The sequence below is a fragment of the Solwaraspora sp. WMMD792 genome (assembly GCF_029626105.1).
Classification (GTDB): domain Bacteria; phylum Actinomycetota; class Actinomycetes; order Mycobacteriales; family Micromonosporaceae; genus Micromonospora_E.
Map to the genome: position 1 here is coordinate 6157315 of NZ_JARUBH010000009.1, position 57671 is coordinate 6214985.

The 57671-nt window shown below is 71.7% G+C and carries 47 protein-coding genes and 5 pseudogenes (2 of these 52 only partly in view); 22 read left to right on the forward strand and 30 right to left on the reverse strand.

The genetic code is table 11. The annotated features are described in order from the left end of the window. The 3 genes from O7629_RS28700 to O7629_RS28710 form a co-directional block, all read right to left on the reverse strand. On the reverse strand, window positions 1–266 hold the 5' end (the start) of the coding sequence (locus O7629_RS28700) for a ricin-type beta-trefoil lectin domain protein (protein ID WP_278173166.1). 1399 nt of this gene lie to the left of the window's left edge; 266 of the gene's 1665 nt are visible here — the first part of the coding sequence; the start codon lies at window positions 264–266; its stop codon lies off the left edge, out of view. A gap of 108 nt (window positions 267–374) precedes the next feature. Beyond that, the gene (locus tag O7629_RS28705) at window positions 375–677 is read right to left on the reverse strand and encodes a DUF4229 domain-containing protein (protein WP_278173167.1); all 303 of its coding nucleotides are present in this window, start codon (window positions 675–677) and stop codon (window positions 375–377) included. A gap of 8 nt (window positions 678–685) precedes the next feature. Continuing rightward, a complete protein-coding gene (locus O7629_RS28710; protein ID WP_278173168.1) occupies window positions 686–1105 on the reverse strand; it encodes a hypothetical protein in 420 nt (139 codons plus the stop codon). Between the two features lie 165 nt (window positions 1106–1270). On the opposite strand from O7629_RS28710, the gene O7629_RS28715 reads away from it, so the two are divergent. Beyond that, window positions 1271–2488, forward strand: coding sequence for a cation:proton antiporter (locus O7629_RS28715; RefSeq protein WP_278173169.1), 1218 nt, complete (start codon window positions 1271–1273; stop codon window positions 2486–2488). Here the strand turns inward: O7629_RS28715 and O7629_RS28720 are convergent. Further along, window positions 2456–3676 (reverse strand): DUF2254 domain-containing protein, encoded by a 1221-nt coding sequence (locus O7629_RS28720; protein WP_278173170.1) that lies wholly within the window; start codon window positions 3674–3676, stop codon window positions 2456–2458. The two genes, O7629_RS28715 and O7629_RS28720, sit on opposite strands and share 33 nt — an antisense overlap. Before the next feature lie 93 nt (window positions 3677–3769). Then, window positions 3770–4939, reverse strand: coding sequence for an aminofutalosine synthase MqnE (gene mqnE / locus O7629_RS28725; protein WP_278174711.1), 1170 nt, complete (start codon window positions 4937–4939; stop codon window positions 3770–3772). A gap of 298 nt (window positions 4940–5237) precedes the next feature. On the opposite strand from mqnE, the gene O7629_RS28730 reads away from it, so the two are divergent. Further along, entirely contained in the window at window positions 5238–6872 is a 1635-nt protein-coding gene (locus tag O7629_RS28730; RefSeq protein WP_347403702.1) for a C40 family peptidase, read from the forward strand. A gap of 209 nt (window positions 6873–7081) precedes the next feature. Here the strand turns inward: O7629_RS28730 and O7629_RS28735 are convergent, their stop codons facing one another. Further along, a complete protein-coding gene (locus O7629_RS28735; RefSeq protein WP_278173171.1) occupies window positions 7082–7558 on the reverse strand; it encodes a hypothetical protein in 477 nt (158 codons plus the stop codon). A gap of 337 nt (window positions 7559–7895) precedes the next feature. Here O7629_RS28735 and O7629_RS28740 point away from each other — a divergent pair, with 337 nt between their 5' ends. The 3 genes from O7629_RS28740 (at window position 7896) to O7629_RS28750 (ending at window position 10952) form a co-directional block, all read left to right on the forward strand. Next, on the forward strand, window positions 7896–8483 hold the full coding sequence (locus O7629_RS28740; protein WP_278173172.1) for a hypothetical protein: 588 nt from the start codon (window positions 7896–7898) through the stop codon (window positions 8481–8483). Window positions 8484–8789: 306 nt separating this feature from the next. After that, a complete protein-coding gene (locus O7629_RS28745; protein ID WP_278174713.1) occupies window positions 8790–10250 on the forward strand; it encodes a DEAD/DEAH box helicase in 1461 nt (486 codons plus the stop codon). 81 nt (window positions 10251–10331) lie between these two features. Then, window positions 10332–10952 (forward strand): putative glycolipid-binding domain-containing protein, encoded by a 621-nt coding sequence (locus tag O7629_RS28750; protein WP_278173173.1) that lies wholly within the window; start codon window positions 10332–10334, stop codon window positions 10950–10952. A gap of 6 nt (window positions 10953–10958) precedes the next feature. Here O7629_RS28750 and O7629_RS28755 read toward each other — a convergent pair whose 3' ends face one another. Together O7629_RS28755 and O7629_RS28760 are read right to left on the reverse strand one after the other, a co-directional pair. Next, complete coding sequence (locus O7629_RS28755; RefSeq protein WP_278173174.1) at window positions 10959–12059, reverse strand: PLP-dependent cysteine synthase family protein; 1101 nt, start codon at window positions 12057–12059, stop codon at window positions 10959–10961. 30 nt (window positions 12060–12089) lie between these two features. Beyond that, window positions 12090–12539, reverse strand: a complete 450-nt coding sequence (locus O7629_RS28760; protein WP_278173175.1) for an Lrp/AsnC family transcriptional regulator — start codon at window positions 12537–12539, stop codon at window positions 12090–12092. Between the two features lie 336 nt (window positions 12540–12875). On the opposite strand from O7629_RS28760, the gene O7629_RS28765 reads away from it, so the two are divergent. After that, the gene (locus O7629_RS28765; RefSeq protein ID WP_347403703.1) at window positions 12876–13136 is read left to right on the forward strand and encodes a BldC family transcriptional regulator; all 261 of its coding nucleotides are present in this window, start codon (window positions 12876–12878) and stop codon (window positions 13134–13136) included. A 98-nt stretch (window positions 13137–13234) separates the two neighbouring features. Here the strand turns inward: O7629_RS28765 and O7629_RS28770 are convergent, their stop codons facing one another. After that, entirely contained in the window at window positions 13235–13864 is a 630-nt protein-coding gene (locus O7629_RS28770) for a UbiX family flavin prenyltransferase (protein WP_278173176.1), read from the reverse strand. Window positions 13865–13975: 111 nt separating this feature from the next. Between O7629_RS28770 and O7629_RS28775 the strand changes: the two genes are divergently transcribed. Continuing rightward, entirely contained in the window at window positions 13976–15058 is a 1083-nt protein-coding gene (locus O7629_RS28775; protein ID WP_278173177.1) for a terpene synthase family protein, read from the forward strand. A 20-nt stretch (window positions 15059–15078) separates the two neighbouring features. Here O7629_RS28775 and mqnP read toward each other — a convergent pair whose 3' ends face one another. The 8 genes and pseudogenes from mqnP to hemL form a co-directional block, all read right to left on the reverse strand. Further along, entirely contained in the window at window positions 15079–16005 is a 927-nt protein-coding gene (mqnP, locus tag O7629_RS28780; RefSeq protein ID WP_278173178.1) for a menaquinone biosynthesis prenyltransferase MqnP, read from the reverse strand. After that, a complete protein-coding gene (locus tag O7629_RS28785) occupies window positions 16002–17465 on the reverse strand; it encodes a menaquinone biosynthesis decarboxylase (RefSeq protein WP_278173179.1) in 1464 nt (487 codons plus the stop codon). The genes mqnP and O7629_RS28785 overlap by 4 nt, the downstream gene beginning before the upstream one ends. 84 nt (window positions 17466–17549) lie before the next feature. Continuing rightward, complete coding sequence (gene ccsB, locus O7629_RS28790; RefSeq protein WP_278173180.1) at window positions 17550–18551, reverse strand: c-type cytochrome biogenesis protein CcsB; 1002 nt, start codon at window positions 18549–18551, stop codon at window positions 17550–17552. Beyond that, window positions 18551–20155: a cytochrome c biogenesis protein ResB gene (locus tag O7629_RS28795; protein ID WP_278173181.1), complete on the reverse strand. Its 1605-nt coding sequence runs from the start codon at window positions 20153–20155 to the stop codon at window positions 18551–18553. The genes ccsB and O7629_RS28795 overlap by 1 nt, the downstream gene beginning before the upstream one ends. Next, entirely contained in the window at window positions 20155–20943 is a 789-nt protein-coding gene (locus O7629_RS28800) for a cytochrome c biogenesis protein CcdA (RefSeq protein WP_278173183.1), read from the reverse strand. Before O7629_RS28800 ends, O7629_RS28795 begins: the two co-directional genes overlap by 1 nt. Before the next feature lie 73 nt (window positions 20944–21016). Continuing rightward, a pseudogene (locus tag O7629_RS28805) lies at window positions 21017–21619 on the reverse strand (TlpA disulfide reductase family protein); the annotation flags it as partial. 1 nt (window position 21620) lies between these two features. Continuing rightward, window positions 21621–22268: a histidine phosphatase family protein gene (locus tag O7629_RS28810; protein ID WP_123607031.1), complete on the reverse strand. Its 648-nt coding sequence runs from the start codon at window positions 22266–22268 to the stop codon at window positions 21621–21623. After that, complete coding sequence (hemL, locus tag O7629_RS28815; protein WP_278173189.1) at window positions 22265–23632, reverse strand: glutamate-1-semialdehyde 2,1-aminomutase; 1368 nt, start codon at window positions 23630–23632, stop codon at window positions 22265–22267. Before hemL ends, O7629_RS28810 begins: the two co-directional genes overlap by 4 nt. A 148-nt stretch (window positions 23633–23780) precedes the next feature. Here hemL and O7629_RS28820 point away from each other — a divergent pair, with 148 nt between their 5' ends. Further along, window positions 23781–24110 carry an STAS domain-containing protein gene (locus tag O7629_RS28820; protein WP_123607486.1) on the forward strand — a complete coding sequence of 110 codons (330 nt, stop codon included), beginning with the start codon at window positions 23781–23783 and terminating at the stop codon, window positions 24108–24110. A 58-nt stretch (window positions 24111–24168) separates the two neighbouring features. On the opposite strand, the gene O7629_RS28825 is transcribed toward O7629_RS28820, so the two are convergent. Beyond that, window positions 24169–24732, reverse strand: a complete 564-nt coding sequence (locus O7629_RS28825; RefSeq protein WP_278173190.1) for a response regulator — start codon at window positions 24730–24732, stop codon at window positions 24169–24171. Further along, window positions 24729–29093 carry a HAMP domain-containing protein gene (locus O7629_RS28830; RefSeq protein ID WP_278173192.1) on the reverse strand — a complete coding sequence of 1455 codons (4365 nt, stop codon included), beginning with the start codon at window positions 29091–29093 and terminating at the stop codon, window positions 24729–24731. The genes O7629_RS28825 and O7629_RS28830 overlap by 4 nt, the downstream gene beginning before the upstream one ends. Window positions 29094–29204: 111 nt before the next feature. Here O7629_RS28830 and O7629_RS28835 point away from each other — a divergent pair. Beyond that, window positions 29205–31283: pseudogene (locus tag O7629_RS28835) on the forward strand (SpoIIE family protein phosphatase); the annotation flags it as partial. 86 nt (window positions 31284–31369) lie between these two features. Here the strand turns inward: O7629_RS28835 and O7629_RS28840 are convergent. After that, window positions 31370–32635, reverse strand: coding sequence for an FAD-binding oxidoreductase (locus O7629_RS28840; RefSeq protein ID WP_278173194.1), 1266 nt, complete (start codon window positions 32633–32635; stop codon window positions 31370–31372). 108 nt (window positions 32636–32743) lie between these two features. Here O7629_RS28840 and O7629_RS28845 point away from each other — a divergent pair, with 108 nt between their 5' ends. Beyond that, entirely contained in the window at window positions 32744–34831 is a 2088-nt protein-coding gene (locus O7629_RS28845; RefSeq protein ID WP_278173195.1) for a S9 family peptidase, read from the forward strand. 157 nt (window positions 34832–34988) lie between these two features. Further along, window positions 34989–35345, forward strand: coding sequence for an STAS domain-containing protein (locus O7629_RS28850; protein WP_123607037.1), 357 nt, complete (start codon window positions 34989–34991; stop codon window positions 35343–35345). On the opposite strand, the gene O7629_RS28855 is transcribed toward O7629_RS28850, so the two are convergent. Beyond that, window positions 35263–36621 (reverse strand): MFS transporter, encoded by a 1359-nt coding sequence (locus O7629_RS28855; RefSeq protein ID WP_278173198.1) that lies wholly within the window; start codon window positions 36619–36621, stop codon window positions 35263–35265. The genes O7629_RS28850 and O7629_RS28855 overlap by 83 nt on opposite strands. Before the next feature lie 221 nt (window positions 36622–36842). Between O7629_RS28855 and O7629_RS28860 the strand changes: the two genes are divergently transcribed. Beyond that, window positions 36843–37544, forward strand: a complete 702-nt coding sequence (locus tag O7629_RS28860) for a FadR/GntR family transcriptional regulator (protein ID WP_278173199.1) — start codon at window positions 36843–36845, stop codon at window positions 37542–37544. A 156-nt stretch (window positions 37545–37700) separates the two neighbouring features. Here O7629_RS28860 and O7629_RS28865 read toward each other — a convergent pair whose 3' ends face one another. Continuing rightward, on the reverse strand, window positions 37701–38354 hold the full coding sequence (locus tag O7629_RS28865; RefSeq protein WP_278173200.1) for a hypothetical protein: 654 nt from the start codon (window positions 38352–38354) through the stop codon (window positions 37701–37703). A 205-nt stretch (window positions 38355–38559) separates the two neighbouring features. Here O7629_RS28865 and mscL point away from each other — a divergent pair, with 205 nt between their 5' ends. The 4 genes and pseudogenes from mscL to O7629_RS28885 all read left to right on the forward strand — a co-directional run. Then, window positions 38560–38964, forward strand: coding sequence for a large conductance mechanosensitive channel protein MscL (gene mscL, locus O7629_RS28870; protein WP_278173202.1), 405 nt, complete (start codon window positions 38560–38562; stop codon window positions 38962–38964). A gap of 329 nt (window positions 38965–39293) precedes the next feature. Continuing rightward, entirely contained in the window at window positions 39294–39584 is a 291-nt protein-coding gene (locus O7629_RS28875; RefSeq protein WP_278173204.1) for a hypothetical protein, read from the forward strand. A gap of 7 nt (window positions 39585–39591) precedes the next feature. Next, the gene (locus O7629_RS28880; protein WP_278173206.1) at window positions 39592–39945 is read left to right on the forward strand and encodes a hypothetical protein; all 354 of its coding nucleotides are present in this window, start codon (window positions 39592–39594) and stop codon (window positions 39943–39945) included. Between the two features lie 152 nt (window positions 39946–40097). After that, window positions 40098–40676, forward strand: a pseudogene (locus tag O7629_RS28885) (hypothetical protein); the annotation flags it as partial. 431 nt (window positions 40677–41107) lie between these two features. Here the strand turns inward: O7629_RS28885 and O7629_RS28890 are convergent. Continuing rightward, window positions 41108–41884, reverse strand: a pseudogene (locus O7629_RS28890) (serine hydrolase); the annotation flags it as partial. On the opposite strand from O7629_RS28890, the pseudogene O7629_RS28895 reads away from it, so the two are divergent. Continuing rightward, window positions 41835–42017 (forward strand): annotated as a pseudogene (locus O7629_RS28895) (class A beta-lactamase); the annotation flags it as partial. The pseudogenes O7629_RS28890 and O7629_RS28895 overlap by 50 nt on opposite strands. 53 nt (window positions 42018–42070) lie before the next feature. Here O7629_RS28895 and O7629_RS28900 read toward each other — a convergent pair. After that, window positions 42071–44308 carry an ATP-dependent RecD-like DNA helicase gene (locus tag O7629_RS28900; protein ID WP_278174714.1) on the reverse strand — a complete coding sequence of 746 codons (2238 nt, stop codon included), beginning with the start codon at window positions 44306–44308 and terminating at the stop codon, window positions 42071–42073. A 70-nt stretch (window positions 44309–44378) separates the two neighbouring features. After that, window positions 44379–46370 carry an ABC transporter ATP-binding protein gene (locus O7629_RS28905; protein ID WP_278173210.1) on the reverse strand — a complete coding sequence of 664 codons (1992 nt, stop codon included), beginning with the start codon at window positions 46368–46370 and terminating at the stop codon, window positions 44379–44381. 197 nt (window positions 46371–46567) lie between these two features. On the opposite strand from O7629_RS28905, the gene O7629_RS28910 reads away from it, so the two are divergent. Then, on the forward strand, window positions 46568–47146 hold the full coding sequence (locus O7629_RS28910; RefSeq protein WP_278173212.1) for a hypothetical protein: 579 nt from the start codon (window positions 46568–46570) through the stop codon (window positions 47144–47146). Window positions 47147–47243: 97 nt separating this feature from the next. Continuing rightward, window positions 47244–49277, forward strand: a complete 2034-nt coding sequence (locus O7629_RS28915; RefSeq protein ID WP_278173214.1) for an AAA family ATPase — start codon at window positions 47244–47246, stop codon at window positions 49275–49277. 48 nt (window positions 49278–49325) lie between these two features. Here the strand turns inward: O7629_RS28915 and O7629_RS28920 are convergent, their stop codons facing one another. From O7629_RS28920 to O7629_RS28930, 3 genes are read right to left on the reverse strand one after another with little or no spacing between them, the layout of a single operon-like run. After that, window positions 49326–51395, reverse strand: a complete 2070-nt coding sequence (locus O7629_RS28920) for an AAA family ATPase (protein ID WP_278173215.1) — start codon at window positions 51393–51395, stop codon at window positions 49326–49328. A gap of 8 nt (window positions 51396–51403) precedes the next feature. Next, window positions 51404–53644, reverse strand: a complete 2241-nt coding sequence (locus tag O7629_RS28925) for an MMPL family transporter (protein ID WP_278173216.1) — start codon at window positions 53642–53644, stop codon at window positions 51404–51406. Beyond that, entirely contained in the window at window positions 53641–54534 is an 894-nt protein-coding gene (locus O7629_RS28930; RefSeq protein ID WP_278173218.1) for a DUF2993 domain-containing protein, read from the reverse strand. Before O7629_RS28930 ends, O7629_RS28925 begins: the two co-directional genes overlap by 4 nt. A 148-nt stretch (window positions 54535–54682) precedes the next feature. Here O7629_RS28930 and O7629_RS28935 point away from each other — a divergent pair, with 148 nt between their 5' ends. Beyond that, the gene (locus O7629_RS28935) at window positions 54683–54853 is read left to right on the forward strand and encodes a hypothetical protein (protein WP_278173220.1); all 171 of its coding nucleotides are present in this window, start codon (window positions 54683–54685) and stop codon (window positions 54851–54853) included. A 25-nt stretch (window positions 54854–54878) separates the two neighbouring features. On the opposite strand, the gene O7629_RS28940 is transcribed toward O7629_RS28935, so the two are convergent. Next, a complete protein-coding gene (locus O7629_RS28940; protein WP_278173221.1) occupies window positions 54879–55841 on the reverse strand; it encodes an SEC-C domain-containing protein in 963 nt (320 codons plus the stop codon). A 157-nt stretch (window positions 55842–55998) separates the two neighbouring features. Here O7629_RS28940 and O7629_RS28945 point away from each other — a divergent pair, with 157 nt between their 5' ends. Together O7629_RS28945 and O7629_RS28950 are read left to right on the forward strand one after the other, a co-directional pair. Continuing rightward, complete coding sequence (locus tag O7629_RS28945; protein ID WP_278173223.1) at window positions 55999–56256, forward strand: type II toxin-antitoxin system prevent-host-death family antitoxin; 258 nt, start codon at window positions 55999–56001, stop codon at window positions 56254–56256. Next, entirely contained in the window at window positions 56253–56513 is a 261-nt protein-coding gene (locus O7629_RS28950; RefSeq protein WP_278173225.1) for a Txe/YoeB family addiction module toxin, read from the forward strand. Before O7629_RS28945 ends, O7629_RS28950 begins: the two co-directional genes overlap by 4 nt. Here O7629_RS28950 and O7629_RS28955 read toward each other — a convergent pair. Continuing rightward, a protein-coding gene (locus tag O7629_RS28955) for a HAMP domain-containing sensor histidine kinase (RefSeq protein WP_278173227.1) crosses the window boundary here: on the reverse strand, window positions 56485–57671 show its 3' portion. 313 nt of this gene lie beyond the right edge of the window; 1187 of the gene's 1500 nt are visible here — the last part of the coding sequence; its start codon lies off the right edge, out of view; its stop codon occupies window positions 56485–56487. The two genes, O7629_RS28950 and O7629_RS28955, sit on opposite strands and share 29 nt — an antisense overlap.

A 57671-nucleotide genomic window follows, 5' to 3' on the forward strand; every position in this document is an offset into this window, starting at 1 on the left:
AGCCCGGACTCGGCCATCAGCTGGCCGGCGACCCGGGCCGGGTTGAGCATCGGGCAGGACTCGGCGGCGGCGACGATGACCGCCAACTGCTCGTCGGAGACCGGCTGTCCGATCAGGTCGTCGTCGCGGGCGGACGCCGCGCCGAACCCGATGGTGGCGACGATCGTGGACAGCGCGGCCAGCCCGGCGATGAAGCCTGCGGTGGTGCGTCGTGGGAGCCGGTCGAGCAGCCGTCGGAACGGGTCGAGCAGGCGTCGGAGCGGCAAGGATCCGGGCATCATGAGCAACCACCGTCTCAGGTGCATCCGCCGAGGCGATTCCGGTCGATATTGAATCGACCACACTCCGGCACGGTCAATGCCGGTGGGTGAATGCTAGGAATCCTCCTGGGACTTGCCCGCCGTACCGGACCTGCCGGCCGTACCGTCGGTCTGGTCCTCGCCGGCCAGCGCGGACCGCAACCGTTCCTTCTCGGACCGGCGGCGCTCGGCGGACTCGGCGATCTGCTGCGCCATCTCGTCCCGCCAGCCGCGCATCAGAAACCAGGACAGCGCGGCCGAGAAAATGACCGCGATCATAAGTTTCAGAAAAATGTTGATGTCGACCGGCCAGAGGGCCAGCACAACGATCACGAACAGCCCGATCCGGCCGAGCGTGTACTTCACCGCAGGGCTCATGCCTCTCCTCACCGGCCGTCCAGCCACCGGACGCCATGGAACCAGACCGCCGCGTACACCAGGGCGAAGACCGCCGCTCCGATCCCGCCGCCGGCCGTCGGCGGCAGGTCGGCCGCGATCCCGGCGGCGAGCAGCCCGGACGCGACCCCGACCCCGGTCGCCACGGCGGCGGCGACGAACCGAGCGGAGCCGCCGGCCCAGGCCCGGAAGTCCTCGGCGAACAGCCACGCCGGCAGGATCACCGCCAACCAGCCGTTCGACTGGCCGAGCCGGCCGTCGCCGATCAGCGTGAACACGCCGTCGAACAGCAGCAGCACGACCAGGCCGATCACCAGGCCGGCGCCGACCACGCCGAGCAGATCCGGCAACGCGACGACCCGACCTGCGGCGTCCCGGCGCGGAAGACTGTCGCTCTTCGATTCCGTCATGACCAGGATGAGGGTACGCCTGGGCCGGTGCCGCACCCGGACCAGGTTTGCCGGGCCGCCATCCGGATAACCGGCCAAGATGGCAGCCGACCCCCGGTGGTACGGGGCACCGAGGGTCGACGCCGCCAGGTTTGAGCCGCCCACCGCTGCGGTGAAGGTGTCCGGATGCATCCGCTGCACCTGAGCTACGCCCTGGTCGGCGTGCTCGCCGTACTGCTGGCCTTCTGGTCGAGCGCCATCCGCCGCGCGCCGGTCAGCGAACCGCTGCTCGCGTTGCTGCTCGGCGTCCTGGTCGGCCCGGTGTCCGGGCTGATCGATCCGTCCCACCACGACACCACCGACCTGCTCCGCGAGGCCAGCCGGATCCTGCTGGCCATCTCACTTATGGCGGTCGCGCTGCGGTTCCCCGCCACCGGGTACCTGACGGTGGCCCGCCCGGTCGGGGTGCTGCTGACCCTGGGCATGGTCGGGATGGCGGTGGTCAGCGCCGGTTTGGCCTGGCTGCTGCTCGGCCTACCGGTCGCACTGGCGGTGCTACTCGGGGTCTGCCTGACCCCGACCGACCCGGTGCTGGCGTCGAGCGTCGTGTCCGGGACACCTGCGGAGCAGACACTGCCGGTCCGGCTGCGTCAGGTGATCAGCGGTGAGTCCGGGATCAACGACGGGCTCGCGTACCTGCTGGTCGCGCTGGCGCTGATCGCGGCCGCCGGCCGCCCGGCCGGGCAGCAGGTGGCCGAGGCGGCCTGGGGCGTCGGCGGTGCGGTCCTGGTCGGTGTGGCGGTCGGCTGCCTCGCCGGCTGGGCGGTACGGGCGGCCGAGGCCCGGGAGCAGGTCGACCAGGGCTCGTTGCTGGTCTTCGCCGTGGTCCTCGGTGTGGCCGCCCTGGGCGTCGCCCGGGTCGCCGGTACCGACGCGATCCTCGCTGTGTTCGTCACCGGGCTGGCCTACAACCGGATGATCGGCCGTCGGTCCCGGGCGTCTGAGCAGCAACTCGACGACGCGCTCACCCGGTATCTCGTCCTGCCGGTGTTCTTCCTGCTCGGTCTGGTGGTCCCGTGGCGGCAGTGGCTGGAGCTCGGCTGGCCCGTCGTGGCGTTCCCGGTGGCCGTGCTGCTGCTGCGCCGGCTGCCGGTGGTGCTGGCCCTGCGGCCGGCGCTGGGCATGTCGTGGCGGGACACGGTGTTCCTCGGCTGGTTCGGCCCGATCGGCGTGTCCGCGCTGTTCTACCTGACGTACAGCTACGCCGAGGGTGCGACGGACTCCCGGCTGTGGGCGGCCGGGACGCTGGTGATCGCGGCCAGCACCCTGGTGCACGGGGTGACCGCCACCGCCGGTCGCCGCTGGTACTCCTCAGCGACGTCCCGGGGCGTCGGCGGCCGGTGACGCCGCCCGGCACCGCTGGATGTCCGGCCGGTGCTCGGGCCGGGCCGCCGTGGCCAGATCGGCGAGAATGCTGTCGATCAGGTCGATGACCCTGGGCTGGTCAGTGGCGGCCTGCCGGACGTCGGTGATCGAGGTGGCGAGGTGGCTGGCGAACGACTGCCGGCGGACGTGGACCCGGACCGTCCCGTCGTCGTCCCGGACGATCCTCGGTCGGTCCGGCCGGTCGGCCAGTCGGCGTAGCAGGTCATGCGCCTCCTGCAGGGCGCGGACGGCGGTGGTGGCGTCGTTGATGCCGGGCGAGAGCGCCCGTTCGGCGATGTCGGCGAGCTGCCGTAGCCCGAAGCCGACGTCCTGGCCGGGGACCCGTTCGACGCCGACCTCGACGGCCTGTCCGGCCAGCGTCGCGTCGACCGGGCCCGGCGGCGTGTCACCGACGGCGTGTACGGCGACCAGCGGCATGCCGGCCACCACGAACTCGCCGGGGATCCGTTCGACGGTGAGGGCGCAGCCGTACCGGCGGGCGAGCCGCGCCAGCAGGTTGACGTCGACCGCGATGACCACCCCGGTGGCCGGTGCCGCCAGCACATCGACGATCGGGCCGACCGGGGAACCGGTCGGATCGGTCGACCGGGGCGCCCACCGGTCGATGCTGCGTCTGCTCTGCACCCCGATCGCCGCGATCATGTGCGAGACCCGCATCAGAGCGGTCATATGGTGCAGATAGTAGATGAACATTCCGGTGCTGCCCAGCACCAGGGCCATCGACACGGCCAGCGACAGCGCCGGCAGCCGGGCGTCGGACCGGTCCGGTAGCGCGGCGAGGACCACCATGGCGAACAGGAACGTCGCGACGAACGTGCCGAGGGTGGCCTGGGTGACCCGGTCGCGCAGGAACGTCCGCAGCACCCGGGGTGAGTACTGGCTGGAGGCCAGCTGCACCGCTACCACCGTGATGGAGAAGACCAGCGCGGTGAACGAGATCATCGCGGTGATCACCGCCGACAGCAGCGACCTGGCACCGGCCGGTCCGCTCGGCAGGAAGCCGTCCAGCGGCAGCCGTAGCCGCAGCTCCAGGGCGGTGAGCAGGATCGCGCCGAGCACCGCGCCGGTCGCGAACGCCGCCGGTACCGCCCAGAAACTGCCCCACACGCCACGGAGGCGGGACAGCATGCCACGGCGCTGATTCACCGCTGCGTCTTTCCCACGCCGGGGCGGGTCGACACCTGCCGGCCGGATCAGGCCGGTCCGGGCTGCTCGAAGGCGTTGCCGGTCCGGCCTCGCTCAGGCCCAGATCTGCTGCGGCTCGGCCCGCCGGTCGGCCAGCGTCGGCGGCCGGTCGTACTCGCGTACCACCTGGTAGCGGGTGTCCCGCTCGACCGGCTGGAAGCCGGCGTCCCAGATCAGGTGCAGCAGGTCCTCGCGGTGCATGGTGTTCGGCGTGCCGTAGGAGTCCGCGTCGTGGGTGATCTTGTACTCGACCACCGACCCGTCCAGGTCGTCGACGCCGAAGTTGAGCGACAACTGCGCCACGGACAGCCCGTGCATCACCCAGAAACACTTGACGTGCGGCACGTTGTCGAACAGCAGCCGGGACACCGCGAAGGTCTTCAACGACTCGGCCGGCGCCGCCATCGTGGTGCGCTCCTGGATCCGGTTACGGATCTTGCCGTCCGCCGAGTCGACGAAGTCGTGCTGGTAGCGCAGCGGGATGAAGACGGTGAAACCGCCGGTCTCGTCCTGCAACTCGCGCAGCCGCAGCACGTGGTCCACCCGGTGCCGGGGCTCCTCGATGTGCCCGTACAACATCGTTGACGGCGTCCGTAGCCCCTTGCTGTGGGCCAGCCGGTGAATCCGTGACCAGTCCTCCCAGTGGCAGGCGTGGTCGACGATGTGCTGGCGGATTTCCCAGTCGAAGATCTCCGCGCCGCCGCCGGTCAGCGACTCCAGACCGGCGTCCATCAGCTCGTCGAGGATCTCGTCGGCCGGCAGCCCACTGATCTTCTCGAACCACTGCACCTCGGTCGCGGTGAACGCCTTGAGCTTGACGTTCGGCAGCGCCGCCTTGAGCTCGCGCAGCACCTTCGGGTAGTACCGCCAGGGCAGGGTCGGGTGCAGGCCGTTGACGATGTGCAGCTCGGTGAGCTGCTCGTCCTCCATCTCCTTGGCCTTACGGACGGCCTCGTCGATGCGCATCGTGTATGCGTCCTTCTCGCCCGGCTTGCGCTGGAACGAGCAGTACGCGCAGGAGGCGCTGCACACGTTGGTCAGGTTGAGGTGCCGGTTGACGTTGAACATCACCCGGTCGCCGTTGAGCTCGGTCCGCCGGTGGTGCGCCAGCCGGCCCAGCCAGGCCAGGTCGTCGCTGGCGTACAGGTCCACCCCGTCGGTGTAGTCCAGCCGCTCCCCGGCGTACACCTTGTCTTCGAGCTCACGCTTGCGACCAGCGTCCACGTCCGCCATGCCCCTTCCCGGCCGGCCACGCCGACGACCCGCCGTCGACGACCATCAGCCGTGATCCGCGTTCGAGCGTACGTCCCGGGGCCGCCGATCGGCTCGTCGCCCGGCGGCACAGCGACCTGCGTCATGCCCGGGTCGCCAACCTCTCAGCTTCTCGTTACCTCACGAATCATCGACATCAGCAGCCCCGTGCGGTAAGACCGATGTGGGACAGGCGACACCAGGCGACGCGACTCGGTTCCGGCGCATCAGCACCGGGACAAATGCGCCGTACGGGAGCGAGCGGGCAGGCATGGCACGAAGAAGCAGGGGCGCGGCAGTGGGCCAGCGGCGCGACGGAGCACGGCGGCAACGCCGGTTCGTGATGGTCGGTGCCGTTCCGGTCCGGCTGAGCCCGGCCCTGTGGGCTGGCCTGCTCGGTGCCGTCACCGCAGTCGCCCTCGCCTCCCCGGTGTACGCCCAGCCGGCGACCGTGCCGGACACCGGCAGCCGGCCGGTGCCCGCCGGCGGCCTGCAGCTGCCCGGCGCCGGCCCGACGACCAACGCGCCGGCCATCACCCCCACCCCGGTGGAGGGCCCGCTCGCCGCGCAGATCTACGCCGGTGAGACCGAGGTCGCGCTGCTCGGTCAGCAGCTGCTCGAGCTCGAACAGGAGCAGACCGCGGCGGAGACCGCGCTGGTCGCCGCCGAGCAGTCGCTGCGCGAGGCGCGAACCGCGCTGATCGAGGCGCAGCGGGACGCGGACAGCGCGGCGTCGTACGCGCTCAAGGACGCCGCCGCGATGCCGCCCGGCGAGTACCGCGGTGACCTGCACGGTCTTGGTGCCCTGTCCCGGCTGCAACGGGGCCAGCAGTCCGGTGTCGGCACCGATGCCGCCAACCGGGACGTGGCGCTCGCCGCCGCCGCCGAGCAGGAGGCGTACCAGACGTACACGGCGGCGCTGGCCCTGGTCGACGCGCTGCGCAGCGAGTTCGGCAGCACCGAGGGCACCTTCAAGCAGCGGGAGACCGCGCTGCTCGCGTTGAAGGAGCAGAACACCGAGCAGCTGGTGGCGATCGAACGCCAGCGGGAGGCCGCCGAGCAGGAGATCGGGCAGGGCATCGACGGGATCGACGGTGCCGCCGCCCATCCCCGTGCCGTCGCCGCCCTGGAGTTCGCCCTCAAGCAGCTCGGCAAGCCGTACCTGTGGGGGGCCGAGGGGCCGCACCGCTACGACTGTTCCGGCCTGATGTGGGCGGCGTACCGGTCGCCCGGCGCCGACTACTTCAGCCTGCCCCGGGTCGCCAAGGACCAGTACTACGCGACCCGGCACAACAAGGTGGACCGCTCGGCACTGCTACCCGGTGACCTGATCTTCTTCGCCTCCGGGTCCAGTTGGACGACGGTGCACCACGTCGGGATGTACGTCGGCAACGGCAAGATGGTGCACGCGCCGACCACCGGAGACGTGGTCAAGGTCTCCACCGTCTGGTGGTCCCGGTTCTACGCGGCGACCCGGGTGATCCGCGAGGTCGCACCGACCCCGACGCCCACCCCGACTCCGACGCCCACGCCATCGCCGGACCCGTCGCCCGATCCGACACCGGACCCCACGGATTCGCCGTCGCCCGACCCGTCCGACTCGCCGTCCCCGGACCCCACGGATTCGCCGTCGCCGGATCCGTCGGATTCGCCGTCGCCTTCCCCGTCGCCGTCGACCAGCCCGTCCACGCCTGGTCCGATGCCGACGCCGAGTGACCCCAGCCCGTCGCCGACCGGCTCCGGGACCCCGGATCCGGACGCGAGCGGCTCCGAAACCCCGGATCCGGACGCGAGCGGCTCCGGGACGCCGACCAGTACCCCGAGCGAGTCGAGTTCCGCTTCGGCCGGCCCGAGCGCGTCGGCGACGTCGGCCGGCACGCCGAGCGCAGGCCCGCTGGAAGGCTGACCGTACGTCCTCCGGTCGGACCGTTGCGCCCAGGACCGGACAGACGGCCACGGTCGGTACGCCGATACTCCGGCTGTGCCGAGGTGCATCGGTATGGCACGGTAAACCGGCGGACTCCTCACCGGCCGGAGGTGTTCCGGTGAGCTGGCACGGGAGGCAGTGATGGACGAAGCTCGGCCCTGGTCGTCGGTGGACCAGGTCGACGGTGGTCAGCGGCGGGTGCCCGACCAGGTCGACCGGTCCGGATCGGCGCCGCCACCGGCAGAGGAGCTGCCGGCTCCGTTCAGTCCGCCGCCGCCACCACCGGCTGGGGCGCTGTGGGCGTCGCCGGTCGGCACCGGCTCCAGTGCCGACGTCCCGGTCGTGCCTGGTACGTCTTCCCCGTCGTCGGCGGCCGGGCCGTCGGCTCCGACCTCGCCGGCTCCGACCTCGCCGGCTCCGACCTCGCCGGCAGCCGGGCCGTCCGCTTCCGCGTCGCCGGCTTCCGCGTCGCCGGCTTCCGCATGGTCGGCGTTCGCCTTGCCCTGGCAGCCGCCGGCCACGACTGACCAGCAGCCGGCCGATGACCAGCAGCCGGCCGACCATGCCGCGTCGGCGTCCGCAGCCGCCGGGACCGAGCCACCCGCCGCGGTGTCGTCGCCTCCGGCGGCCAGCGGGGAGGCCGCGTCGGCCCGTGCCCGCGCCACGGTGGCCGGAGCGCAACGGGTCTCCGCCAGCGACGTCGGGGCGCTCCGGGTGCCGACCGGCGGGACCCGTGTCTACGGTGCGCGTCGTACCGAGGAGCCCTCGCCCAGCGATCCGGCCCTACCCCCCGACCCGGTACAGCCGCCCGCACCTGCGGAACCGCCGGCCGGGCCGACCTCGCCCGAGCCGGAACCCGCCCCGGCCCCGGCTCCGCCGTTGCCGCCTCGGCCGACCTCACCCGCTCCGGTGCCAGGCCCGTACCCGCCGGGCCCGGGTCCGAACCCACCGGGCCCGACTCCGCCACCGCCGTTCCCGCCGCCAGCCGGGACCGCGTACCAGATGACCCAGGCGGCCGGCGGGTACACGATCCCACCGGCGGTTCCACCGACGCCGTGGCGCGAGTCACCGCCGACGCCCTGGCACCAGCCACCGGCGCCGCCGGAGCCGGTCGTGCCGCCGGAGCCTTCGCCGGCCTATGGGCAGTGGGCACGCAGCACCCCGGCCCCGGCGGCCGGGCGGGTGTACGGGGCCCGCCGGCCCGACAGCGACACGCCCGGACCCGGCCTGGTCGGTGCTCCCGGCGTACCTTCCCCGGCCGGTGCTCCCGGCGTACCTTCCCAACCTGGTGCGGCCAACCGGCCAGCGGCCGATCCGACGATGGGTCTGCCGATGGGGGCACCCGGCGGCATGTCCGGCGCGCCCGGCGGTGTGGTGTTCAACCCCGCCGTGGAGAACTCCGGCTCGCTGACCGGCCACATCCTGGCCCAGGGCTGGGCGGACCTGCCCGAGCGGGAGGACCGCAGTACCACCAAGGTGGTGCTGGCCATGGTGGTCGGTCTGGCCGTGATGGTGGTGATCGGCATCGTCGCGGTGCTCGCCGTGGGTAACACCTTCACCGACATCTTCGACGGGCTGCTGGGCGGTTGACGCCGGATCGGCTGAGGTGAGTCGGCCCACCGGTCGGACGGGTCAGGTGGCAGCAGCGCGGCAAACCCGTACACTTGTCACTCGATCATCAACCCGGCGCGCTACCGCGTGCTCATGGGCGATCTTGCGGGCGATTCAACGGTGCACACCGGAACGGGCCATTCGCGAAGATCCGCCCCGCTCTGAGAGGTTTTCTTGACCACCTTCGCTGATCCCAGCACGTTCCCCTCCGTTCTCGACACCGTGCCCGAAGCCGCCGACCTGCCGGCGGAGCCGGCGACCAGCCAGACCGCCGAGCCGGTCGTCGTGGCCACGGCCGCCGGGCCGGTTGCCGACGAGCCTGACTTCGCGGCGCTCGGGTTGCCCCGGCAACTGGTCCGGACACTCGCCCGGGAGGGCATCACCACTCCGTTCGAGATCCAGCGCGCCACCGTGCCCGACGCGTTGGCCGGCCGGGACGTGCTCGGCCGGGGCCAGACCGGCTCCGGCAAGACCCTCGCGTTCGGCCTACCGTTGCTGGCTCGAATCGCCGACGGCCGCCGGGCCCGCCCACTGCGGCCCCGGGCCCTGATCCTGGTCCCCACCCGCGAGCTGGCGATGCAGGTCAACGACGCGTTGTTCCCGCTGGGCCGGGCGGTCGGGGTCTTCCTCAAGACGGCGGTCGGCGGCGTCCCGTACGACCGGCAGATCGATTCGCTGCGTCGCGGTGTGGAGATCATCGTGGCCACCCCGGGGCGGCTCGGTGACCTGATCCAGCGCGGCGTCTGCCAGCTGGACGACATCGAGATCACCGTCCTGGACGAGGCGGACCAGATGGCCGACATGGGCTTCCTGCCGGAGGTCACCGAGCTGTTGGCCAAGACTCCGGCGGACGCTCAGCGGCTGCTCTTCTCGGCCACCTTGGACAACGACGTCGACACGCTGGTCCAGCGGTTCATGACCGACCCGGTCACCCATTCCACCGCGCCGGCCACCGCCGCCGTGACCACCATGGACCACCATCTGCTGCTGATCCCGCCGAGCGACAAGTTCGCCGTGGCCGCTTCGATCGCCGCCCGCTCCGGGCGGACCATGATGTTCGCCCGTACCCAGCTGGGCGTGGACCGGCTGGTGGACCAGCTGGCGTCGGTCGGGGTGCGGGCCGGTGCCCTGCACGGCGGCAAGACCCAGCGGGTACGCACCCGTACCCTCGCCGAGTTCAAGGAAGGGCGGACGAACGTCCTGGTCGCCACCGACGTGGCTGCCCGGGGCATCCACGTCGACGGGGTCTCGCTGGTGGTGCACGTCGACCCGCCGAAGGACCCCAAGGACTACCTGCACCGGGCGGGGCGGACCGCGCGGGCCGGCGAGTCCGGCGCGGTCGCCACCCTGGTGCTGCCGAAGCAGCGGCGCAGCACCCTGGCCATGCTGGAAAAGGCCGGGGTGGAGCCGGCCCAGACCCGGGTACGCCGCGGCGACGCCGCGCTGTCCGAGCTGACCGGCGCAACCGAGCCGAGCGGCGTGCCGATCGTGAACGAGCCGGAGCCGCCCCGGCAGTCCCGCCCGCAGGGGGACCGGTTCCGGCCGGACCGCCCCGACCGCTTCCGGGGGCGGGGCGACCGCTCCCGGGCCGACGGAGCTGACCGCTTCCGAGGCGACGGCGAGCGGGGTGCGCGCGGTGGTGCCGACCGGGCCGGCCGTGGTGGTGCCGACCGGGCCGGTGGTGACCGGCGGCGCGGCGGTGGTGACCGGCGCTTCACCGACCGGCGGCCGAGCCGCAGCTACTGACCCGCGTGTACTGACCCGCGTGCGTGACCGGCACCGGCGACCCGCTCCGCGGCGGCTCGTCGGGCCGGTACGGTCGGGAACATGCCGACGTTGCCGAAATCGATCGTCTGGACGCGGACGGACACCGGCGGTGCCGATCAGGTCCTCTTCGACGACCAGCGCGGGCTGACCGCTCGCGGGATGGCGGTGGCGGCGGCGCCGCTGCCGTACAGCTGCCACTACGAACTCACCACCGACGAACAGTGGGCCGCCGTCCGGCTCACCGTCACCGTCGAGGGTGCCGGCTGGCTGCGGACCGTACGGATGGAACGGGCGCTCGGCCGGTGGCGGGTGAGCACCGCCGAACAGGGTGACCTGGACCGTGCTCTGCGGGCGGCCGGGCGCAGCCCGGTCGGCCTGCCCGGCACCGAGGAACCGGGCCGGCTCGACGCGGCGCTCGACGTCGATCTGGACGCCGCACCGCTGTTCAACACCCTGCCGATCCGCCGGCTGCGGTTGTCGGACCAGCCGGTCGGGCAGGAGCACCGGCTGGTCGCGGCCTGGGTCCGGGTGCCGAGCCTGGAGGTGATGCCGATGGAGCAGACCTACACGGTGCTCGGCGCTGACCGGGTCCGGTACCGCAGCGGCAGCTTCACGGCCGAGGTGACGCTGGATCCGGACGGTTTCGTGCTGCACTACCCGGGGCTGGCGCAGCGCGCCTGATCCCGATCAACGCACGTCGGTCGGCCATTCGCCGGTACGCAGGAACTGCTCGGCCACGGCCCGGTACGGGGCCAGATCGATCCCGTGCCGGGTGAGCCAGTCGGCCGAGTAGTAGCTGGCGGCGTACCGTTCGCCACTGTCACACAGCAGCGTCACCACCGAGCCCTGCTCGCCGGCGGCCCGCATCTGCGCGATCAGCGCGAACGCACCCCACAGGTTGGTGCCGGTCGACCCGCCGACCCGCCGACCCAGCAGGTCGCTGGCGATGCGCATGGCGGCGAGTGAGGCGGCGTCCGGGACCTGGATCATGCGGTCCACCACGGACGGCTGGAAGGACGCTTCGACGGTCGGCCGACCGATCCCCTCGATCATCGACCCCCGGCCGGTCGAGGTCGACCAGTCACCGCTGCACCATGCCGGGTAGAAGGCGGAGTTCTCCGGGTCGACGACGCAGATCTTGGTGCGGTGCCGCTGGTAGCGGACGTACCGGCCGATGGTGGCGCTGGTGCCGCCGGTGCCGGCACCGACCACGATCCAGTGCGGGACCGGGTGCCGTTCCAGCGCCAGCTGGGCGAAGATCGACTCGGCGATGTTGTTGTTGCCCCGCCAGTCGGTGGCCCGTTCGGCGTAGGTGAACTGGTCCATGAAGTGCCCGCCGAGGTCTTCGGCGAGCCACCGTGCCTCGATCACCACAGCGGCCGGGTCGCGGACCAGGTGAGGGCGGGCGCCGTGGAACTCGATCTGGGCGATCTTCTCCGCCGAGGTGCCGGCGGGCATCACCGCCACGAACGGCAGGCCGAGCATCCGGGCGAAGTACGCCTCGGAGATGGCGGTGGAGCCGGACGACGCCTCGACGATCGTGGTCTGCGGACCGATCCACCCGTTGCACAGGCCGTACAGGAACAACGAGCGGGCCAGCCGGTGCTTGAGTGAACCGGTCGGGTGCACCGACTCGTCCTTGAGGTAGAGGTCGATGCCCCAGGACGGGGGGAGTGGGAACGGCAGCAGGTGGGTGTCGGCGGACCGGTTGGCGTCCGCCTCGACCTTGGCGATCGCGTCGGTCACCCAGGCCCGGCCGGCGTCGTCGTACCGGTCCAGTTGATTCACTCGCAGACGGTAACAAGTGCAGTCGCCGAATCACCCGGTCAGGGGGCGGGGCCGATTCTCCCATTTGGTGGACAGCGTGACGCTGGTCCGGGTGTTGGCGATCCCCGGTGTCCGGTTCAGCCGCATGATGAGCTGTTCCAGTTCGGCGATGGTGCCGACCCGGGCGAGGCAGAGGAACGACTCGGTGCCGGCCATGAAGTAGCAGGACTCGATCTCCGGCATGTCGCGCAGCGCGTCGAGCACCGCCTCGGTGTCGGCACCTGAGTCTTCGACCAGTCCGATCAGGGCGGTGACGCCGAGGCCGACCGATTCCGGCTGTACGTCGGCCCGGTAGCCGCGCAGCACGCCGGAGGTTTCGAGCTTGCCGATCCGTTCGTGTACGGCGGGTGCGGAGAGTCCGACCTGGCGGGCGAGTTCGGCGTAGGAGAGCCGGGCGTTGCCGCGCAGCAGGTCGACGAGCCGGAGGTCGATGGCGTCCACGGGATGTAGACCCTAGTGCCTGTCGCCCGCCCGGGTGGCCCGCACTGGTCCGCGCCGCTGGTTGGCGGTCGCCGTGCCGATGGCCTGCGGTCGTCCGGGCCGGTGTCCGCCTCGTTCCGCATCTGGATCCGCTGGTTAACGATCTAGGGTAAATTACAACATAGGGCGCAAATCCTACCGGGTAACTGCCCAGTTGGGTAGCTTTCCTCATTTCCCGGACACGGCGGTCGGCCGGTGCTCTAATGGCCGTACGTCTGGCACTACGGCATCTGGCACACGGTCCATCGGGGGGCTGACTGGCCACGCCAGAGCCGTCGTGGACGCGAGGAGGGGACCGTGGACACTGGAGATCGTCTGCTGACGCCGGGCGAGGTGGCCGCGCTGTTCCGTGTCGACCCGAAGACCGTCACACGATGGGCAGCGGCCGGCCGGATCGGCAGTATCCGAACTCCCGGAGGCCATCGTCGGTTCCGGGAGTCCGAGGTGCGTGCGCTACTCGAGGGCGAAGGCGTGCTGGAGGAGATGCAGGCGGAAAGCGCGGAGACCACCCGGCCCCGGCACACCGAGAACGGATCAGGAGCAGCCGGGCCGTACTGACGCCGGCCGCACTGACACCGGCCGCACTGACACCGGCCGCACTGACACCGGCCGCACTGACACCGGCCGCACTGACACCGGCCGCACTGAGCCGGTGGTCACGGCCGGTCCGCGCCCAACTCGCCGGACCACCGCCGGAACAGATCGTGCGGTACGCCGAGCGCGTCCAGCACCTTGCCGGCGACGAAATCGACCAACTGGGCGGCGCTGGCCTCGGCACCCGCACCGTAGAAGCCCGGACTGGCCGGCAGCACCACCGCCCCCGCATCGTGCAGGGCGAGCAGGTGCTCCAGGTGACTGCGGGTCACCGGGGTCTCCCGGGGGACCAGCACGACCGGCCGGCGTTCCTTGAGGTTCACCTCGGCGGCCCGCTGCAGCAGGTCCTTGGACAGCCCGATGGCGATGCCGGCGCAGGCGGCCGTGCTGGCCGGTACGACCACCATCCCGCGTACCTGGTACGAGCCGCTGCTCGGCCCGGCGGCGAGATCACCCGCCGGCCAGAACCGTACGTCCGCGTCGTCCAGCCCACGGCCGAGCCAGCGGGCCAGGTCGGCGCGCCAGTGGCTGTCCCGCAGCGGCGCGCCCGTCTCGTCGAGCAGGGTGAGCCGGGCCGCGCGGGACACCACCAGGTCGACTGGATGGCCGGCGTCGAGCAGCGCGCGGAGCACCGCGGCCGGGTACGGCGTACCGGACGCCCCGGAGACGCCGATCACCCATGGTCTTCTCATCGAGATCCCTGTTCGCGTGGCTGGTCGCGGGCTGTCGCCGGTGCCCGGTCACCCCATAGGGTAAGACGACCCGCCTTACGGACACATTGGCAGCAACTTCGCAGGCAGCCCATGGACTCCCGCAAATCCACCCCGCCGCCGCCCCGCCCCGACGTCCCGGACAACTATGCCTGCCTCGACCAGTCGACCGGCCAACTGCTCGGCGAACTGCTCGTTGCGCTGCGCGCCGCCTGCCCGCTGTCCGCCGTGCTGTCCCCGTATGCGGCACAGGCCGACGCCTGGCTGCCCGGCTGGCTGCAGCGGTGCGGCCTGCCACCGGGCACCGCCACCCACCGTCGGCTCGCCGGGGCCCGGATCGGCCGGTACGCCGCCCGGCTCTATCCGAGCGCACCGGTGGGCCGGCTGCGGGTGCTGACCGCCATGTTCGCCTGGTTCTTCCTGCTCGACGACGAGTTCGACGGGGTCGCGGATCCGCAGGAAGGGAGGTTGCGCCGACTCGCCGACGAGGTGCTGGCGGTGCTGCGCGCAGGTTCGGAACCGGGCAGCGACCAGGAAGTATGCAGCGACCCGGCACCGGGTCCCGACCCGGCCTTTGCCGGGCCGCTGCGCCGGATGCTCGCCGGTCCGTGGCAGGCCGTACGCCAGTCGATGCCCGACTGGTGGCACCGCCGGTTCGTCGAGGCGGTGGCGGAGCACCTCGACGGAGCGGTACGCGAAGCGGCGAACAAGGCGACCGGTCACCGGCCCGGCCCGGACGAGTACGTCGAGCTACGCCGGGCCACCTCGGCCGCGCACGTCGCGTACACCTTGATCGAGTACGCGACCGGCGACCCGGTGCCCGACGCGGTCTTCCACCACCCCCGGGTACGCGATGTCCGCGTCGCCGGCAACGACCTGCTCTCCTGGTACAACGACCTCTTCTCGTTGCCCCGCGATCTGGCCACCGCCGGCGGCCACAACCTGGTGGTGGCGGTCGCCGAGGCGCAGCGGGTGCCGATCGGCGACGCGCTGGTCACCGTAGCGGACCGGTGGCGGGCGGAGATGGCGGCGTTCGGCGGACGCCGGGCCGAGGTGCCGTCGTTCGGGCCGGACCACGACCGGGCGGCGCACGGCCTGCTGACCGGGGTCGGGTACGCCGTCCGGGGCACCGTCGACTGGTCGTTCGAGAGCGCCCGCTACCGGCAGCGGCGCTGACCGGCCGGGGCGGTCAACGGTCAGCGCAGACCGAGCCGTACCACCAGGTCGACCAGGGCGAACGCGAACAACGCGATGCCGACGAAGCCGTTGGCGGTGAAGAACGCCCGGTTGACCCGGGACAGATCGGTCGGTGTCACCACCAGATGCTGGTAGCCGAACGCCACCGCGGTCAACGCCAGCCCGATCCACCACGGCCAGCCGAAGCCGACCAGCAGACCGAACCATCCGAACAGGGCGAACGTCACTAGGTGCGCCACCGTCGAGGCGTGCAGCGCGAAGCGTCGACCGTACCGGGCGGGCACGCTGCGTACCCCGATCTCACGGTCGACCTCGGCGTCCTGGCATGCGTAGATCAGGTCGAACCCGCCGATCCACAGCCCGACCGCCGCGCCGAGCAGGATCGCCGGTCCGGCACCGGCGAAGGTGCCGGTGACCGCCAGCCAGGCACCGACCGGGCCGACCAGCTGGGCCAGCCCGAGCACCGCGTGCGGCCAGTCGGTGAACCGCTTGGCGTACGGGTAGACCACCAGCGGGACCGCCGCCAGCGGGGCGAGCACGAGGCAGAGCGGGTTCAACGCGGCGGCGGCACCGAGGAAGACGACGAGCGCGACCACCGCGCCGGTCCAGGCCGTCCGGACGCTCACCGCCCCGGTCACCAGTTCCCGTCCGGCGGTACGCGGATTGCGCGCGTCGATGTGCCGGTCGATGATCCGGTTCGCGGCCATGGCGAACGTCCGGGCCCCGACCATCGCGACGGTGATCAGCAGCAGGTCGAGCCAGCGGACGCCGCCGTCGAGGCGGGCCATCACGGTCAGCGCGGACAGGTACGCGAACGGCAGCGCGAAGACCGAGTGCTCGATCGCGACGAGCCGTAGGAAGGCCCGGATCTTGCCGACCGGGGCGGCGGGCGCGCCGGCCGGCCCGGCGGTGGCTGCGGTGCTCACGAGATCCCGTACTCCCGCCACCGCTTGTCCACCAGCGAGACGATCTCCGGCGACATGGTCATCTCCTGCGGCCAGCCCCGGGTGTAGCCCTCGGTGGGCAGTTTGCGGGTCGCGTCGACGCCGGCCTTGCCGCCCCAGAACTGCTGGTACGACGAGTGGTCGAGGTGGTCCACCGGACCCTCGGTGAGCAGCAGGTCGCGGGCGTAGTCGACGTTGCCGAAGGCGCGGAACGCCACCTCGGCGTAGTCGTGCACGTCGCAGTCGTCGTCGACCACGACGATCAGCTTCGACAGCGACAGCAGGTGGGCGCCCCAGATCGCCGACATGATCTTCTGGGCGTGCTTGGGGTAGCGCTTGCGGATCGACACGATCACGCAGTTGTGGAACACCCCGGCGGCCGGCAGGTCGTAGTCGACGATGTCCGGGATCAGCATCCGCAGCAGCGGCAGGAAGATCCGTTCGGTGGCCTTGCCGAGCCCGTGGTCCTCCTGCGGCGGCTTCGAGGTAATGATCGAGTGGTACAGCGGGTCCCGCTGGGTGGTCATGCATTCGATGTGCAGCACCGGGAACGGTTCGACCGGGGTGTAGAAGCCGGTGTGGTCGCCGAACGGGCCCTCCGGCAGCCGCTCGCCCGGCTCCAGGTAGCCCTCCAGCACGATCTGGGCGTGCGCCGGCACCTGCAACGGTACGGTCCTGCAGTCGACCATCTCGACCCGCTGGCCGCGCAGGAACCCGGCGAACAGGTATTCGTCGATGTCGCCGGGCAGCGGGGCCGACGCCGAGTAGCTGACCACCGGGTCGCAGCCGATCGCCACCGCCACCGGAAGCCGCTCGCCGCGCCGCTCGGCGACCGCGTGGTGGGCGGTGGAGTCCTTGTGGATCTGCCAGTGCATGCCGAGCGTGGTGGGCGAGTGCTGCTGCAGCCGGTACAGGCCCAGGTTGCGCTTGCCGGTCTCCGGGTGCTTGGTGTGGGTCAGCCCGTAGTTGTGGAAGATCCCGCCGTCGCCGGGCCAGACCTGCAGCCCGGGCAGCCGGTTCAGGTCGACGTCCGCGCCGGTGTAGACGACCTCCTGGCAGGGCGCGGTCTTGACCTTGCGCGGCGGCAGCGAGGTGAGCTGCATGACCTTGCCGAGCCCGTCGCGGATGCCGGACCAGCCGACCGGCAGGTCGGGCTTGATCATCGCCCCGATCCGGTCGCCGATCTCGTTCAGGTTCTCGACGCCGAGCGCCATCGCGGTACGCCGCTCGGTGCCGAACAGGTTGATCGCCACCGGCATCTCGCCCCGGGTGGGCCGGTCGAACAGCAGCGCCGGCCCGCCGGCCCGCACGGTCCGGGTGACGACCTCGCTGATCTCCAGCGTCGGATCCACCGGTACGTCGACCCGCCGCAGCTCACCGGCCGTCTCCAGCGCCGCGACGAAGTCCTTCAGATCCTGGTACGGGAAACCTGGAGCCGCCATGCCGCCAAGTCTGGCCTACCCGGCGGCCGGTGCCACCACCCGGGGCGGTGATTCGCGCCGCGTCCGGACTCGGGCCGGTGCCGGTCAGGCGTAGGAGTGCAGGCTCTCGAAGAAGTAGTTGACCCCGATCAGGTTCATCAGCATGGTGAGGAATCCGAGGATCGCGATCCAGGTGACCGTGGTCCGCCGGACGCTCGGGGTGGCCCGGGCGTGCAGGTAGCCGGCGTAGATCACCCAGGAGATGAACGCCCAGGTCTCCTTCGGGTCCCAGGCCCACGGCCGCGACCAGGCGTGTTCGGCCCAGATCGCCCCGGCGATCACCGCGAAGGTGAAGATCGGGAAACCGATCGCGTGCAGCCCGAAGGTGAGCCGTTCCAGCGAGGCGGCGGCCGGGACCCGCTTGGCCAGCAGGTACGGGAACCGGCGCCGACCCTGCTCGTAGCCGGACCGCAGCAGGAACATTGCGGCCGGGATCGACCCGAGCAGCAGCAGCCCGGAGGACGCCATGATCGTGGAGACGTGGATGGCGTACCAGTAGGACTCCAGCGCCGGCACCAGTGGGGTGATCGGGGTGTAGAAGACCAGGCCGGCCATCCCGAGCAGGGCGACCATCACCAGGGCGACGAACAGCCCGAGTGGGCGCAGCGACGGACGCCGGTAGACCATCACCAGCCAGGCGGCCACCCCGACGAAGGTGATGGCCAGCATGTACTCGTACATGTTGCCCCACGGCAGCCGCTCGGCGGCGACCCCTCGGGTGACCAGGCAGGCCAGGTGGAACAGGGCACCCAGCACGGTGGCGCCGGCGGCGAACCAGCCGGCGAGTCCGACGCCGGCCCAGCCGGTCCGCTCGCTGCCCGTACCCGTGGTCTTGTAGATGGCCGGACCGGTCAGGTCGGATCCGGGCGCCGGCTGCGTGGGCCCGCCGCCGGTCCCGGCAGCCGCGACGGCGGCGAGTTCGCGGTCGGGCAGCGTCGCGGCGGCGGTACGCCGGGTGCCGAACCCGGCTTCGACCGCGTGGCAGATCATCGCGAGCAGATACGCGAAGATCGCCACCACCAGGAGTTGATCCGACAGTGCTGACATCAGTGCCGTCCTTCCCGTGGCCCGGCGTCGCCGCCGAGTGCCCGGATGAGCTCCCGGAACTCGTCGCCGAACCCGGGATGGTCGGTGCGCGGCAGCCCACCGGCCTCGACCAAGCTACTACCGGGCGTCGTTGACGCTGCGTCGGGGCCGGCCGGTGTGACCCGGAACCACACCCGGCGGCGTCGGCCGAACAGTGCCGGCATCAGCCCGAGCAGCAGCGCCGCCGAGCTGGCCAGCAGCAGGCCGCTGCCGGGATCGTGCCGGACCGACAGGGTCACGTACTGCGAAATGTCGAGAAATTCGATGGTGGTGCCGTCGTCCAGGGTCATGGTCTCGCCGACCCGCAGCAGCTGCGGGTCACCGACCGGCAGCAGCCGGCCGGCCTCCACCTGCCGCTGGTCGATCTGGTAGACCGAGCCGGGGATGCCGGCGTCCAGACCGAGGTTGCCCCGGTACGCCCACAGCATCACCGCCGGGTCGCGCAGCTCCGGGTGGGTGGAGCGGACGTACGGCGGCTGCTGCGGGGCGGACGGCAGGAAGAGCCCTTCGAAGGCCACCTGCAGCTGCGGGTCCCGCTCGCCGGTCGTCGGGTCGACGTTGGCGTCCGGGAAGCTGGCGACCCCTTCGCTGGTCAGCATCCCGTCGACGGCCAGGAACGGCGCGGAGACGGTCTGCGCCTGCCCGTAGCGGTCGGTGTAGCGCAGCACCGGCACGTAGCCGTGCCCGAGCAGGTAGACGTTGGCGCCGTCGAGGCGCAGCGGGGAGTTCACCGAGAACGTCTCGGACCGGCCGGCACCGCCGTCGGCGTCGACCCGCACCTCGGCGGAGTAGCTGGCCGGCTGCCCGGTCTCCAGGAAGGTGGCGGTGAAGTCGGTCAGCTCCAGACAGAACCGGGGCAGGTCACCATCGGAGATCCGGGGGCCGAGCCGGTACTCGTCGTACTGCTGCACGGTGTTGCAGAACGCGGTGTCCGGCCCGGCGACCAGCAGCCGGTTGCCGTTCCAGCCGAACCAGCTGCCCACGGCGACCCCGAGCAGGACGCCGATCAGCGACAGGTGGAAGACCAGGTTGCCGGTCTCCTTCAGGTGGCCTTTCTCGGCGGCGACGCTGTCGTCGGTGACGGTGACCCGCCAGCGGCGGCGGCGCAGTTCGGCGGCGATCGCGTCCCGCGCGGCGGCGGGTGCGTCGCCGTCCGTGGTGTCGCCGACTGCGGCGTCGCCGGCGGTGGTCCAGCGGGCGTGCTGCGGCAGCCGGTCCAGCCGGCGCGGCGCGGCCGGCGGCGCGGCCCGCAACGCCCGTACGTGCTCGCGCAGCCGGGGCACGATGCAGCCGACCAAAGAGGTGAACAGCAGCAGGTAGATCGCCGCGAACCAGGTCGAGGCGAACACGTCGAACATGCCGAGCCGGTCCAGCACCGGAGCCAGCCGCGGGTTCGCCGCGAAGTACGCGTCGACGTTTTCGATGTTGACGTCGCGTTGCGGCAGCAGCGAACCGGGGATCGCCGCCACCGCCAGCAGGAAGAGCAGGATCAGTGCGGTCCGCATGCTGGTCAGCTGCCGCCACGAGTTGCGCAGCAGAGCCAGCGCCGGATTCGGCCGGGACATCAGATGCCGACCTCGCCGGCCCCGACGGTGGCCTGGAACCAGATGACGAAGTCGGTCCAGGCGCCGGTGACCAGCGCCGCCCCGACCAGGATCAGCATCGCCCCGCCGACCCGGGTGACCCAGCGGCTGTTGCGCCGGATCACCGTGAACACGCCGAGCAGCCGGCGGAACGCCAGGCCGAAGACGACGAACGGCAGGCCGAGTCCGAGGCAGTACGCCACGGCGAGCGCCACCGCCCGGTCGGTCTGACCGCTGACCGTCGCCATCCCCATCACCGCGCCGAGGGTGGGGCCGACGCACGGCGTCCAGGACAGCGCGAAGACCGCGCCGAACACCGGGGCGCCGACCAGGCCGGCCTCCGGCAGCCGGCGTACCCGCACCTCGCGTTGCAGGCCGGGCACCAGACCGAGGAAGGCGAGCCCGAACAGGATGATCAGCAGCCCGACGCCGATCTCCACCGGCCGCTGGTAGACGAACAGGTGGCGGCCGACGCTGGCCATCAGGATCGCGGTGAGGGTGAAGACCACGGTGAATCCGCTGATGAACAGCAGGGTTCCGGCCAGCACCCGGCCGTGTCGGCCGCCGAACGAACCGCCGGCACCGCTGCCGCTGCTGCCACCGGTGGCGTCGAGGTCGGAGCCGGCCAGTCCGGTCACGTACGACAGGTAGCCGGGGGCGAGCGGAAGGATGCACGGGGAGAGGAAGCTGACCAGCCCGGCCAGCGCGGCCAGGCCGAGAGCCAGCAGCACCGGACCGCCCCGGGCGATCTCGGCGAACGTCTCACCCATCGGCCGGATCCGGCTCGGCGCCGGTGCCGCCGCCGGTCGCCTCGCCGCCGCCGGTCGCCTCGCCGGCGCCGGTCGCCTCGGCAACGACCTCTTCGACCAGCGGCTGCAGGTCGTCCTGGCGGATCTCGGCGCGGACGACGGTGGCGATCCGGCCGCTCCGGTCGATGATCATCGTCGCGGGGATGCTGTTCGGCGGGATGTTGAAGTCCAGGGCGAGCCGGCTCGCCGGGTCGAACAGGCTCGGGTACGTCACCCGGCCCGCCTCGAAGGCGCGGGCCTTGTCCCGTTCGTCGCGGACGTTGATGCCGAGGAAGCGCACCCCTCGGTCCCGGGTCGCCTGGTAGGTGGCCTCCAGGTCGGCGGCCTCGGCCCGGCAGGGCGGGCACCAGGAGCCCCAGAAGTTGACCACCAGGACCTGGCCCCGGTACGCCGCCGGATCGAACGCGGAGCCGTCGAGCAGCTCGGCGTCCAGCTCCGGTGCCGCCGGCCGGTCGTCACCGGTGCACCGGATCACGCCCTGCGGATCGGTCTCGCAGTCGGTCGCCCAGTCGCTGGCCGTGCAGCCGGTCAGGGCGAGCGCGGCGGCCAGCGTACCGGCGAGAAGGGCGGCAGACCGGGCGAGCCCGGCGGCAGACCGGCGGCCCGGCGCGATCAGCCCACGACGTGCCGACCGCATCTCAGGCCCCCTTGGCCGTCCGCGCCGACGGCGACATGGCGATCAGGTGGGCAGCCGGCTCGGAGTAGCCGATGCCGACCACCTTCGCGTCCTCGAAGTGGATCGCGGTCAGGCTGGCCAGGCCGCACTGCCGGCGGCGCGGGTCGTGCCAGAGCCGCTTGCGTTCCAGGTAGCGGCGCAGCGTCCAGATCGGCAGCTGGTGGGAGACGCAGACCGCCTCGTGGCCCTCGGCGGCGACCCGGGCGGCGTGCACCGCGGCGAACATCCGCTCGGCGATCGCGGTGTAGGCCTCCCCCCACGACGGGGTGACCGGGTCGCGCAGCACCCACCAGTTACGCGGGTCGCGGAACGACCCGTCGCCGGGGGAGACCCGCCGGCCCTCGAACCAGTTGGCCGACTCGATCAGCCGTTCGTCGACCGACACCGGCAACCGGAACTGGGCCGCGATCGGCTCGGCGGTCTCCTGGGCGCGTTCCAACGGACTGGCGACCACGTGCACCACGTCCCGGTCGGCGAGGGCCTGGCTGGCCGCCTTGGCCATCTGCACACCGAGTTCGGAGAGCCGGAAACCGGGCAGCCGGCCGTACAGGATCTTCTCCGGGTTGTGGACCTCGCCGTGTCGCAGTACGTGGACGACCGTCCGTTTCATGCGCTGTCCCCCAGCGTCGGTGCCCGCAGCGCGCCGTCCGCCGCCGCAGCGGCGGCTGCGGCCCCGGCCGGCAGCGCCGTCGCGAGCTGCTCCAGGGCGGCGTCGTCGATCGCCGCCGAGACGAACCATGCCTCGAACGCACTGGGGGGCAGGTAGACGCCGTGCGCGAGCATCGCGTGGAAGAAGGCCCGGTACGCGTCGACGTCCTGCAGGCGGGCGCCAGCGTAGTCGGTGACCTGGGCGTCGGTGAAAAAGATGGAGAACATGGTGCCGGCGGTGGAGAGCCGGTGCGGTACCCCGGCGGCGGTGAGCGCCCCGGTGGCCAGCTCGGCGACCCGGGTCGCGGTGTCGGCCAGCCGCCGGTACAGGTCGGCGTCGGCCAGCCGGAGCGTGGCCAGCCCGGCGGCGCAGGCCAGCGGGTTCCCGGAGAGCGTGCCGGCCTGGTAGACCGGGCCGGCCGGGGCCAGCTGCCGCATGATCTCGGCCCGACCGCCGAACGCGGCGGCCGGCAGGCCGCCACCCATCACCTTGCCGTACGTGTAGAGGTCGGCGTCGACCGGCTCCAGCTCGGCCCAGCCGCCCCGGGCGACCCGGAACCCGGTCATCACCTCGTCGACGATCAGCAGCGCGCCGTGGGCGTGAGCGATCCGGGCCAGTGCGGCGTTGAAGCCGGGGGCGGGCGGCACCACACCCATGTTGCCGGCGGCCGCTTCGGTGATGATCGCGGCGATCTGGTCGCCGTGCTCGGCGAAGGTCGCCTCCACCGCCGCCACGTCGTTGTACGGCAGCACGATCGTCTCGCTGGCGGCGGCACCGGTCACCCCGGGCGAGTCGGGCAGCCCGAGGGTGGCCACCCCGCTGCCGGCGGCGGCAAGCAGCGCGTCGACGTGACCGTGGTAGCAGCCGGCGAACTTGACGATCCGGGGCCGACCGGTGTGCCCCCGGGCCAGCCGGATCGCCGACATCGTCGCCTCGGTGCCGGAGTTGACCAGCCGGATCTGCTCCACCGGGGTACGGTCGACGATCTCGGCGGCCAGCTCCACCTCGCCGGGCGTCGGCGTACCGAAGCTGGTGCCGTGCGCGGCGGCTGCGCTGAGCGCGGCGACCACCTCGGGGTGGGCGTGGCCGAGGATCAGCGGTCCCCAGGAGCAGACCAGGTCGAGGTAGCGGCGGTCGTCGGCGTCGAACAGCCACGGGCCGGACCCCCGGACCATGAACCTGGGGGTCCCGCCGACCGCCCGGAAGGCGCGCACGGGCGAGTTGACCCCGCCAGGGATGATCCTGGTGGCGCGGTCGAACAGGGCCTGGGATGCGGGCGCGTGCGCCGGGTACGGGCGGGCGCCGGCAGTTTCGGTGGCAGTCACGGCCCTGCCATTGTGGCAGCGTCACCAGGCGACCGCACATCCGACCCTGCCCAGCGGCCGGGTTGCGGCGCCCGCCGTGCCCACCGGCCGGGGTCGCGGCGACCGCCGTACCAGGGCCGGGCTCGCGCTGTCGCGATACGCTGGCCGGGTGGAGCGGGCGGAGTTGTCGATCGCGTTGCGGCGCACTCCCGACGAGGCTGTGCTACGCCTCGTCGGTGAGATCGACATGCTCACCGCCGCCCAGCTGTCCACCACCGTCAACGATCTGCTCGGTGACGCGCCGTCCCGGATCGTGCTGGACATGGCCGGTGTCACCTTCTGCGACTCGCAAGGGCTGGGCACCCTGGTGGTGCTCACCCGCAAGGCCAGCCATGCGCAGAGTCTGCTGCTGCTCACCAACGTCGGCGAGTTCCTGCACCGGGTGTTGAACATCACCGGGCTGCGGTCGGCGCTCACCATCCGTAACGGCGCCGGCTGACCCGGTCCGGCCAACTCGGCGTCGCGGTCAGCCGGGGCGGCCAGCCCGGCCGCTGCGGTCAGCCGACCCGGCCGTCGCCGCCCCAGCGGGCCGTCTCCAACTCGTCGGCGACCTCGGCCGGATTCACCTCGCCGTCGCGCAGCCGGGCGGTCGCCCGGTCGATCGCCGCACACAGTTGCCGTACCTGTTCGTCCCGCTGCCGGACCAGGTCCGCCTGGGTGGCGAGTTGGCGGTTCTTCACCCAGAGGTCGACGAAGACGCCAACCTTGGCCCGCAGCACCCACGGGTCGAAGGGCTTGATCAGGTAGTCGACCGCGCCGGCGGCGTACCCGCGCAGGGCGAGTTGGGCGTCGCGGTCCGCGGCGGTCAGGAACAGGATCGGTACGTGCCGGGTGCGTTCGCGACGCTTGATGTGGTTGGCCGTCTCGAATCCGTCCATCTCCGGCATCTGCGCGTCCAGCAGGATCACCGCGAAGTCGTCCACCAGTAGTTTCTTCAGCGCGTCCTCGCCGCTCTCCACCGCCACGGCCTGCACCGGCAACCCCTGCAGGATCGCCTCCAGGGCGAGCAGGTTGTCCCGCCGGTCGTCCACCAGCAGTACTTTCGCCGATCCGGCAGTCACGAGTTCAACTCCTCAGCCGCGTTGATCCAGGTCACCATCAGGGTGATCAGTTCGTCCAGGTCCACCGGCTTGGTGATGTAGTCCGTCGCCCCGGCCTGCAGCGCGGACTCCCGGTCACCCGGCATCGCCTTCGCGGTCAGGAAGACCACCGGCAGGTCCGCGAAGCGTTCGTTGCGGCGGATGATCCGGGTCGTCTCGTAACCGTCCTGGTCCGGCATCATCGCGTCCATCAGCACGATGTTCACTTCGGGGCGTTCGGCGAGTTTACGTACGCCGTCGACCCCGTTGTCCGCATAGATCACGGTCATCCCGTGCAGCTCCAGCGCACTGGTCAGCGCGAAGACGTTGCGGACGTCGTCGTCGATGATCAGTACGGTGGCCCCGTCCAGCCGCCGGGTGGTCGGCGGTTCGGGGCGGTCCACCTCGATCGGCCGGGTCAGCGGTGGCAGCGCGGTGCGGATCGGCGCCGCGGCCGGCAACGGTGCCGGCGGCAGCACCGCGTCGGTGTTGAGCACGTCGGGAACGTACAGCGTGAAGGTGGATCCTTCGCCCGGCACCGACGACACGGAGATCGCGCCGCCGATCAGCCGGGCCAGGTCGCGACTGATCGACAGGCCGAGGCCGGTGCCGCCGTACCGCCTGCTGGTCGTTCCGTCCGCCTGCTGGAACGCCTCGAAGATCAGCGAGAGCTTGTCGTCGGAGATGCCGATTCCGGTGTCGATCACCGTGAAGGCGACCACCTGGTCGGCGGTGGACAGTGCGGGTTGTTCGAAGGTCAGGTCCGGCGGGGCGGGGGCGATCTGCAGCGTCACCGACCCGGCGTCGGTGAACTTCACCGCGTTGGACAGCAGGTTGCGCAGGATCTGCTGCAGCCGCTGCGCGTCGGTGACGACCGCCGGCGGCAGGTCCGGCGCCACCTCGACGCGCAGTTCCAGCCCTTTCTCGTCGACCTGCGGCGCGAACGCCTGCTCGACGTAGGACCGGATCTCGCCGAACGGCACCTCGGCCGGCTGCACGTCCATCCGGCCGGCCTCGATCTTCGACAGGTCGAGGATGTCGTCGATGAGGGACAGCAGATCGGAGCCGGCACTGTGGATGGTCTTGGCGAACTCGATCTGCTTGCCGGTGAGGTTGTCGTCCGGGTTGTCGGCCAGCAGCCGGGCCAGCAGGAGCAGCGAGTTCAGCGGGGTACGCAGCTCGTGGCTCATGTTGGCCAGGAACTCCGACTTGTACGCCGAGGCCCGGGACAGCTGCTGGGCCTTCTCCTCCAGACCGATCCGGGCCAGTTCGATCTCCCGGTTCTTGGTCTCGATGTTGCCCTTCTGCTCGGACAGCAGGCGGGCCTTGTCCTCCAGTTCGGCGTTGGTGCGCTGCAGTTCGGCCGACTGGGCCTGCATCTCGTTGGCCAGCCGCTGCGACTGGGCGAGCAGTTCCTCGGTGCGCTTGTTCGCCTGGATGGTGTTGACCGCGATGCCGATCGTGGCGACCAGCCGCTCCAGGAACGCCAGGTGCAGCTCGGAGAAGGCGGCGACGGAGGCGAACTCGATCACCCCCAGCATCTCGCCTTCGAACAGCACTGGCAGCACCACATGGTCCCGGGGCGGGATGCTGAGCAGCCCGGACCGCAGGGTGAGCGCGCCGGTGGCGCCGGCACCCACCCGGATGGTCCGGCGGGAGACGGCGGCCTGGCCGACCAGCCCTTCACCCGGCCCAAAAATGATCTTGTGGTCCCGGGCCACGTAGCCGTACGCGGCGGTGAGCCCGAGGCGGGTCACCCCGTCGTCGGCGTCGGCGAGGAAGAACGCGCCGAGCTGCGCGTCGACCAGCGGCGTGACCTCATTCATAATCATGCGACAGACCTCGCCGAGGTCCCGCTGCCCCTGCAGCAGACCACCGATCCGCGCCAGGTTCGAGTCCAGCCAGCCCTGCTCGGCGTTCTTCTTGGTGGTGTCCCGCAGGGTGACGATCATCTGGTTGATGTTGTCCTTCAGTTCGGCGACCTCGCCCTGCGCCTGCACGGTGATGTGCTGGGTCATGTCGCCTCGGGTCACCGAGGTGGAGACCTGGGCGATCGCCCGCAGCTGGGTGGTCAGGGTGGACGCCAGCTGGTTGACGTTCTCGGTGAGGTCGCGCCAGGTGCCGGAGACGCCCTTGACCTGTGCCTGGCCGCCGAGCTCCCCCTCGGTGCCGACTTCGCGGGCGACCCGGGTGACCTCGTCGGCGAACGACGACAGTTGGTCGACCATGGTGTTCACGGTCGATTTCAGCTCCAGGATCTCGCCCTGCGCGTCGACGGTGATCTTCTGCGACAGGTCGCCCTTGGCGACGGCGGTGGTGACCGAGGCGATGTTACGGACCTGGCTGGTGAGGTTGGAGGCCATCGAGTTGACGTTGTCGGTGAGGTCGCGCCAGGTGCCGGAGACGCCCTTGACCTGTGCCTGGCCGCCGAGTTTGCCTTCGGTGCCGACTTCGCGGGCGACCCGGGTGACCTCGTCGGCGAAGGAGGAGAGCTGGTCGACCATGGTGTTCACGGTCGACTTCAGCTCCAGGATCTCGCCCTGCGCGTCGACGGTGATCTTCTGCGACAGGTCGCCCTTGGCGACCGCCGTGGAGACCTGGGCGATGTTCCGTACCTGGGCGGTCAGGTTCGACGCCATCGAGTTGACGTTGTCGGTCAGGTCCCGCCACGTCCCGGCCACCCCGCGCACCTGGGCCTGGCCGCCGAGTTTGCCTTCGGTGCCGACTTCGCGGGCGACCCGGGTGACCTCGTCGGCGAACGACGACAGTTGGTCGACCATGGTGTTGACGGTCGACTTGAGTTCGAGGATCTCGCCGCGTGCGTCGACGGTGATCTTCTGGGAGAGGTCGCCCTTGGCGACGGCGGTGGTGACCGAGGCGATGTTGCGGACCTGGCTGGTGAGGTTGGAGGCCATCGAGTTGACGTTGTCGGTGAGGTCGCGCCAGGTGCCGGAGACGCCCTTGACCTGTGCCTGGCCGCCGAGTTTGCCTTCGGTGCCGACTTCGCGGGCGACCCGGGTGACCTCGTCGGCGAACAGCGACAGTTGGTCGACCATGGTGTTGACGGTCGACTTGAGTTCGAGGATCTCGCCGCGTGCGTCGACGGTGATCTTCTGCGACAGGTCGCCCTTGGCGACCGCCGTGGAGACCTGGGAGATGTTACGGACCTGACTGGTCAGGTTGCCGGCCAGCTGGTTCACGTTCTGCGTGAGGTCACGCCACGTCCCGGAGAGCCCTCGGACCTGGGCCTGACCACCCAACTTGCCTTCGATACCGACCTCCCGGGCGACCCGGGTGACCTCGTCGGCAAACCACGACAACTGGTCCACCATCGTGTTGACCGTCGATTTCAGTTCGAGGATCTCGCCCTGGGCGGCGACGGTGATCTTCTGGGAGAGGTCGCCCTTGGCGACCGCCGTGGAGACCTGGGCGATGTTCCGTACCTGGGCGGTCAGGTTCGACGCCATCGAGTTGACGCTGTCGGTCAGGTCCTTCCAGGTGCCGGCCACGTTCGGCACCTGGGCCTGCCCGCCCAGCTTGCCCTCCGTACCGACTTCGCGGGCGACCCGGGTGACCTGCTCGGCGAACAACCGCAGCGTGTCGGTCAGCATGTTGATCGTGTCGGCGAGCTCGGCGACCTCACCCTTGGCCGACACGGTGATCTTCTGCGACAGGTCGCCCCGCGACATCGCGGTGGCCACCTGGGAGATCGACCGGACCTGGTGGGTCAGGTTGGAGGCCATCGAGTTGACGTTGTCGGTCAGGTCCTTCCAGGTGCCGGAGACCCCCTTGACCCGCGCCTGACCACCCAGCTTGCCCTCGGTGCCCACCTCCCGGGCGACCCGGGTGACCTCGTCGGCGAACGACGACAGCTGGCCGACCATCGTGTTCACCGTCCGGCCGATCCGCAGGAACTCGCCGCGCAGCGGCTGTCCGTCGATCTCCAGCTCCATGTGCTGGGACAGGTCACCTTCGGCGACCGCCCGGATCACCCGGGCGATCTCGGTGGTCGGTCGACCCAGGTCGTCGATCAGCGCGTTGATCGCCTGGTGGTTGTCCGCCCAGGCGCCGCCGAAGCCCTCCTCGTCGAGGCGTTCGCTGAGCCGGCCGTCCCGGCCGACGATCCGGCTGATCCGGCGCAGGTCCAGGTGCTGACGTTCCTGCAGCGAGACCACCTCGTTGAAGGCGTCGGCGACCTCGCCGGCCACCCCGACCCGGCGGGGCAGCCGTACCTTCAGATCCCCCTGCCCCACCCGGCGCAGCGCCTCGGCGAGCTCGGTCAGCAGCGCGGTCTCGTCGATCGCCGGCCGTTGGTCGGAGGACAGCTGTTTCGCGCTGGTCATAACTCCTCGCTCAGCTCTGGGAGTGGGCTGACCTCATCATTGCTCGACTACCGTGGCAGATGCGAGGCGCATGCCCGCACCAATCTGTCAGGGGATCGGAGGAACCGGCAGGTGACAGCTAGGGCCGAGCGTTCCGCCACCGGCACCGGGAGTGAGCATGTCCGGCGGGTTCGCCTGCCGGCCGACCGACGAACCCCGGCCACCGCACGTGCGGTAGTCAGGTCGGTACTGTCCGAAGCTGCCCTGGATGAACTGATCAACGAGGCGCTGCTGCTCACCACCGAGCTGTCCACCAACGCGGTCGTACACGCCGGCACCGAGCTGATCATCGAGGTGGTGGCCGACCCGGTCGGGCTGACCGTCACGGTCACCGACTTCGCCGCCGGCCCGATCGAGAACGTCGCCGCGCTGCCCCGCAACGAGCGGCAGAACATCTCCGAGGTGTCCGAGCGGGGCCGGGGCCTGCTCCTCGTCGACCACTTCGCCAGCCGGTGGGGCACCACCCACCTGCGCACCGGCAAGGGGGTCTGGTTCCGGCTCGACCGGCACGGCACCCCACCGGCACCGGACGACTGGTTCCCGCCGTGGCCGGCCGGCACCCGGCCGGCACCCGCCGCCGACGACGATCACCACTCGCGGCCGCCGGCCGCGCCCAGCGCCGGGACACTCGCCGCGCTGATGCAGGCCGGGCCGGAACCGCACGCCGACGATCCGCTCGCGGACCTGGCCGGCAGCCTGCTCGCCCGGGTCGCGGACCTGGTCGGCGCGGCCGGTGGCACCGTCCGGCTGGACCGTGGCGACGGCAACGGGGTCCAGATCCTGGCGCGGTACGGCCGGCAGCCGCGCTCCGGTGAACTACTGCGCGTACCACTGACCGTGCACCGGCCGTACTCTGGGGAACTCGAACTGGACGCCGCGCCGTCGGACTACGCCCGGCCGCTGGCCGCGCTCGTCGCCGAACGGCTCTCGCTGCATTTGGAGAACGACCGGCTGCGCCGCGCCGACCTGCGCCGGCAGACCTGGCTGACCTTCCTGGCCGAGGCGAGTGAACTGCTCGCCCAATCACTCGACGTCGACCTGACAATGGCGTTGATCCCGCAGCTGGTGGTGCCCCGGCTCGGCCGGTGGTGCGCGGTGCACACCGCGGACGAGTGGGGCCAGCTGCAGTTGGCCGCCGCGAGCCACGCCGACGAGACGGTCCTGCCCACGCTGCACGCCACACTGCGCGAGTCCGGCCCCGACTCCGTGCTGGCCCGGCTGCGGGAGGCGTCGCGCAGCGGATCACAGGTGCCGCTCGGCGCGCCGATGGAGGGCTTCGCCGTACCGCTGGTGGCCCGGGGTCAGCGGCTCGGCACCCTCGCGGTCGGCCGGCACCTGCGGCACCGGCACGACCCGGACGAGGTGTCGGTCCTGGAGGACGTCGCCCGGCGGGCCGCGCTGGCCATCGACAACGCCCGGATCCATCAGGAACGCCGACGGGTCGCGCACACCCTGCAACAGTCGCTGCTGCCGCCAGGGCTGCCCACCATCGGCGGGATCGGGCTGGCCGCCGAGTACGTGCCCAGCGGCGACGCGGTCGAGGTCGGCGGGGACTTCTACGACGTGGTGCCGCTGTCGGAGGGCCGCTGGCTGGTGGTGGTCGGCGACGTGTCCGGCAAAGGGGTGCAGGCCGCCACCGTCACCGGGCTGGTCCGGGACGTCATCCGGGTGCTGGTACGCGACGGAAAGGCGCTGCCGGAGGTGCTGGCCCGGCTCAACGACACGCTCGTCGAACGGGGCGGTGGCCGCTACTGCACGCTCGCGATGGCCGCCGTGACGGTCACCGCCGACCAACAGCTGGACGTCCGGCTGCACCTGGCCGGCCACGACCGGCCGGTGCTGATCAGCGGGTACGGGCAGGCCCGGTTCGTCGGTGCCGGTGGCACGGCGCTCGGGCTGCTGGAGGAGATCGTCGCACCGTCGGTGGACCTCAGCCTGGCACCCGGCGACTCGCTGGTCTTCTACACCGACGGGATCACCGAGCGGCGCAACGGGCGGGAGCTGTTCGGCACCGAGCGGCTGCGCCGCGCGGCGGCACCGCTGGCCGGCTTCTCCGCCGACGTGGTGGCGGCCCGGCTGCGTACCACGACGCTGGACTTCTCGGTCGAGGCACCTCGCGACGACATCGCAATCCTGGTGGTACGCAACGAGCCGGCGGCGAAGGCCGGCCCGGCCGGCCGGGCCGGCCTTCGCCGCCCACCCAGACCAGCGCGTGACCCACTGACCGGGTGACCCGGTCACGACCCGCCGGTGAACCGGCCGGGCGCCAGCCGGTGCTGCGGGTCGAACCGTTGCTTGAGCTCAAGTAGCCGGGGCAGGCCCGGCCGGTGGCCCCAGATGTCGACGGCCTGTCGGACCTCGGCGGGCGCGGTCAGCACCACGCAGCTGCCGCTGCGCGCCAGCAGCACCGCCCGAACCGTCGCCAGGGTCTCGGCGACCCGCTCCGGCGGCGTCGACCCGGGAAGTACGGCGTGCACCAGGCCGGTGCCGACCGAGCCGCGAACACCGATGGGCGCGCCGACCGCGTCGCGCACCGCGTAGATCGCGGCGTGCAGGTGCGCGGCCGGTACGTCGAGCCGCAGAGCGATATCGGTGGCGGTGAACGGGTAACGCCGCCACCAGACCGGCGGTCGGGCGGTGTCGACGGCGTCCCCGCCGAGCAGTGCCGCCGCCCGGCCGGCGCGTTGCCGGTTCAGACCCGGCTCGCCCTCGAACAGCACCGCGAGCTGCCCGCCGGGCGGCACCTGGGACGGCCGGACGGTACGCGCGGGGTGTGCCGGCAGATCCAGCTCGACCGCCACCGGGTGCAGCCCGTCGACGGTCAGCTCGCCGACCAGGTCGCGTACCTCCAGCGGGGTGTGCACGGTGCGTCGCACCCAGCGTCGGTCGGCCGGCACCGGCTGCAGCCGGACCGTCGCGGCGACCAGCACCGCCAGGGCCCCCTGCGAACCGCAGAGCAGGTGGGGCAGTTCGTCATCGGCGTCAGTCTCCGACGCCGCCCGGACCAGCCGCCCGGCGGCGTCGACGTAGTCGACCCCGGTCACGTGCCGGCACGGCGGACCGTGCCGATGGCTCAACGGTCCGGTCTCGTCGGTGGCGACGATCCCGCCGACCGTCGCCGACGCGGAGGGCGGGTCCAGCGGCATCCGCCAGCCGGCCCGGCCGACGGCCTGCTGGGCGGTGTGCAGCGGGGTGCCCGCGCCGACCCGGACGGTGCGTGATCCTGGCGGGCGGTGCCAGACGCCGACCAGCCGGGAGGTGTCCAGCACGATGTCCACCTGGGACGGAGGAGTCCACCAGTCCAATTTGCTGCCGGAGCCGCGGGGGATCAGGGTCAGATCCCGATCGGCGCACAGCCGCAGCACCTCGGCGGTCGCCGAGGCCGTGCCCGGTGCCGCTACCCAACGCGGAGCGGCGGCCGCCACCTCATCGTCGGGGCCAGCCTCGCGCACGTGCGCGGCACCACAGATCTCAGCCAGTCGAGCGGCCACGTCCTGAATCACCGTCGAGTCACCCCCCGCGCTGATCGTACACGTGTTCTAATCGATCCGGTTGGCCGTGCGGCGTGCCGCCGCGACCGGGCGGCCCGCTCCGGGCGGTACCGTGGCCGGGTGACGACCCAGACACCGGTTCCGCCGACCGCCAAGCGTGTCCCGACCGAGCGCGTCCACCACGGCGACACGGTCGTCGACGACTACGCATGGCTCGCCGCCAAGGACGACCCGGACACGATCGCCTACCTGCAGGCGGAGAACGCCTACACCGAGGGTGCCACGGCGCACCTCGCCGCGCTGCGCGAAACACTGTTCGGCGAGACGAAGCGGCGCACCCAGGAGACCGACCTGTCGGTGCCGACCCGCAAGGGCGACCACTGGTACTACACCCGCACCGTCGAAGGCCAGCAGTACGGCATCCACTGCCGGCTCGCGGTCCGGCCCGGCGAGTCGGCCCCGCCGGCCACTGTCGACGGCGTGTCGATCGACGGCGAGGAGATCCTGCTCGACGGCAACGCCCTCGCCGAGGGGCACGACTTCTTCGCGCTGGGCACCTTCGACGTCAGCCCGGACGGCCGCTGGCTGGCGTACTCCACCGACTTCTCCGGCGACGAGCGCTTCACCCTGCGGATCAAGGACCTGTCCACCGGCGAGGTGCTGCCCGACGAGGTGCCGTCGACCTTCTACGGCACCGCCTGGGCGGCTGACGGCAGCGCGCTGTTCTACCTGACCGTGGACGACGCGTGGCGCCCGTACCGGGTCTGGCGCCACCAGATCGGCACCGGTGCGGACCGCGACGTCGTCGTCCACCAGGAGGACGACGAGCGGTTCTGGGTCGGCGTCGAGCTGACCCGCTCCGAGCGGTTCATCCTGATCGACGCGCACAGCAAGACCACCAGTGAGGTACGGGCACTGCCGGCCACCGACCCGACCGCCGAGCCGGTGGTCATCGCCCCGCGTCGGCAGGGGGTGGACTACTCGGTCGAGCACCACGGGCACCGCTTCCTGATCCTGCACAACGACGGCGCCGAGGACTTCGCCCTCGCGTACACCTCTGTGGACGCCCCCGGCGACTGGGTGCCGCTGATCGGGCACACCCCCGGCACCCGGCTCGAATCGGTGGACGCGTTCGCCAACCACCTGGTGGTGTCGCTGCGTACTGACGGACTGACCGGGCTGCGGGTGCTCCCGGTCGGCAGCACCGACACCTTCGACATCGAGTTCCCCGAACCGATCTACAGCGTCGGGCTGGACGCCAACCCCGAGTACACCACCACCAGCCTGCGGATCCGGTACACCTCGCTGATCACCCCCGACTCCATCTACGACTACGACCTGGTCACCCGTGACCTGGCGCTGCGCAAGCGCAAGCCGGTGCTCGGCGGCTACGACCCGGCCGGCTACGAGCAGCACCGGGAATGGGCGGTCGCCGACGACGGCACCCGGGTGCCGATCTCGGTGGTGTGCCGCGCCGGGACCCCCCGGGACGGTTCCGCGCCGTGCGTGATCTACGGGTACGGGTCGTACGAGATCAGCATGGACCCGTGGTTCTCGGTGCCCCGGCTGTCGTTGCTGGACCGTGGCGTGGTGTTCGCCGTCGCGCACGTGCGGGGCGGCGGTGAGCTGGGCCGGCGTTGGTACGACGACGGCAAGATGATGGCCAAGAAGAACTCGTTCACCGACTTCGTGGCCTGCGCCCGACACCTGGTGAAGGCCGGCTGGACCACCTCGGACCGGCTGATCGCCCGGGGCGGCTCGGCCGGTGGGCTGCTGATGGGCGCGGTGGTCAACCTCGCCCCGGACGCGTTCGGCGGGATCGTGGCGCAGGTGCCGTTCGTGGACGCGCTGAACACGATCCTCGACCCGACGCTGCCGTTGACGGTCACCGAATGGGAGGAATGGGGCAACCCCCTGGAGGACCCCGACGTGTACGCGTACATGCGCTCGTACACCCCGTACGAGAACGTCGCCGCCGTCGACTACCCGCCGATCCTGGCCGTGACCAGCCTCAACGACACCCGGGTCTTCTACCACGAGCCGGCGAAGTGGGTGGCGAAACTGCGCGCGGTCGCCCCCGGTGGGTCGTACCTGCTGAAGACGGAGATGGGTGCCGGTCACGGCGGCCCGAGCGGGCGCTACGACGCCTGGCACGAGGAGGCCTTCGTCACGGCCTGGATCCTGGACCGGGTGGGGCTGGCCGGCTGACCCGGCCGGCGGACGGGACCCGCCGTCGCCGCGATGACGCCGGCTGCGGCGGGTTCCCGACGGCCTTGGGATTATGGTGGCTGAGCAACGAACTCCCGGTCCTGCGCGGACGACAGCAAGTGGAGTACCGTTCGAGCGGAATGGCTGGAGGTCTCGAATGTCCCTGACGGTGCAGACGGAGCAGCGTGGCGACGTCGTCGTCGTGTCGGTCGGTGGTGAGTTGGACATGGCCACCGCACCCCAACTCCAGGACCAGATAACGGATCTACTGGACAAAGGTCGCAGTCGGCTGGTCTTCGATCTGGCCGACGTGTCGTTCTGCGACTCCACCGGTCTGTCGGTCTTCGTCCGGGCGAAGAACGGGTGCGACGAGGCCGGCGGCGTCGTCCGGCTCGCCGCACCGCAGCGCGGGGTGCTGCGCATCCTGGAGGTCAGCGGCCTGGTCGAGGTCCTACAGACCTTCCCGACCGTCGACGAAGCGGTCTCGGCTCCCCAGCCGGCTCCGGCCGACTGACTGACGCGGCGGTGCCCGCCTCGTCCTCGATCCAGCGGGGCCGGGCGATCGCCCAGCCCGTGCCGGTCTGCACCAGTAGCGCCACACCGAGCAGACCGATCGGCACCAACCAGCCGCCGGTCTGCTCGTACAGCAGACCGACCGAGAGCGGGCCGAGCGCGGCGATCAGGTAACCGGTGCTCTGGGTGAACGCCGACAACGACACCACGCCGGCCCCGGTCCGCGCCCGGAGCCCGATCATCGCCAGCGCCAGCGGGAAGGTGCCCTGGCCGAGCGCGAGCAGCACCATCCACACCAGGGCACCCTCGTACGGCAGCCAGAGCAGCCCCGCGTAGCTGAGCGCGGACGCCACGGCGGTACCGAGCACCAGCGGCCGCAGACTCGACATCCGGGTGGCCAGCGTCGGCATCAGCAGCGCGATCGGGACAGCGACCGCAGTGACCCCGGCCAGCAGCAGCCCGGCGGTCTCCGGCCGGAAACCGGCGTCGCGGAACACCTGCGCCAGCCAACCCATCTGGGCGTACGCGCCGAACGACTGCGCGCCGAAGAAGCCCGCCATCAGCCAACCGAGCCGGGTCCGACCCGGCCGGATCACTGCCGTCGCGCCCGGCCCCGCCAGCGGCCGCAGACCGGTGCCCTGCTTTGTCGCACCGACGACCGTGGCCGCCGGGCGTCGCCGGTCCCGCCAGGCGACCGGCACCCAGAACGCAGCGGCGGCGACGGCGATCAGCGCCCAGAAGCCGAGCCCGGCCCGCCAACTGCCGGCCGCGTGGGCGATCGGGACCGCGGTGCCGGCCGACACCGACGCACCGATCGTCAACGACATCATGTACGCGCCGGTGACCAGTCCGGCCCGGTGCGGGAAGTACTGCCGGACCAGCATCGGCAGCAGCACGTTCGCCACCGCGATCCCGGCCAGGGCCAGGGCGCTGGTCGCCACGAACAACCAGGCGGAGCTGGTGGTGACCCGGAGCAGTTGACCGGTGGCGAGCGCCGCCATCGAGGCCACCAGCAGCCGTGGGGGCGAGAATCGGCGGACCAGCCAGGGGGTGAACGCGCCGACCGAGGCGAAGGCCAACGCCGGCAGCATGGTCACCACGCCGGCCAGCAGGCCGGACAGTGCCAGGCCGGTACGGACCTCGTCCAGCAGCGGGCCGAGGCTGGTGATCGCGAGCCGCAGGTTGAGCGCGACGAGGATCATCGCGATCAGCACCACGACCGTGCCGCGCCGGCCGGCCCCGGTGGTCGCCGTCCCGGCCGGCGAGGTGGCCGGCACCGGCCGGGTCCGCCCAGTCGTGGTTGGCCCAGTCGTGCTTGGCCCAGTCGTGGTTGGCCCAGTCGTGGTTGGCCCCGGCACGGCCCGCCCCGATGAGGTCTGCCTCGGCACGGTCGACCCCGGTGCGGTCCGGGTAGCCGGGCGGCCGGTGAGGGCGGTTGGCGGAGTCATGTCGACCATCCTAAAATCATGGGATGATTTATGGTCGGGTGATGTAACCGATGACACCCTCGGCAGCTTCCCCGCCGGCATCAGCCGGCCAGCCCGGCACTTCCCGCAGGTCCCGGCAGACTCTGGTCCGGCAGGCGATCGATTCGCTGCGCGAGCAGATCGCCGCCGGCGACTGGCCGCTCGGCACCCGGATCCCGACCGAACCACGGCTGGCCGAAGCGCTCGGCGTCGGGCGCAACACGGTCCGGGAGGCGGTACGCGCGTTGGTGCACGCCGGTGTGCTGGAGTGTCGGCAGGGCTCCGGCACCTACGTGATCTCCACCGACGAGTTGGCCGGCGCGGTGGCCCGCCGCTGCGCCGCCGCCGATTGGCGGGAGACCGTGGAGGTCCGCCGGGCGTTCGAGGTCGAGGCGGCCCGGCTGGCGGCGCAGCGGCGTACCCCGGCTGACGTGGCGTCGCTGGACGCGGCGCTGGCCGATCGCGAGGCGGCCTGGCGCGGGGGCGATCTGGCCCGGTTCGTCGACGCGGACCTGACGCTGCACCGGGCGATCATGGCCGCCGCGCACAATGTGATGCTGTCCGAGTTGTACGACTCGATCGGTGCCGCGATGCGGGCAACCGTCGCCGAGGCGGTCGGCCCGGACCTGCACCCGGACCGGCACGTCGACCACGCCCGGCTGGTCGCGGCGATCCGCGACGGTGACCCGGAGCGGGCGGCCCGAGAGGCGGCCGCCTACCTCGGCACCGACTGACCCGCGACCGCTTACGCAAGACCGGCCCGTGACGCTCACGCGACGAGGGCCGGACCCCGGGGGGCGGGGTCCGGCCCTCGCGCTGACCAGCGGCGCTGCGCGGTGGTGCCGCGCTGCGGCGCGCTGCTCCGGTGCTGCTGCGGATGGTGCGGTGGGTCAGCTGTTCCAGTGCTGGGCGACCAGCTCGGCGGCCTGGGTCTCCCACTGCGCATAGTGGAACGGATACGCCGATACCTGGACGGTCTGGGCGGCGTCGGTCAGCGGCATGTCCTGCCAGCCGTCGACGGCCTTGAGCCCGTTCAGGAACGCGGTGGTGGAGTACTCGACGTCGGTGATCTGCTCCACCGTGCCCCAGCCCGACGACGGACGCTGCTGGAACAGGCCCTGCGAGTCGTGGTCGTTGCGGTCACCCAGGTGGCCCAGGTTCTCCAGCTTCGACTCCTGCAGGGCGGTGGCGATCGCGACCACGGCGGCCCGCTCGTCCATGCCGGCCTTCCTGGTGGCGGCGATGATGCCCTTGACGTTGTCGGTCTGCTCGCCGGACAGGTCGATCCGGGACTGCTCGCCCTGCACACCGTGCGGGGTCAGCTTGCCGGTGTCGACGCTGTCGCTGGTGTCGACGCTGTCGCTGGTGGCGCCGGTGTCACTGGTGGTGACGACGGTGTCCGTGGTGGCGGCCTGGACGCCGGGGGTGTGCTGGGCGGCCAGGGCGGGCGCGGCGATCGCGCCGCCGGCCAGGGCCAGCCCGGCGATGCCGAGGGCGGTGTTACGCAGCTTGTCGCGGAGGGTACCGGTGATGATCGTGTTCATGGGGGGTCCACCTCTCCGTGCCGGGGGGATCGCCGTTCCAGGTGGTCGTGCGGTGCGGGGGCGGACCATGCACAACGACCGCCGGTCACCAGGCATTCCACCGCGCTGCCGGGGGCCGGGCGACGGGGCGTGCGCCAGCGGGGCGGGCAGCTCGTCGCGGTAGGTTGTCGACCGATATTCCGCTCAGCTGCCGGGAGTGCCCCTCATGATCAACGGCTTCAAGAATTTCATCCTGCGCGGGAACGTTGTCGACCTGGCGGTCGGCATCGTCATCGGTGCGGCGTTCACCGCCGTGGTGACCCAGTTGACCAAGTCGTTCCTCGAGCCGTTCATCAGGCTGCTGGCCGTCCTGCTGACCGGCGAGGAGGGCATCGGCGGTGTCGGGTTTGAGTACCGTGGCGTGGTCTTCGACTGGCCGGCCTTCGTCAACGCGGTGATCACTTTTGTGCTCACCGCCGCCGCGCTGTACTTCCTGGTGGTCATGCCGATGAACCGGCTCGCGGAGCGTCGGCGTCGGGGCGAGGAGCCGCCGCCGGCCGCGCCGAGCGAGGAGATCAAGTTGCTGACCGAGATCCGGGACGCTCTGGTGACCCGCCGCACCGACCGGTGACCTCGAAAAACTCTCCGTAGTTGCCCTATCACTCCCAGCAGTTGAAAAATGACGGCGGCGGGACGTGATCTGCGTGACACTTGACACATGGAGCAGCTAGCCGGGATCACGTCCCAGGACTGCGCAACCCCTACCCGACCCGTCGCCGACCTTGGTCGACCGACCGCCCAACCCGCTGGTGGGCGGGCGGTAGCGACCCTTGTCCGGCCCCGCTGTGACGACCCCACCTGCGGCACCTGCTACCAGCGGCCGGAGACGGACTGACCGCCGTACCCGGGTCGGTCGCCCGATCCGGTGGCCATCCACCACCGCCGTACCCATTCGAACAGATGTTCGATAGGGTCCGTCGGGTGGAGCAGCGTAAACACTGGTGGAACGGCAGTTGGGGGCGGCTGGCCCGGCGGGACGTGTTCCTCCGCGCCGACGCCGACCGGTGGTTCGTCGAGGCCCGGGTCGGCGGCGCCGAGGGCAGGTCCCGGTTCACCGAGTACGACACCGAGGAGTCCGCGTACGACGCGGTCCGTCGCCTGATCGACGGCCCCGGCGCCTGGCGCGAGGTCTCCGACGGACGGTTTGTCGCACGCCGACACGGGGAACCGGACGTCCATGAACGCGGCTGACGCATCTGTGACAGACCGGATCACCACCGGCATGCCGGTGATCGACGTACGGGGCGAGGAGATCGGCACCGTCGCCCTGGTCCGTCCGGCGGATCCGAACGCGGTGACGGTGGAAGGCGCGGTCGACCCGCAGGACGCGATCGGTGACGAGGTGCCCCACCCGCAGGTGGGCGACGAGCCGGCCACCGCGCCCGACGTGGCGGCCCGGCTGCTGCGTACCGGCTTCATCAAGATCAGCACGACGGAGCCGGCAGCGTTGCCGGGTGGTGTCGGCTACGCCAGCGTCGAACAGCTGGCGGCGGTCGACGCCGGAGTAGTCCGTCTCGCGGTGCCCCGGTCCGAGGTGACACCGCCGGCCTGACCGGCGGTATGGTCACTGACCGGACCGGCAGGCGGGCGGCGGGCCCGGCCGGGCTGCCGATCGGGCGGCCGGGCCGGCAGCGGACCTCGGTGATCCGGGCCGGCTGCTGGCCTGGGCGGTCCGGCGGGTGGTCCGCGACGGTGGGAGGCGACGTGGCGCGCGGTGGTGTCTTCTGCATCGAGGGGCAGTGGCATCGCGACCTGAACGAGCGCGGCTCGGTGCTGCCAACCCTGGAGCTGCTGGAACGGCTCAGCCGGATCCGGTTCATCCACCGCGACGCCGCCACCCCCGACGAGCTGGCCTACTTCCTGGACCGCTGGCTGCTGCGCCAGTACGCCGACTACCGGGTCGGCTTCTTCGCGATGCACGGCGAGCCGACCAAACTGTGCCTGACCGAACGGCACCACGTCGACCTGGACGACGTGGCCGAGCAGATGGCCGGCCGGTGCGCCGGCAAGCGGCTGTACTTCGGCAGCTGTTCGGTGCTGCGCGCCTCCGACGCCCGGATGCGCGAGTTCCTCGCCACCACCGGGGCCTCGCTGATCTGCGGCTACACCCGGGAGGTCGACTGGGTGGAGTCGGCGGCGTTCGAGACGGTGCTGCTCGACGTGCTCGCCAACGGGGTCTACAACAACGCCGCTGAGCTGCGGATGGGCTCGTCGCACTGGGCGCCGCTGGCGGCGTACCTGGGCTTCCGGATCGTCTACGCCAACGGCCGGACCTGGCGCCCGGCGGGTCGGCAACGCGGGTCGGCTGGCCGGCAGCCGGCACCGGCAGGGCCCGAGCAGGCGACAGCCGGCCCCCAGCAGGTGCCGGCGCAGGGCGGCAGGGCCCGGAGCGGCGCGCGGAGCAAACCTTCGGGCATCGCGCGGAAAGATCGATAGCTAGCAAGTCCACCTGGCCGAATCTGTTCGCGGCCGAGTGCGATTCCCTGCCGAGGTTGTCACCGGACTGCGACCGCACGCAACGTGGAGCGGGCGTGGGAGTTGGTGTCCGCCGGGGTGGCTACCGTGGCCGGCTTCGAGAGCTGACCGCACCACTGCGCCAAGATCATGTGAGCACTATGGACCTCACCCCGCTGTTCAGAGGTCCACAGCGCTCACATGATCTTGGGACTTCGGTGGTCAATGGTCTGCGACACCGGTGCGTCACGCCGATGGGATCAGCTGCTGACCAGCCGAAGCTCGTCGTGCAGACTGCGGGCGACGTACGCCATCGAGGCCTCGGCCTCCGGCTGCACCATCGCCGGCACCCGGGATTCGGTCAGCGCGGCGACCGCGTAGATCTGGCCGTTGGCGTGTTCCACGACGCCGATCTCGTGCCGCAGGTTGAGCAGAGTGCCGGTCTTTGACGACCAGCGGGCCGCATCGGAGCTGAAATCGGGGGCGAGTCGCTGCCGCAGCACGTTGTCACCCATCAGTTCGCGCACCCGGCCGGCAACCTGTTGGTTCATTCTGGTCGGCAGCCAGAGCTCGTGCAGGAGGTCGACGAAAGCGCGGGCCGATCCGGTACTGGCCCGGCTGACGTCGAGTTGGGCGACCGGGTGGCCGTGGCCGGGGGTTGCCGCGCCGATGGCCAGCGACTGCGCCAGGTGACTCTCCTGCGGGGCGAACCGTTCGGCAGGGGTGTCGGTCAGGTCACTGATCGGGTGCCGGACGATGATCCCGGACAATCCGAGCCGGCGCAGCCCGATGGTGACCTCCGCCGGCGGTGTGAGGTTGAACAACGCGTCGGCGGCGGCACCGTCGCTGATCGCCGTACTGAGATAGAGCAGGTCCTCGACGGCCACCGTGGCCGGGTGGCGGAACTTGCTCAACCCGGTCGGGCCGGGCACGGCGACCCGGTTCGGGCGCACCAGGATCGGCGCCGCCGGATCGAGTTCCCCTCGGTGGATCCGGTCCAACGTGACAACCGCGAGCGGCACGCGCAACGACATCGCCGTGATCTGGCCGCCCGACGGTCAGCCGATCGTGCTGGCGGTGCTTTCCGACCGGGAAAGCCCGGACGCCGAGTACGACAACGCGCTGATCGCACAGGCCGCGCAGGTCGTCGTCGCCGCGCTGCGACCGTGAGACCGGGCCGGCGGTGAGACCGGTCCGGCCGTAAATCCCAGGTTCGAAGCGGGTCAGTCGGGGGCCAGGCGGTGGGTGAGTGCGGTGTGCCGGCGACCGGCCCCGGCGGTCCGGACCGCGATCGCGATCGCCTTGCGGGATCCGACCAGCACGACGAGTTTCTTCGCCCGGGTCACCGCCGTGTAGAGCAGGTTGCGCTGCAGCAGCGTGTACGAGCTCATCGTCACCGGGATGACCACCGCCGGGTACTCGCTGCCCTGTGAGCGGTGCACGGTGATCGCGTACGCGTGCTGCAACTCGTCCAGCTCGTCGAACTCGTACTCGATGTCCTCGTCCTCGTCGGTGCGGACGGTGAGTTTGCGCTCCTCGGTGCTGACTGCGGTGACCACCCCGATGGTGCCGTTGAAGACTCCGGCGGTGCCCTTGTCGTAGTTGTTGCGGATCTGGATGACCTTGTCGTTGATCCGGAACACCCGGGCGCCGTGCCGCCGCTCGGGTCGGTCGTCGCGCGGCGGTGCGAGCGCCTCCTGCAGGGCGGTGTTGAGGTTGCCGGCGCCGGCCGGGCCCCGGTGCATCGGGCTGAGCACCTGGATGTCGCGGGCCGGCACCCGGAACTTGCGCGGGATCCGCCGGGCGACGATGTCCACCACCAGGCCGGCGACCGCCTCCGGCTCGTCGGCGGCGAACAGGAAGAAGTCGGCCATGCCGTCGGTGCGTGGCTGCTCACCGGCGTTGATCCGGTGCGCGTTGACCACCACCCCGGACTCCTGGGCCTGCCGGAAGATCCGGGTCAGCCGGACCTGCGGTACGGCCGGGGCGGCGAGCACGTCGCGCAGCACCTCGCCGGCACCGACCGACGGCAACTGGTCGACGTCGCCGACCAGCAGCAGGTGGGCGCCGGGTGCCACCGCCTTGACCAGCTTGTTGGCCAGGATCAGGTCGAGCATCGAGGCCTCGTCGACGACGATCAGGTCGGCGTCGATCGGGTTGTCCCGGTCGTACGTCGGATCGCCGCCCGGCCGCAGCTGCAGCAGCCGGTGCACGGTGGCGGCCGGGTGGCCGGTGAGCTCGGTCATCCGCTTCGCGGCTCGGCCGGTCGGCGCGGCCAGCACGATCTTGGCACCTTTGGCGGCGGCCAGCGTGATGATCGACTTGACGGTGAACGACTTGCCGCAGCCCGGCCCGCCGGTGAGCACCGCCACCTTCGAGGTCAGCGCCAGGCGTACCGCCTGCTCCTGCTCGGGGGCGAGGTCGGCGCCGGTGCCGGCGCGCAGCCAGGCCAACGCCCGCCCCCAGTCGACGTCGGCGAACGCCGACAACCGGTCGGCGCGGTGGTGCAGCAGCCGCAGCAGGCTGCCGGCCAGCGAGCATTCGGCGCGGTGGAACGGCACCAGGTAGACCGCCGGGATGGTGCCGCCCTCGCTGGTCGGGTTCGGCACCGCCTCGCGTACCACGCCTTCCTCGGCGACCAGCGCGGTGAGCGCGTCGCGGACCAGTTCGACGCCGACGCCGAGGATGCCGGCGGCGTCCGTACACAGGTTGGGCTCCGGCAGGTAGCAGTGGCCGTTGTCGGCGGCCTCGGAGAGGGTGTACTGAATGCCGGCCTTGATCCGTTCCGGGCTGTCGTGCGGGATGCCGACCGCCTGGGCGATGGTGTCGGCGGTCTTGAACCCGATGCCCCAGACGTCGGCGGCCAGCCGGTACGGCTCGTTGCGGACGATCGAGATCGACCCGTCGCCGTACTTCTTGTAGATCCGTACGGCGAGTGAGGTGGTGACCCCGACGCCCTGCAGGAAGATCATCACCTCTTTGATCGCCTGCTGTTCGATCCACGCCTTGGCGATCAGCGAGGTCCGTTTCGGCCCGAGCCCTGGAACCTCAACCAGCCGGCCTGGCTCTTCCTCGATGATCCGTAGCGTGTCGGCGCCGAAGTGGGCGACGATCCGGCCGGCCATCTTCGGCCCGATCCCCTTGATCAGGCCGGAGCCGAGGTAGCGTTCGATGCCCTGCACGGTGGCCGGCAGCACTGTGGTGTACGAGTGGACCTCGAACTGTCGGCCGTACTTCGGGTGCGACCCCCACCGGCCGACCAGCCGGATGCTCTCCCCGGGCTGTACGCCGAGCAGCGAGCCGACCACGGTCAGCAGGTCGGTGCCGGACCGCTCGGTGGCGACCCGGGCGATGGTGTAGCCGGTCTCCTCGTTGGCGTAGGTGATCCGTTCCAGGACCGCCTCCAGTACCGCTGCCGGAGGCCGGGTCGGCGGCGCGGCGGAGCGCGTGGCCGAGGGCATGGCTGGCGGCGCGGCGGCCGAGGGCGTGGCCGGGGCGGCGGTGGGTCCGGTGGTGGCGGTCACCGGTCGATTATCCGACCGGCGTGTCGGCGTACCCGCTCGCCTGCAGTTCGAACAGTTCCCGGTACAGCCCGTCGGCGGCGAGTAGCTCGTCGTGCGTACCGGCTTCGATCAGCCGACCCGACCGCAGCACGTAGATCCGGTCGGCCTGGCGGACGTTCGCCAGCCGGTGGGTGATCAGCACGACAGTCCGGTCGGGTCGGCGTTTGAGCTGCTGGAACAGGGCGTGTTCGGCGCGGGCGTCCAGCGCCGCCGACGGTTCGTCGCAGATCAGCAGCGGCGCGTCGCGGTAGATGCCACGGGCGGCGACCAGCCGCTGCCACTGGCCACCGGACAGGTCGTGGCCCTCCCGGAAGTTGCGGTCGAGCAGCGTCTGATAGCCGCGGGGCAGGCTTTCGATCATGTCATGGGCGGTGGCGGCGGTCGCCGCATCCACCATGGACGGCCGCGACCGGTCGCTCACCGCCCGGTCACCCACCGCGTGGTCGAGGTCCGGCTGACCGGACCCTGACCGGTCGTGGCCCGGCCGGCCGATGGTGATGTTCTGCCCGGCGGTGAACGGGAACCGCCACCAGTCCTGGCTCACCACCGCGACCTGGCCGGCGAGCCGCTGCGGGTCGATCTCGTCGATGTCGACGCCGTCCCAGCGGATGGTGCCGCTGCTCGGCCGGTACAGCCCGGCGATCAGTTTGGCCAGGGTCGACTTTCCAGAGCCGTTCTCGCCGACCAGCGCGATCACCTCACCCCGGCGCAGGGTCAGGCTGACCCCGTCGACCGCCGGCCGGTCGGTGTCCGGGTAGCTCAGGCTGACGCCGTCCAGCTCGATCTCGTCGTACCCGCCGATCCGCCGTCCGCCGGCCGGCGGCACCTGTCGGTCGGCGCGGGCCAGGAACTCGCGGTAGTCGCGGTAGTACAGGGCGTCCTCGTACAGCGAATTGGTGGCGTGGATGGCGGTGTTGAGGTTGGCCCGGGCGGCCTGGAGCGCGATCATCGCGGTGGCGGCGGCGGCCAGCGGGATCATGCCGACCAGGAGCAGACCGCCGAGTACGGCGTAGACGACGAAGGTGGCGGTGCCGCTGAACGCGCCGCCGACGACCCGGGTGCCGGTCTGTGCCCGGACCAGTCGCAGCTGGGCCCGGGTCTCGGTGGTCATCGTGCGGTGGTACTCGCCGAGCAGGAAGTCCCGCATCTGGTAGGTGCGGATCTCCGCAGCGGTGTGCCGGTTCGCCATCAGGTGGGCCAGCATCCACATCCGCCGTCGGCGGGTGATCCGGGCCAGCAGCGCGAGGTATTCGCGGCGGGCGATCCGGATGGCGGTGACGGCGGCCGGTACGGCGGCCAGCAGCAGGCACGGCAGCAGCAGCGGTTCGATGACGGTGACCGCGGCGGCGGTGGCGGCCACTCCGACGACTCCGGTGGTGAGGTTCACCGCGTCGTCGACGATGGACGCCGCTTCGACGGTGCCCCGGTCGCGGGCCCGGTCCATCTCCTCGGCGAAGCCGGCGTCGTCGAACGCGGCCAGCTCCACCGACGTCGTGGCCTCGAACAGCCGCAGCTCGGCCCGGTAGGTGACCTGCGGGGCCAGCCGGGCCTGGGCCCAGCCGGCGGCGATGGTCAGCCCGCCCCGGGCCACCACGGCGAGCGCGGCGACGGTGAGCGCCGGGGCGGCCGCGCGGATCCGGTCCGGCGTCGGCCCGGAGGCGAACAGTTCCCGCAGTACGCTGCTGGTGGCCAGCAGTCCGAAGGTGGTCATCACGCCGGCCACGATGTTCAGCCCGATCGCGGCGACCGTGTCGCGTGGGCTCACCGACCAGGCCAGCCGGACCGCCTCGGCGAGGATCCCGGGCAGTCGGCGGGCGACCGTCCAGAAGCTGGTCTCGGCGAAGGCGCGGGCGTGGTGCATCCAGTCCGCGTCGGCGAGTTCGGGCAGCGCCTCGCCGCTGTCGGGTGAGTCGGTCGGTGGTCGCGTGGCAGCGGAAGCCTTTTGTCGAATAGGCCACATACGTCCGAATCCTTGTCGTCGGCCTGCCGCAGGGGCGGACGGAACGTAGCGTGGAGGCTACTGAAGGATATGTGGTCGGTGATGCCGGTGAGTGTCGTACCGGATATCCATGGCAAACTTTCAATGCGGTGGCGAACGGCTGCCCACCGCGCCGGCGGCGAACCGCCGCCCACCCGACGGAAGAAGGCCACCGACCGATGGACCAGCAGCAACTACAGACGCTCCGACAGCTGTACGTGCGACAGCGCATCCGGTTGATGGTCAACCAGTACGAGGTCCGTGCCGTCGGCCCGGACGGCTCGCCCGGACCACTGCTCGCCTTCGCCCAGCAGAAGCGGCTGGCCTTCCGCGAACAGGTCACCCTCTACGCCGACGACCAGCGCCAGCAGCCCGTACTCGGGTTCAAGGCCCGGCAGGTGATCGACCTCGGGGCGACCTACGACGTGACGGACGCCGCCGGCCACCCGATCGGACTGTTCCGCAAGGACTTCGCCCGGTCGCTGCTGCGCTCCACCTGGCACCTGGAGCAGCCCGGCCTCGGCGTGGCGACCGGCGCGGAACGCAACATGGTCGTCGCCCTGCTCCGCCGGTTCAGTGACCTGCTCTCCTGGCTGCCGTACCACTTCGACTTCACCATCGACGGCCAGCCGGCCTTCTCCGTGGTGCGCAAGTGGGGCCTGCGGGACAACTACCAGGTCGACATTCACCACCCGCAACTGGACCGCCGCCTGGTGATTGCCATGGCCGTCGCGCTGGACGCCCTGCAGTCGCGGTGACCTGCCGATCCCGCCCCGGGGCGGCCGGTGATGCCATCCCGGCAGCCGGGCCGGGGCGGCCGCTGGCGTACCGGCTTCACTAAGATATCGATTTGTGATGGCCGGATGTGGGGAAGCAACCACCAGTCTGGACCGACGGCTGCGGCAGACCCGGGAGCACCACTTCGTCGGCCGGGCCGCCGAGCTCGCTCTGCTGCGGCAGGCGTTGGAGCGCGCCCCCGAGCCGCTCGGAGTGCTCTACCTGCACGGGCCGGGCGGCATCGGCAAGTCCACCCTGCTGCGGTACTTCGGTGACGAGGCGGCCGCCGCCGGGCGACGGGTGGTGCATGTGGACGGCCGGGCGGTCAGTCCGTCACCGGCCCGGTTCGAGCTCGCCGCCGGCGACGCGCTGGCCGACGACACGGCGGTGCTGCTGGTCGACTCCTTCGAGCACTGCCAGGGGCTGGAGGACTGGCTGCGGGACCGGTTCCTGCCCCGACTGCCGGAGTCCGTCCTGGTGGTGTTGGCCGGCCGGGGCGGTCCCGGGCCGCAGTGGCGGGCCGATCCGGCCTGGCGTGACCTGCTGAAAGTCATCCCGATGGGCAACCTGTCCCGGGAGCATGCCGTCGCGTTGCTCAACCGCCGGGGCGTACCGCCGGATCTGCATCCCTCGGTGTTGTCGTTCGCCGGCGGCCACCCGCTGGCGCTGCGGCTGGCAGCCGAGGTTGCGGTCACCCACGACGCCGCCGCCACCGCCGCCTGGCGGCCCAGCCTGAACGTGGTGGAGACCCTGCTCACCCAGCTGATCGGGGAGACGCCGTCGCCGCTGCACCGGCAGGCGCTGGAGATCTGCGCGCACGCCCAGACGACCACCGAAGGTCTGCTGCGGGCGGCCCTGGACCGCGACCCCGGGCCGATCTTCGCCTGGCTGCGTGAGTTGCCGTTCATCGAGTCCGACACCCGCGGCCTGCGCCCGCACGACGTGGTCCGCGACGCGCTCAACGACGACCTGCGCTGGCGTGACCCGCAGGGCTACGAGACGATGCACCGGCGGTTGCACGCCTACCTGCTCGAGCAGGCGTTGGCCGCCACCGGGCCGGCGGTGCTGCCGGCGGTCGGCGCGATGATGTACCTGCAACGGCACGCGCAGGAGATCCGCCGCTACTTCACCTTCGCCGGCGAGGGCGAGGCCTACGAGGATCCGTACCAGCCGGCGGACCGGCCGACGGTGCTGGACCTCGCCGGCGAGGCCGAAGGCCCGGAGTCCGCCGCGCTGGTCGGCTTCTGGCTGGACCGCCAGCCGGAGGGCTGCCGCGTCTACCGCAGCTCCGCCACCGACGAGGTGGTGGGCTTCATGATCTGGCTGGACCTGGACGACCCGCAGCCGGCCGAGCTGGAAGCCGATCCGGTCGTCGACACCGCCTGGCGGCACTGCCGGGCCAGCGCCCCGCTGCGCGGCGGCGAACACATCGGTCTGGCCCGGTTCATGGTGCATCCCCCGTCCTGCCAGCGGCCGTCGCCGGTGACCGACATGATCCAGATGCGGATGCTGGCCCACTACCTGCATGACAAGGGTCTGGCCCTGCACTACCTGGTGCTGCACGACGCCGAGTTCTGGGGGCCGCACCTGGCGTACTTCGACGAACATCCCGTCGAGACGGTGCCGCAGGTCGGCGGACGCCCGTACCATCTGTTCTTCCACGACTGGCGGGTCACGCCGCTGATGCACTGGCTCGACCACAACCAGCAACAACTGTTGTACGGGCTGCAGCCGCGTACCGCCCGGCCCGGCGCCGACCTGCTGGTGCTGTCCCGCCCCGAGTTCGACGCGGCGGTCCGGTCCGCGATGCGGGCCTGGCGCCGCCCCGACGCGCTCGCCGCCAACCCGCTGGTCCGTACCCGGCTGGTCGCCGACCGCCCGGACGGCGACCCGGTCGACGCGCTGCGCGGCGTACTCGGTGCCGCGCTCGACGGCCTGCGCGACGACACCCGGTCACACCGGGTGCTGGTCACCACGTTCGTGCACGGCACCCCGACGCAGGAGGCGGCGGCGGACCGGCTCGGCCTGCCGTTCAGCACCTACCGGCGGCATCTGACCCGGGCGTTGGACCGGATCAGCGACGCCCTGTGGCACCGCGAACTGCACGGCTGACCTGCACCGCGAACTGCACGGGCTGACCGTAGCTGAGCGACGGTCGGGTCACGACTCCCGGCGCCACAACAGCTCACAGACCCGGTCGATGGCGGCCCGCAGATGCCGCTTGTACGTGCTGGCCGGCAGGCCGAGCCGGTCCGCCGCCGCCTCCTGGGTGGTCGGCCCGGCGAGGTAGGTGGCGGACAGCACCCGGTACAGCTTGGCGTCGCGGGGGTCGTGCCGCAGCGACTCCGCCGCGTCGGTCAGCAGCGTTCGCAGCGTGTCCACCGGGTCCCGGGCGCTCGACTGATCGGCGGCGGAGCCACCCCCGGGGTCGACCACCAGCCGGCTGCGGGTCAACGGGTTGGCCCGCAGCGCCGACCCGTCGTGCAGCCGCCGCAGCGCCGACCGGACCGCCGCGTCGAAGTCGGGCCGGGACAGCACCGTGTGGACCGGGGTCGCGACGGCGGTGGTCGCGCCGGTCGAGGACCGGGCCGGCGCGGCGGTCAGCGGCCACGCGGTCACCCGGGCCGCCCACACGTCCACCGGGACCGCCCGCCAGTCGTGCGCGTACAGGTCGTACGCCCGGCCGTCCACCACCGGCCGGGGCCGGACCGGCTGGTGGTCGATGAACTCGGCCACCCCGACCGCCTCGTCCGCCAGCGTGAGGAACGACCAGGCGAGCCGCTGCGACCGGATCCACCACTGCAGGGTCCGGACGTGCATCAGATCCCGGACCGCGGAGCGCCGCCGCGCCGCCAGCGGGTAGCTGAACCGGGTGAGCAGGATGTGTTCGCCGGCCCGGGGTGGCGCTGCGGCGGCGTACCGCCAGACCGCCGCAACCACCGGGTCGGCGGCGATCTCGTCCGGGTCCGGGCCGGTCAGCCGCAGGGTCACCTGAAACCCGGCGACGGCTCCGTCGAGCGAGCGCCGGTACACGTCGAACGCCTCCGGTTGGCGGTCCAGCCAGAAGCCGACCAGCTGGTCGGTGCCGTCGCCGGACTCCCGCACGATCCGCCGCAGGGTGGCGTGGTCGCCGGGCGTCGCCCGGTCCGGGTAGACCGCGCCGCCGCCGTGGCGCAGCGCGAACGGCGCCATCACGGCGGTGTCCTGCAGGATGTGGTACAGCGAGCGGACCGCCGGCAGCACGGCCTCGCCGCTGGCGGCCCGCGCCCGGTGCAGCAGGTGGGCCGCCACCCGGGTGTGCATCACCTGGTAGCCGTGCGGGTCCCGCCAGCGCAGATCCGCGTCCAGCACACTGCGTACCACGTCGTGCGGGACGACCCCATCACGGCCACTTTGGACGAATGGTAGCCGGCGCAGCCAGGCGAACAGCTCCGCCGCCGCCTCGCCGACCACCGAACGCAGCAGGTCCTCGGTGGTGGTCAGCGCGTGTGAGCAGGTCTCCAGCGCGAGCCGGTGCTGCGCCGACGGCACCTCGCCGACCAGGTGGTGCAGCAGCGTCGCGACGACGTCCGGGGTCGGTGTCCAGGTGGCGGCGGCCCGCCGGTCGCCGACCGCGACCGCAGCGGAGAGGTTGAGCGCGAGCGGATGGCCGCCGGCGAAGCGCAGCACCGCGTCCCAGAGCTCACGCGGTACGCCGCGTCGGTCCAGCAGCTCGGTGGCCGCGGCCGGCGGCAGACCGCCGAGGCTCTCCACTCGCAGGACGCCGGACCAGCCGAGGTCGGCCTGCCACTCGCAGTCCGGTGCCTGCCGGCCGGCGACCACCACGACGACGCCGTCCGGGATGCGCGGCAGGAACCGGTCCCGCAGCCAGCCTTCCAGGCCCTGGCAGCGTTCGAACGTGTCGACGAGCAGGACGGCCGGGGCGCCGCTGAGCGCGGCGTAGGCGGCTGCGGTGAATCCGGCCGGGGACGGGTCGATGCCGGCGCCGTCGACCTGAACGACGATCCGGCCGGCGTCGCGGGCGAGGGCCGCGAACCGACGCAGCAACATGGACTTGCCGATGCCGCCGGGGCCGTGCACGAACCACACCGGACATCCGTCTGGCGTGCCGGCCAGTGCGGCCCGGAAGGCGTCCAGTTCGGCGGTACGGCCGACGAACGCCTCCTCGCGGGCCGTTCCCAGTCGGTTTGCCAGCCGCCCAGCCACCGCACCCCCCGTGATCTGGTCCACCCGGCATACTACGGTGGGTTACCGCCGGTGCTGAACGGCAGCCCGGCTGCTGCGTCGAGTGGTCGACTCGCTTCGCCGGCCGGTAGCAGCCCGTCGCGCTGGGTGTCCGTCTGGGTGTCCGTCTGGGTGTCCTCGACGGCCGGCCCGCCCGCGCCGGGTCGCCACCAGTTGGCCCGGCCGAGCAGCGCCATCGTGGCCGGTACCAGCAGGCCACGGATGATCGTGGCGTCCACTGCGATCGCCACCGCCATCCCCAGCCCGAACATCTTGATCACCGGGCTCGGGTTGAGCACGAAGCTGGCGAAGACGCAGACCATGATCAACGCGGCCGAGGTGATCACCCGACCGGTGGCGGCCAGCCCGGTCCGTACCGACAGCAGGTTGTCACCGGTCCGTTGCCAGCTCTCACCGACCGCCGTCAGCAGGAACACCTCGTAGTCCATGGACAGGCCGAACAGCAGCGCGAACAGCATCATCGGCACGTACGACTCGACCGGTACCGGGCCGTCCAGCCCGGTCACCGCGGTCCCCCACCCCCAGACGAACACCGCGACCAGCGCCCCGTACGCGGCACCGACCGACAGCAGATTCATCACCGCCGCCTTGACCGCCAGCACGGGCGCCCGGAACGCGAACAGCAGCAGCAACGCGGAGAGCGCCACCACCACGGCGATCACCCACGGCATCCGGTCGGCGACCCGTTCGGTGAGGTCGGACTTGATCGCCACCGCGCCGGTGACGTGCAGCTGCCCGCCGTCCGGCTGGACGTCCCGCAGCGCCGCCACGGTGTCCACGGTGGCCGGATCGCTGGGGGCGGTGGTCGGCTGTACCCGCAGCGTGCTCACCCGACCGTCGTCGGAGACGGCCGGTGGCGCGACGGCGGCGACGCCACCGGTCGCGGACAGCTCCTGACGCAGCGCCAGCACGCGCGGGTCGTCCGGCCCGGTGGCCGGCGAGTCCCACTCGACGACCACGCTGAGCATGCCGTTGACCCCCGGCCCGAACCCTTCGGCCATCAGGTCGTAGCCGAGCCGGGTGGGGCTACCCGGCAGATCGTCGCCGGGGTCGGTCTGCCCCAGCTGCAACCCGAGCGTCGGCGCCGCCAGCAGGGCCAGCAGGGCGGCGGTGCCGAGGGCGTAGCGGCCGGGGCGGCGGGTGACCCGGTCGGCCAGCCGCCCCCAGAAGGCGCCGCTGTCACCGCGTCGGCGCAGGCCGGGAACGCGCAGCGCGCCGATCCGGGGGCCGAGTACAGCCAGCAGCGCCGGCAGCAGAGTGGTGGCGGCGGCCACCGCGACCAGCACCACCAGCCCGGCCGTCCAGCCCAGCGTGGTGAGGATCGGCACCTGGGCGACGGCCAGCCCGCCGAGCGCGACGATCACCGTACCGCCGGCGAACAGCACCGCACTGCCGGACGAGGCGACCGTGGCGACGATCGCCGGCCCGATCGCCGTACCGTCGTCGAGCAGCGTCCGGTAGCGGGTGACCAGGAACAGCGCGTAGTCGATGCCGACACCGAGGCCGATCATCGTGGCCAGGGTGCTCGCCACCCCCGGCATGTCGGTCAGGTGCCCGGCCAGCCCGACCGTGCCGACCCCGATCAGCAGCGTGAACAGCCCGGTGAACAGTGGCAACGCGGCGGCGACCAGCCCACCGAAGACCAGCACCAGCACGATCACCGCGACTCCGAGACCGAGCAGTTCGCTGGTGTGGGTCGCGGCGTCGTGGCGGGCCAGCGCGCCGCCGGGCACGGTCTCGATGCCGGCGTCGCGGGCCGGGGCCGCGGCGTCGACGATGTCGTCGGACATCTGCCGGGTGACCGAGCGCGGGCCGACATCCAGCCGTACGGTCGCGTAGCCGATCGTGCCGTCGGCGCTGATCGTGCCGGCTGCGGCGGCCGGCGGGGTCACCGACACCACGTGCGGTGCCTGCTCGACCCGGTCGAGCGCGGCGGTGACCGCCGCGATGTTCGCCGGGTCGTCCAACCGCCCGTCGCCCGCTTCGAAGATCAGCTGCCCGCTGGCCTCGTCGCTGCCGGAGAAGTGCTGGTCGAGCAGGTCCCGCCCGATCTGGCCGTCGCTGCCGGGCAGCGAGACGTCCTCCTCGGTCGGCCGGCCGAAGCCGGCGATCAACGCGGCCACCGTGACGGCCATCAGCAACCAGGCGCTGATCACCCACCACGGACGCCGTACCACCGCGCTGCCGACCGCGCCCATCATCCGGTGGACGGCACCGGTCTCCACCGTGTTCACGCTGACTCCCTGCACTTGTCGCTCTCTGACGGCGTCGCCCGTCCGGCGGGCCGTAGGTCGTCCCCGCCGACGGTGACGGACTCGCCGGTGATCTCCAGACGCAGCCCGTCGGCGGTCGCGGTCAGTCCCTGGTACGCCAGCCCGGCCGGCAGCTCGGGCAGCTCCCGTTCGATCCGGCGCTCGCTGAGGGCACCGGCGCTGAGGGCACCGGGCAGCCGGTCGGCGGAGCGGCGCAGCCCGAACACCTCGACCTCCACCGGCTCGATCCGCAACATGCGGCCGTCGAGCACGGGTACGGCGTACACGGTCACCGGCACGGCCTGGCCGAAGATCGTCGCTGTCACGTCAACGATCAGCTGACCGTTGTCGCTGCCGCGAATCCGCACGTCGGCCCCGGAAAGCAGGCCGCCGACGGGGTCGTCGGCCTCGTCGTCGGCCCGGTCGGCGGCTCCGTTGTCGGCTCGGTCGTCGGCGAGTGAGTCGAGGCGCGCGAGGTCGACCGTGAGCGCGGCGTACAGCCGGCCGATCCGGATCTCGACGTGGCCCGACCCGGCGGCGCCGGCACCGGCCGCCGTCAGGTCGCCGTCGAACTCGACGTCGGAAACCTCGGCGGTGATCCCGGCGATCGGCAGTTCGCTTTCGCCGAAGCGGTCGGCGGTGACGGTGAGACCGGCGAACCGGCCGGCCAACACCTGCGTCACGAAGGGGAAGCCGTGTACATCGACCTGCGGCGGCTCGGCCAGCCCGAGGACACAGCCGGCGGTGTCGGCGAGCCGGGCGCCGACCACGCCGGCGGCGATCCGGTCCGCGACGACGAGACTCCCGGGGATCAGCAGTGCCGCGGTGAGCAGCAGCCATCCTCGCCGGTTGCGAGGTCTCCAGATGCGCATGCCCCGATCACACCCGGCTGCGGTGCAAGCCGGACGTGAGTTCGATGAGAACCCGTTAAGAACTGGGTCCCTGTCGTTTTCTGCCAGCGGCTTCGGCGTCGATACGGTGGTCGAGTCGTAGATGTCGTAGATGCAGCGAGGAGGCCGGGTGTCTGATCCAGCCGCTCTCAGCCGTTGTCAGCCGTTGGTGACCAAGGGCCTGGTCAAACTCGCCACGACCACGACGAACGACCTGGACCGACTCCCGCGTTACGACGTGCCTGAGGACGCGTCACCGCTGGACCTGCTGATCGAGGCCCGCGAGGACGAAGACCGTTGATCTAGTTCGCTGGTCGGATAACCCGTTACGAGACCAGACCTGCTCGGCCGCAGCACTTCTTGTACTTGGTACCCGACCCGCACCAGCACGGATCGTTGCGTCCCGGCGGCCAGACGATGGTGTCCTGGTCGGCGGCCAGCCTGGCGTACCGGGTCTTCACCGCCGAGTCGAGCGGCGACTCACCGATCCGCTCGGCGAACTCCGACAACCCGGCAACCGTGGCCGGCACCACGCGGATCGCCGGCACCCCGCTCTCGGCCAGGCCGCGCCAGCGACGCTCCGCCGCCGGGAAGTACTCCTCGTCAGGGTCGACGTACGCGTCGGGCCACCGGCGGCGGGCCTCGGCCCGCTCGGCGCGCTGAAACACCAGCAGCCGCAACTGATCGGGTATCCGACCCGACTCGAAGTGCTCACGCGCCTCGTCCAACGTCGTCGGCAGTCCGGTCGGCTCGGCCGTCTGCTGCGCCGGTGCCGCCGGAGCTATCTCGTCGGTGGCGTCGGCCGGCAACCCGAGCCGGCGCCGGACCTCGCGCCGGGCCCGGACCAGCACCGACGACATCCGCATCCAGCCGTTCGGCCCGCGTAGCGCCTCGAGATCGTCGGGCGTCAGGCGGGCGACGGCCCGGTCGTACCATTCCAGCGCCGCCGGCAGGTCACCGCGTTCGGCCAGCAACTCGGCGACGAGAGTGCACTGCCCCTCACTGAGGTCAGGGTCGCGGGCGAGCCGGTCCAGCTCCGCGTACGCCTCGCTGTCCGCTCCTGATTCGAACTCGATCCCGGCCAGGTCGCACCGCGCGTAGCAACCGTCCTCGCCGCCCGTCGCGATCAGCTCGGCGAGCAGCTTGCGTGCCCGGTCGAGTTGGCCGGCCGCCCGCCACGCCTCGGCCGCTTCCAGCAGGAGCTCGGCCCGCTCGTCCGGATACTTCTCCGCGTCGGCTTCAATCGCCGCCGCCCGCGCGGCGGCTTGGTTCGCCGGTTTCGTCGCCACGGCCGGAGACCGTACCCGCTGTGCCCGCCGACGTCACCGCGACACTCCCGCCCGGCGCTGCTCGTCAACCGCAAGCCGCTACGGGGGTGCGAGGGAGCATTCTGGCAGCGGAGTCCGGCAAGTGGTACCGTATCCGGTACAAGATTGAGGAGGTGTCGTGGCGGCGGCGATCAGTGCGAGCGAGGCCCGCAAGACCCTGTTCCCGCTCATCGAGCGGGTCAACGAGGACCACACCCCGATTGAGATCGTCTCCAAGCGGGGCAACGCAGTGCTGGTGAGCAAGGAGGACTGGGATTCGATCATGGAGACGAACTACCTGCTCCGGACGCCTGCCAACGCGAATCACCTGATGGAGAGCATCGATCAGTGGCGGGCCGGGACCGCCGTCGAGCGTGACCTGGGTCTCGACGAGTGAAGCTCACCTGGACCGACAACGCCTGGGCCGACTACCTGTACTGGCAGACCCACGACCGCAAGACGCTAAGGCGAATCAACGCCCTGATTTCCGATATCAAGCGGGACCCTGACGGGCCAGGCATCGGCAAGCCCGAGATTCTTCGGAACAACCTTGCCGGCCTGCGGTCGCGGCGCATCGACGATGAGCACCGTCTGGTGTACGCGGTCGAGCAGGGGGCAATCACTGTCATTTCATGCCGTTACCGCTACGAGTGACGCCAGCGGCACCGGCCGGCGCGGCCGGGACGGTGAACCAGATGGTGGTCCCGCCGCCGGGAGTGGTGTCGGCGCCGACCTCGCCGCCGAGAGCCCGTACCGTGTCGGCGACGATCGCCAACCCGAGCCCGCTACCCTCGGCGGCGCCGCCCGCCGCGCCCGCCCGGTAGAAGCGGTCGAAGATCCGTTCGGCGGCCTCCGGCGTCAGCCCCGGCCCGGTGTCCGACACCGCCACCCGGACCCGCCCGGCGTCGGCGTGCACCGACACCTCGGCGTTCGCCTCGACCGGCGTGTGCGCCCGTACGTTGGCCAGCAGGTTCGCCAGCACCCGCCGCAGCGCGTCCGCGTCGCCGGCGACGAGCAGATGTGGTGGCGAGTCCAGCGCGATCACCCGTTCCGGTTCGACGGCGAGCGCGTCGGCGATCGCGTCGCGGGCCAGCACAGCGATGTCGACCGGATCGTCCTGCAACTGCGGCTCGGCGTCCAACCGGGCCAGAAACAGCAGGTCGGACACCATTGTGGACATCCGGGCGGCCTCGTCGTCGAGCCGGCGCAGCACGTCCGGCCGGCGCTGTTCGTCGACCATGCCGCCGCGTAGCAGCTGGGTGTAGCCGCGGATCACGGTCAGCGGGGTGCGCAGCTCGTGCGACGCGTCCGCGACGAACGACCGCATCCGCTGCTCGGAACGTTCCCGCACGGCCAGCGCGGCGAGGATCCGGTCCAGCATGCCGTTGACCGCCAGGGTCAGCCGGCCGGCTTCGGTACGCCGTACCCGTCGGGGGTCGTCGGTGATCGGCACCCGGCGGTCCAACTGCCCCCCGGCGATCGCGTCGGCGGTCCGCGCGATGTCGTCCAACGGCCGCATCCGGGCCACGATCAGCATCCGGGCCAGAAACGCCAGCAGTACGGCGACCGCCACCGAGACCAGCACCTCGATGCCGAGCAGCCGCGCCACGGTCTCCCGGACCGGGGACAGCGGCAGCCCCAGCAGCACCACGCCGGGGCCGGCGTCGACGGTCACCACCCGGTACACCCCTTCCGGGGTGGTGATGCTGGTCAGCGGGGACTGCCCGCCGGGCGGCGGGGCCGGTGCGGCGTCCAGCAGCGGGGTCGCCGGCACCGGCGCGGTGGACGCGAACCGGGTCAGCTCGCCGTCAC

What these genes read in the sequence shown, in the direction of transcription:
- O7629_RS28905 (WP_278173210.1), bottom strand. Translation starts at nt 46,370, where the DNA reads ATGTGGCCTATTCGACAAAAGGCTTCCGCTGCCACGCGACCACCGACC.
- O7629_RS28715 (WP_278173169.1), top strand. Translation starts at nt 1,271, where the DNA reads ATGCATCCGCTGCACCTGAGCTACGCCCTGGTCGGCGTGCTCGCCGTA.
- O7629_RS28875 (WP_278173204.1), top strand. Translation starts at nt 39,294, where the DNA reads ATGTTCGATAGGGTCCGTCGGGTGGAGCAGCGTAAACACTGGTGGAAC.
- O7629_RS28910 (WP_278173212.1), top strand. Translation starts at nt 46,568, where the DNA reads ATGGACCAGCAGCAACTACAGACGCTCCGACAGCTGTACGTGCGACAG.
- O7629_RS28795 (WP_278173181.1), bottom strand. Translation starts at nt 20,155, where the DNA reads ATGTCCCGGCCGAATCCGGCGCTGGCTCTGCTGCGCAACTCGTGGCGG.
- O7629_RS28865 (WP_278173200.1), bottom strand. Translation starts at nt 38,354, where the DNA reads ATGAACACGATCATCACCGGTACCCTCCGCGACAAGCTGCGTAACACC.
- O7629_RS28710 (WP_278173168.1), bottom strand. Translation starts at nt 1,105, where the DNA reads ATGACGGAATCGAAGAGCGACAGTCTTCCGCGCCGGGACGCCGCAGGT.
- O7629_RS28800 (WP_278173183.1), bottom strand. Translation starts at nt 20,943, where the DNA reads ATGGGTGAGACGTTCGCCGAGATCGCCCGGGGCGGTCCGGTGCTGCTG.
- O7629_RS28775 (WP_278173177.1), top strand. Translation starts at nt 13,976, where the DNA reads ATGGACTCCCGCAAATCCACCCCGCCGCCGCCCCGCCCCGACGTCCCG.
- O7629_RS28770 (WP_278173176.1), bottom strand. Translation starts at nt 13,864, where the DNA reads ATGAGAAGACCATGGGTGATCGGCGTCTCCGGGGCGTCCGGTACGCCG.
- O7629_RS28750 (WP_278173173.1), top strand. Translation starts at nt 10,332, where the DNA reads ATGCCGACGTTGCCGAAATCGATCGTCTGGACGCGGACGGACACCGGC.
- O7629_RS28915 (WP_278173214.1), top strand. Translation starts at nt 47,244, where the DNA reads ATGGCCGGATGTGGGGAAGCAACCACCAGTCTGGACCGACGGCTGCGG.
- O7629_RS28830 (WP_278173192.1), bottom strand. Translation starts at nt 29,093, where the DNA reads ATGACCAGCGCGAAACAGCTGTCCTCCGACCAACGGCCGGCGATCGAC.
- mscL (WP_278173202.1), top strand. Translation starts at nt 38,560, where the DNA reads ATGATCAACGGCTTCAAGAATTTCATCCTGCGCGGGAACGTTGTCGAC.
- O7629_RS28740 (WP_278173172.1), top strand. Translation starts at nt 7,896, where the DNA reads ATGACCCAGGCGGCCGGCGGGTACACGATCCCACCGGCGGTTCCACCG.
- O7629_RS28705 (WP_278173167.1), bottom strand. Translation starts at nt 677, where the DNA reads ATGAGCCCTGCGGTGAAGTACACGCTCGGCCGGATCGGGCTGTTCGTG.
- O7629_RS28730 (WP_347403702.1), top strand. Translation starts at nt 5,238, where the DNA reads ATGGCACGAAGAAGCAGGGGCGCGGCAGTGGGCCAGCGGCGCGACGGA.
- O7629_RS28850 (WP_123607037.1), top strand. Translation starts at nt 34,989, where the DNA reads ATGTCCCTGACGGTGCAGACGGAGCAGCGTGGCGACGTCGTCGTCGTG.
- O7629_RS28785 (WP_278173179.1), bottom strand. Translation starts at nt 17,465, where the DNA reads ATGGCGGCTCCAGGTTTCCCGTACCAGGATCTGAAGGACTTCGTCGCG.
- O7629_RS28860 (WP_278173199.1), top strand. Translation starts at nt 36,843, where the DNA reads ATGACACCCTCGGCAGCTTCCCCGCCGGCATCAGCCGGCCAGCCCGGC.
- ccsB (WP_278173180.1), bottom strand. Translation starts at nt 18,551, where the DNA reads ATGTCAGCACTGTCGGATCAACTCCTGGTGGTGGCGATCTTCGCGTAT.
- O7629_RS28900 (WP_278174714.1), bottom strand. Translation starts at nt 44,308, where the DNA reads ATGCCCTCGGCCACGCGCTCCGCCGCGCCGCCGACCCGGCCTCCGGCA.
- O7629_RS28930 (WP_278173218.1), bottom strand. Translation starts at nt 54,534, where the DNA reads ATGCGCATCTGGAGACCTCGCAACCGGCGAGGATGGCTGCTGCTCACC.
- O7629_RS28810 (WP_123607031.1), bottom strand. Translation starts at nt 22,268, where the DNA reads ATGAAACGGACGGTCGTCCACGTACTGCGACACGGCGAGGTCCACAAC.